At 37.5% G+C, this 57,671-nt stretch carries 56 protein-coding genes (1 of these 56 running past the window's edge); 55 read left to right on the top strand and 1 reads right to left on the bottom strand.

Translation table 11 applies throughout. From position 1 onward, the window contains the following. The 35 genes from pseC to Q0M21_RS00600 form a co-directional block, all read left to right on the top strand. Positions 1 to 1,038 carry the 3' portion of a UDP-4-amino-4,6-dideoxy-N-acetyl-beta-L-altrosamine transaminase gene (pseC, locus tag Q0M21_RS00770; RefSeq protein WP_295333309.1) on the top strand. 147 nt of this gene lie to the left of the window's left edge, so the window shows 1,038 of its 1,185 coding nt (coding positions 148-1,185); its start codon lies beyond the left edge, outside the window; it ends in the stop codon at positions 1,036 to 1,038. Then, positions 1,038 to 1,841: a hypothetical protein gene (locus tag Q0M21_RS00765; RefSeq protein WP_295333307.1), complete on the top strand. Its 804-nt coding sequence runs from the start codon at positions 1,038 to 1,040 to the stop codon at positions 1,839 to 1,841. Before pseC ends, Q0M21_RS00765 begins: the two co-directional genes overlap by 1 nt. Positions 1,842 to 1,849: 8 nt before the next feature. Continuing rightward, entirely contained in the window at positions 1,850 to 2,713 is an 864-nt protein-coding gene (locus Q0M21_RS00760; protein ID WP_295333305.1) for an aldo/keto reductase, read from the top strand. Beyond that, positions 2,707 to 3,477, top strand: a complete 771-nt coding sequence (locus Q0M21_RS00755) for a glycosyltransferase family protein (protein ID WP_295333303.1) — start codon at positions 2,707 to 2,709, stop codon at positions 3,475 to 3,477. The genes Q0M21_RS00760 and Q0M21_RS00755 overlap by 7 nt, the downstream gene beginning before the upstream one ends. Further along, the gene (locus tag Q0M21_RS00750; RefSeq protein ID WP_295333301.1) at positions 3,470 to 4,783 is read left to right on the top strand and encodes an aminotransferase class III-fold pyridoxal phosphate-dependent enzyme; all 1,314 of its coding nucleotides are present in this window, start codon (positions 3,470 to 3,472) and stop codon (positions 4,781 to 4,783) included. Before Q0M21_RS00755 ends, Q0M21_RS00750 begins: the two co-directional genes overlap by 8 nt. Before the next feature lie 4 nt (positions 4,784 to 4,787). After that, positions 4,788 to 5,780 carry a GNAT family N-acetyltransferase gene (locus Q0M21_RS00745; protein WP_295333299.1) on the top strand — a complete coding sequence of 331 codons (993 nt, stop codon included), beginning with the start codon at positions 4,788 to 4,790 and terminating at the stop codon, positions 5,778 to 5,780. Continuing rightward, positions 5,777 to 6,835, top strand: coding sequence for a pseudaminic acid synthase (pseI, locus tag Q0M21_RS00740; RefSeq protein ID WP_295333297.1), 1,059 nt, complete (start codon positions 5,777 to 5,779; stop codon positions 6,833 to 6,835). Before Q0M21_RS00745 ends, pseI begins: the two co-directional genes overlap by 4 nt. Next, positions 6,822 to 7,850: a polysialyltransferase family glycosyltransferase gene (locus tag Q0M21_RS00735; RefSeq protein WP_295333295.1), complete on the top strand. Its 1,029-nt coding sequence runs from the start codon at positions 6,822 to 6,824 to the stop codon at positions 7,848 to 7,850. The genes pseI and Q0M21_RS00735 overlap by 14 nt, the downstream gene beginning before the upstream one ends. 1 nt (position 7,851) lies before the next feature. Continuing rightward, entirely contained in the window at positions 7,852 to 9,144 is a 1,293-nt protein-coding gene (locus Q0M21_RS00730; RefSeq protein WP_295333293.1) for a hypothetical protein, read from the top strand. 13 nt (positions 9,145 to 9,157) lie between these two features. Further along, entirely contained in the window at positions 9,158 to 10,393 is a 1,236-nt protein-coding gene (locus Q0M21_RS00725; RefSeq protein WP_295333291.1) for an EpsG family protein, read from the top strand. Between the two features lie 18 nt (positions 10,394 to 10,411). Beyond that, entirely contained in the window at positions 10,412 to 11,530 is a 1,119-nt protein-coding gene (locus Q0M21_RS00720) for a hypothetical protein (RefSeq protein ID WP_295333289.1), read from the top strand. After that, positions 11,527 to 12,681 (top strand): CapA family protein, encoded by a 1,155-nt coding sequence (locus Q0M21_RS00715; RefSeq protein WP_295333288.1) that lies wholly within the window; start codon positions 11,527 to 11,529, stop codon positions 12,679 to 12,681. The genes Q0M21_RS00720 and Q0M21_RS00715 overlap by 4 nt, the downstream gene beginning before the upstream one ends. 3 nt (positions 12,682 to 12,684) lie before the next feature. Beyond that, positions 12,685 to 13,716 carry a hypothetical protein gene (locus Q0M21_RS00710; RefSeq protein WP_295333286.1) on the top strand — a complete coding sequence of 344 codons (1,032 nt, stop codon included), beginning with the start codon at positions 12,685 to 12,687 and terminating at the stop codon, positions 13,714 to 13,716. Then, on the top strand, positions 13,713 to 14,780 hold the full coding sequence (locus Q0M21_RS00705; RefSeq protein ID WP_295333284.1) for a glycosyltransferase: 1,068 nt from the start codon (positions 13,713 to 13,715) through the stop codon (positions 14,778 to 14,780). The genes Q0M21_RS00710 and Q0M21_RS00705 overlap by 4 nt, the downstream gene beginning before the upstream one ends. A 121-nt stretch (positions 14,781 to 14,901) precedes the next feature. After that, on the top strand, positions 14,902 to 15,747 hold the full coding sequence (locus Q0M21_RS00700; protein WP_295333282.1) for a glycosyltransferase family A protein: 846 nt from the start codon (positions 14,902 to 14,904) through the stop codon (positions 15,745 to 15,747). Between the two features lie 6 nt (positions 15,748 to 15,753). Continuing rightward, on the top strand, positions 15,754 to 17,061 hold the full coding sequence (locus tag Q0M21_RS00695) for a nucleotide sugar dehydrogenase (protein ID WP_295333280.1): 1,308 nt from the start codon (positions 15,754 to 15,756) through the stop codon (positions 17,059 to 17,061). A 33-nt stretch (positions 17,062 to 17,094) separates the two neighbouring features. Next, entirely contained in the window at positions 17,095 to 18,213 is a 1,119-nt protein-coding gene (locus tag Q0M21_RS00690; RefSeq protein WP_295333278.1) for a polysaccharide (de)acetylase, read from the top strand. Next, a complete protein-coding gene (locus tag Q0M21_RS00685) occupies positions 18,210 to 19,349 on the top strand; it encodes a glycosyltransferase family 4 protein (RefSeq protein ID WP_295333276.1) in 1,140 nt (379 codons plus the stop codon). The genes Q0M21_RS00690 and Q0M21_RS00685 overlap by 4 nt, the downstream gene beginning before the upstream one ends. Positions 19,350 to 19,355: 6 nt before the next feature. After that, positions 19,356 to 19,661, top strand: a complete 306-nt coding sequence (locus tag Q0M21_RS00680) for a hypothetical protein (protein ID WP_295333273.1) — start codon at positions 19,356 to 19,358, stop codon at positions 19,659 to 19,661. Positions 19,662 to 19,737: 76 nt separating this feature from the next. After that, positions 19,738 to 21,075: an MBOAT family protein gene (locus tag Q0M21_RS00675; RefSeq protein ID WP_295333271.1), complete on the top strand. Its 1,338-nt coding sequence runs from the start codon at positions 19,738 to 19,740 to the stop codon at positions 21,073 to 21,075. Between the two features lie 5 nt (positions 21,076 to 21,080). Next, a complete protein-coding gene (locus tag Q0M21_RS00670) occupies positions 21,081 to 21,998 on the top strand; it encodes a hypothetical protein (RefSeq protein WP_295333269.1) in 918 nt (305 codons plus the stop codon). Between the two features lie 109 nt (positions 21,999 to 22,107). Next, entirely contained in the window at positions 22,108 to 22,335 is a 228-nt protein-coding gene (locus Q0M21_RS00665; RefSeq protein WP_295333267.1) for an acyl carrier protein, read from the top strand. 30 nt (positions 22,336 to 22,365) lie between these two features. Beyond that, positions 22,366 to 23,109: an SDR family NAD(P)-dependent oxidoreductase gene (locus tag Q0M21_RS00660; protein ID WP_295333265.1), complete on the top strand. Its 744-nt coding sequence runs from the start codon at positions 22,366 to 22,368 to the stop codon at positions 23,107 to 23,109. Positions 23,110 to 23,112: 3 nt separating this feature from the next. Beyond that, a complete protein-coding gene (locus tag Q0M21_RS00655) occupies positions 23,113 to 23,745 on the top strand; it encodes a NeuD/PglB/VioB family sugar acetyltransferase (RefSeq protein WP_295333263.1) in 633 nt (210 codons plus the stop codon). Positions 23,746 to 23,747: 2 nt separating this feature from the next. Continuing rightward, positions 23,748 to 24,731: a 3-oxoacyl-[acyl-carrier-protein] synthase III C-terminal domain-containing protein gene (locus Q0M21_RS00650; protein WP_295333253.1), complete on the top strand. Its 984-nt coding sequence runs from the start codon at positions 23,748 to 23,750 to the stop codon at positions 24,729 to 24,731. A 1-nt stretch (position 24,732) separates the two neighbouring features. Then, positions 24,733 to 25,806: a 3-oxoacyl-ACP synthase III family protein gene (locus Q0M21_RS00645; protein WP_295333247.1), complete on the top strand. Its 1,074-nt coding sequence runs from the start codon at positions 24,733 to 24,735 to the stop codon at positions 25,804 to 25,806. A gap of 91 nt (positions 25,807 to 25,897) precedes the next feature. Then, positions 25,898 to 26,137: an acyl carrier protein gene (locus tag Q0M21_RS00640; protein WP_295333244.1), complete on the top strand. Its 240-nt coding sequence runs from the start codon at positions 25,898 to 25,900 to the stop codon at positions 26,135 to 26,137. Positions 26,138 to 26,147: 10 nt separating this feature from the next. Then, positions 26,148 to 26,900 carry an SDR family NAD(P)-dependent oxidoreductase gene (locus Q0M21_RS00635; RefSeq protein ID WP_295333242.1) on the top strand — a complete coding sequence of 251 codons (753 nt, stop codon included), beginning with the start codon at positions 26,148 to 26,150 and terminating at the stop codon, positions 26,898 to 26,900. An 11-nt stretch (positions 26,901 to 26,911) separates the two neighbouring features. After that, complete coding sequence (locus tag Q0M21_RS00630) at positions 26,912 to 28,303, top strand: AMP-binding protein (protein ID WP_295333240.1); 1,392 nt, start codon at positions 26,912 to 26,914, stop codon at positions 28,301 to 28,303. A gap of 29 nt (positions 28,304 to 28,332) precedes the next feature. After that, on the top strand, positions 28,333 to 28,953 hold the full coding sequence (locus Q0M21_RS00625) for an MBL fold metallo-hydrolase (protein WP_295333238.1): 621 nt from the start codon (positions 28,333 to 28,335) through the stop codon (positions 28,951 to 28,953). A 36-nt stretch (positions 28,954 to 28,989) separates the two neighbouring features. After that, entirely contained in the window at positions 28,990 to 29,598 is a 609-nt protein-coding gene (locus Q0M21_RS00620; RefSeq protein ID WP_295333236.1) for a sugar transferase, read from the top strand. A gap of 13 nt (positions 29,599 to 29,611) precedes the next feature. Further along, complete coding sequence (locus tag Q0M21_RS00615) at positions 29,612 to 30,748, top strand: aminotransferase class I/II-fold pyridoxal phosphate-dependent enzyme (RefSeq protein WP_295333232.1); 1,137 nt, start codon at positions 29,612 to 29,614, stop codon at positions 30,746 to 30,748. Positions 30,749 to 30,803: 55 nt separating this feature from the next. Then, positions 30,804 to 32,750 (top strand): nucleoside-diphosphate sugar epimerase/dehydratase, encoded by a 1,947-nt coding sequence (locus tag Q0M21_RS00610; RefSeq protein WP_295333227.1) that lies wholly within the window; start codon positions 30,804 to 30,806, stop codon positions 32,748 to 32,750. A 53-nt stretch (positions 32,751 to 32,803) separates the two neighbouring features. Continuing rightward, a complete protein-coding gene (locus Q0M21_RS00605; RefSeq protein WP_295333224.1) occupies positions 32,804 to 33,574 on the top strand; it encodes a polysaccharide biosynthesis/export family protein in 771 nt (256 codons plus the stop codon). Between the two features lie 5 nt (positions 33,575 to 33,579). Then, a complete protein-coding gene (locus Q0M21_RS00600; RefSeq protein WP_295333220.1) occupies positions 33,580 to 35,997 on the top strand; it encodes a polysaccharide biosynthesis tyrosine autokinase in 2,418 nt (805 codons plus the stop codon). On the opposite strand, the gene Q0M21_RS00595 is transcribed toward Q0M21_RS00600, so the two are convergent. Continuing rightward, positions 35,983 to 36,660 carry a tyrosine-protein phosphatase gene (locus tag Q0M21_RS00595; protein ID WP_367273701.1) on the bottom strand — a complete coding sequence of 226 codons (678 nt, stop codon included), beginning with the start codon at positions 36,658 to 36,660 and terminating at the stop codon, positions 35,983 to 35,985. The genes Q0M21_RS00600 and Q0M21_RS00595 overlap by 15 nt on opposite strands. Before the next feature lie 212 nt (positions 36,661 to 36,872). Between Q0M21_RS00595 and Q0M21_RS00590 the strand changes: the two genes are divergently transcribed. From Q0M21_RS00590 to Q0M21_RS00495, 20 genes are all read left to right on the top strand, one after another. Then, positions 36,873 to 37,730: an ABC transporter permease gene (locus Q0M21_RS00590; RefSeq protein ID WP_295333214.1), complete on the top strand. Its 858-nt coding sequence runs from the start codon at positions 36,873 to 36,875 to the stop codon at positions 37,728 to 37,730. Further along, the gene (locus Q0M21_RS00585; protein WP_295333212.1) at positions 37,730 to 38,989 is read left to right on the top strand and encodes a polysaccharide ABC transporter ATP-binding protein; all 1,260 of its coding nucleotides are present in this window, start codon (positions 37,730 to 37,732) and stop codon (positions 38,987 to 38,989) included. Before Q0M21_RS00590 ends, Q0M21_RS00585 begins: the two co-directional genes overlap by 1 nt. Positions 38,990 to 38,991: 2 nt before the next feature. Next, on the top strand, positions 38,992 to 39,714 hold the full coding sequence (locus Q0M21_RS00580; protein WP_295333210.1) for a hypothetical protein: 723 nt from the start codon (positions 38,992 to 38,994) through the stop codon (positions 39,712 to 39,714). 1 nt (position 39,715) lies between these two features. Beyond that, complete coding sequence (locus Q0M21_RS00575) at positions 39,716 to 40,669, top strand: glycosyltransferase family 2 protein (protein ID WP_295333208.1); 954 nt, start codon at positions 39,716 to 39,718, stop codon at positions 40,667 to 40,669. A 3-nt stretch (positions 40,670 to 40,672) separates the two neighbouring features. Further along, positions 40,673 to 41,611, top strand: coding sequence for a glycosyltransferase family 2 protein (locus Q0M21_RS00570; RefSeq protein WP_295333206.1), 939 nt, complete (start codon positions 40,673 to 40,675; stop codon positions 41,609 to 41,611). Beyond that, positions 41,608 to 42,843 (top strand): UDP-glycosyltransferase, encoded by a 1,236-nt coding sequence (locus Q0M21_RS00565; RefSeq protein ID WP_295333202.1) that lies wholly within the window; start codon positions 41,608 to 41,610, stop codon positions 42,841 to 42,843. Before Q0M21_RS00570 ends, Q0M21_RS00565 begins: the two co-directional genes overlap by 4 nt. Next, on the top strand, positions 42,843 to 43,745 hold the full coding sequence (locus tag Q0M21_RS00560; protein WP_295333197.1) for a glycosyltransferase: 903 nt from the start codon (positions 42,843 to 42,845) through the stop codon (positions 43,743 to 43,745). Before Q0M21_RS00565 ends, Q0M21_RS00560 begins: the two co-directional genes overlap by 1 nt. A gap of 31 nt (positions 43,746 to 43,776) precedes the next feature. After that, positions 43,777 to 44,784: an N-acetylneuraminate synthase family protein gene (locus tag Q0M21_RS00555; protein WP_295333194.1), complete on the top strand. Its 1,008-nt coding sequence runs from the start codon at positions 43,777 to 43,779 to the stop codon at positions 44,782 to 44,784. Beyond that, on the top strand, positions 44,781 to 45,941 hold the full coding sequence (gene neuC, locus Q0M21_RS00550) for a UDP-N-acetylglucosamine 2-epimerase (protein ID WP_295333191.1): 1,161 nt from the start codon (positions 44,781 to 44,783) through the stop codon (positions 45,939 to 45,941). Before Q0M21_RS00555 ends, neuC begins: the two co-directional genes overlap by 4 nt. A gap of 2 nt (positions 45,942 to 45,943) precedes the next feature. After that, positions 45,944 to 46,573 (top strand): methyltransferase, encoded by a 630-nt coding sequence (locus Q0M21_RS00545; protein WP_295333188.1) that lies wholly within the window; start codon positions 45,944 to 45,946, stop codon positions 46,571 to 46,573. 1 nt (position 46,574) lies between these two features. After that, the gene (locus Q0M21_RS00540) at positions 46,575 to 47,270 is read left to right on the top strand and encodes an acylneuraminate cytidylyltransferase family protein (protein WP_295333185.1); all 696 of its coding nucleotides are present in this window, start codon (positions 46,575 to 46,577) and stop codon (positions 47,268 to 47,270) included. Between the two features lie 4 nt (positions 47,271 to 47,274). Continuing rightward, entirely contained in the window at positions 47,275 to 48,135 is an 861-nt protein-coding gene (locus Q0M21_RS00535) for an FkbM family methyltransferase (RefSeq protein ID WP_295333183.1), read from the top strand. Between the two features lie 60 nt (positions 48,136 to 48,195). Further along, complete coding sequence (locus Q0M21_RS00530; RefSeq protein ID WP_295333181.1) at positions 48,196 to 49,599, top strand: UDP-glycosyltransferase; 1,404 nt, start codon at positions 48,196 to 48,198, stop codon at positions 49,597 to 49,599. Continuing rightward, on the top strand, positions 49,596 to 50,744 hold the full coding sequence (locus Q0M21_RS00525; RefSeq protein WP_295333179.1) for a glycosyltransferase family 4 protein: 1,149 nt from the start codon (positions 49,596 to 49,598) through the stop codon (positions 50,742 to 50,744). Before Q0M21_RS00530 ends, Q0M21_RS00525 begins: the two co-directional genes overlap by 4 nt. Before the next feature lie 85 nt (positions 50,745 to 50,829). After that, positions 50,830 to 52,374 carry a glycosyltransferase family 2 protein gene (locus Q0M21_RS00520; protein WP_295333176.1) on the top strand — a complete coding sequence of 515 codons (1,545 nt, stop codon included), beginning with the start codon at positions 50,830 to 50,832 and terminating at the stop codon, positions 52,372 to 52,374. A gap of 1 nt (position 52,375) precedes the next feature. Beyond that, complete coding sequence (locus tag Q0M21_RS00515) at positions 52,376 to 53,380, top strand: glycosyltransferase family 2 protein (RefSeq protein ID WP_295333174.1); 1,005 nt, start codon at positions 52,376 to 52,378, stop codon at positions 53,378 to 53,380. 4 nt (positions 53,381 to 53,384) lie between these two features. Continuing rightward, positions 53,385 to 54,503, top strand: coding sequence for a glycosyltransferase (locus tag Q0M21_RS00510; protein ID WP_295333172.1), 1,119 nt, complete (start codon positions 53,385 to 53,387; stop codon positions 54,501 to 54,503). Next, on the top strand, positions 54,500 to 55,573 hold the full coding sequence (locus Q0M21_RS00505) for a glycosyltransferase (protein WP_295333170.1): 1,074 nt from the start codon (positions 54,500 to 54,502) through the stop codon (positions 55,571 to 55,573). The genes Q0M21_RS00510 and Q0M21_RS00505 overlap by 4 nt, the downstream gene beginning before the upstream one ends. 1 nt (position 55,574) lies before the next feature. After that, on the top strand, positions 55,575 to 56,921 hold the full coding sequence (locus Q0M21_RS00500; protein ID WP_295333168.1) for an O-antigen ligase: 1,347 nt from the start codon (positions 55,575 to 55,577) through the stop codon (positions 56,919 to 56,921). Further along, on the top strand, positions 56,893 to 57,671 hold a 779-nt coding region (locus Q0M21_RS00495; RefSeq protein ID WP_295333163.1), incomplete at its 3' end, for a glycosyltransferase. The genes Q0M21_RS00500 and Q0M21_RS00495, both read left to right, overlap by 29 nt.

Genomic DNA, 57,671 nt, shown 5'->3' with positions numbered 1-57,671 from the left:
TATGCGGTGGCCGTAGCTAATGGTACTGCAGCTTTGCATTTGTGTACTTTGGCTCTAGAGGTTAAACCCGGGCAAAAAGTTATTACAACGCCCATTACCTTTGCTGCTTCAGCCAATTGTGTTCGCTATTGTGGTGGAGAAGTTGTTTTTGCTGATATTGATCCGGAGACCTATCTTTTAGATTACAATGCTGTGGCGGCCTTACTAGAGGCTGCTCCCATGGGAACCTATCAAGGGATTATACCGGTAGATTTTGCAGGAAGAGCAGTTGATCTTGAGAAATTCAAGGCTTTGGCCCAACAATATAACCTTTGGATTATTGAGGACTCATGTCATTCACCCGGAGGCTATTTTACGGATTCAACCGGAACGGTACAAAATTGCGGTAACGGAAATTTTGCGGATTTAGCCATTTTTTCTTTTCATCCTGTTAAGCACATAGCTTCGGGTGAGGGAGGGATGGTTACTACCAACGATGAAAAGTTGTACCAAAAACTGTTACAATTAAGAACTCACGGTATCGTTAAATCGGAAGATTTATATACCAATACTATTGCATTTGCCGGAGGCGAAAACAATTATCCTGCGTGGTATATGGAAATGCAGGATTTAGGCTTTAACTACAGATTAACCGATTTTCAAGCTGCACTTGGTTTAAGCCAGTTGAAAAGAGCGGATGAGGGTATAGTCAGACGTCGGGCAATAGCCCAGCGATATGCTGATGCTTTTAAGGGGAAATCTTTCTTGAAAGGACAGTCGGGTGTAGTTGAAGGCCATGCTTATCATTTGTATGTATTGGAAACAGACGATCGATTGGGCTTGTATAATTACTTGAGAACACAAAATATTTTTGCTCAAATTCACTATATTCCTTGTCATTTAATGCCTTATTACAGGCAATTTGGTTGGAAAGAAGGCGATATGCCTAATGCGGAACGCTATTATAAGCATTGTATCAGTTTGCCTATGTATCCAACACTGACTGATGAAGAACAGCAGTTTGTAATTGATGAGGTTGTAAATTATTTTAACTCATAATGAAAAGGATAGCTGTTTTCGGTGCGTGCAGGGAAGGACTGGAGGTTTACAGAAGTCTATATGCTTCTTCGATTATCAGTCATGAAGCCGTTGTGTTTGACTTTCTCGACAATGATAGTCGATTGCGTGGAACCACCTATGAAGGTATTCCTGTTTACAGTCCGTATGATGCGGATTTATTTGTTTATGACACAATAGTGATAGGAATTATAGCTTTTGAACGTGTACAAGAGCAGTTGGTTTCTTTAGGCGTTTCGACAGGAAAAATTAAACGATATTACTCAGAGGCCTATTTTAGTGACAAAGCTCGCAGTGTAGGGATGGCTAAGATTGGAAAATATTCCTATTTTAAACCCAGCACTATTTTATACAATGTAGAGATTGGCAATTATTGTCATATTGGAGCTGATTGCAGGTTGGGTTTGATAGGACACGATGTTAGCCAGTTGACCACTTATCCTTTTGGTTACCAGTTTGGTAAAAATAAAGAAGATTACGATTGCTCTAAAGACAGTACTTCCGACACTAAGAAAATGAATGTACTTACGATAGGTCATGATGTTTATATAGGTGAAGGCGTAACTATTATGTCGGGAATCGAAATTGGTATAGGTGCTGTTATCGGTAGTAAATCGGTGGTGACCAAAGATGTTCCTCCTTTTACCGTATTTGCAGGAACTCCTGCCAAAATGATAGCTGAAAGGCTCACACTAGCACAGCGCAATGCTTTGTTGGACAGTCAATGGTGGGAGCATGATAAAGAGGCTGCGGCCTCTATTTTAGAAGCTATTGCCCATTCTTAGTTTGCCTAATGAAAGAGAAGTTAATTTTAGGAACAGTACAGTTTGGTCTTGATTATGGGATCAACAATACTCAAGGTTTGCCCAACGAGTCTTCTGTAATTGCCCTATTAAAAGAAGCCTACGGTTATGGTATCACTGAGCTCGATACAGCAGCTGCTTATGGCGTTGCGGAACATAGAATAGGGCTTTATCATGAAGCCAATCCGGAGGATGCGTTTTTAGTTAATACAAAGTTCAGTAAGGATGTTGCGGTAGATTGGTTTGCTTCTTTGAAGGCCAGTATACAAGCCATGAAGGTTGAGGCTGTGCATACTGTAATGTTTCATTCTTTCGAAGCTTACCAACAAAATAAAGCCATTTTATCTGAAATTTATGCACAGGGTTATCCCCGATATTTTAAAAAAATAGGAGTGTCGGTTTATACCAACGAAGAATTAGAAGCATTGCTTTCTGATGATTTGATATCGGTTGTACAATTGCCTTTTAATATGTTGGATAATGCCAACCTGAGAGCCACCATGCTGATGGCCTTAAAGGATTCCGGAAAGGAAATTCACACCCGTTCTTGCTTTTTACAAGGATTGTTTTTTAAAGACAGTAATGCTTTACCGGAAAAGCTTGAGCCTTTGCGTTTTTATTTGGATGAAATCAAAAGCATTGCCAATGATAACAAACTTGACATCGGCCATTTGGCCTTGCAATATTGTTTGACCAAACCCTATATAGATAAAGTTTTAATAGGTGTTGAAAGTATGGAGCAGTTGAACTTAAATTTACAGTGGAGCAGTGTTGTCATAAAAGCTGAAGCTTTATTGGCCATTGACCAAATTAATGTAGCAACTATAGAATTATTAAACCCTTCAAAATGGTAGCACCCAAAGTAATATTGGTTACCCAAGCCAGAATAGGAAGCAGCAGGTTTCCGGAAAAGGTATTGCAAAAATTAGGCGATGACACTTTGCTTGGGGTTCATTTGAAAAGATTAAAAAAATCGGTCTTGGCCCAAAAAATTATGGTGGCCACGACTCTAGAGCCCAAATCGGAACAAATAGCTGCTATAGCTAACCAAGCCGGAGTCTCTTTTTACCATGGTTCTACGGAAGATGTTTTAGACAGGTTTTATAAAGCTGTAGTTGACTATCAACCTGATTATGTAGTAAGGGTTACTTCGGATTGTCCGCTAATTGATGCTAGTTTGATCGATACAGTAATTGAAATGACTATAACGAACCAACTCGATTATGGAGCTAATGTTTTAGTTGAGCATTTTCCTGACGGTCAAGATGTAGAGGTTTTTACTTTTGCCGCTTTGGAGCAGGCTTGGCGTGATGCTACATTATTGTCAGACAGGGAACATGTGACGCCATACCTCAGAAAAAATGCGGATGTTAATGGCGGAACCCTATTCAAGGCTATGAATTTTGCGGCTCCTGATAATTATAATAAAGTTAGAATGACAGTAGACGAACCTTCCGATTTGGCCACCGTTGCGCTTTTGATAGCGCAGTTGGGAACAGACAAGGATTGGAAAACGTATACCGACTATATTTTAGCACACCAAGATGCTTTAAGCAACCAAAGCATCATCAGAAATGAAGGTTATTTAAAATCATTAAATCAAGATACCCATGAATAACAGAACCGGACAAAAATTGTATGAGAAGGCAAAATCACTCATTCCCGGCGGTACCATGCTTTTATCCAAAAGACCGGAAATGTTTTTACCGGATCATTGGCCCAGTTATTTTTCAAAGTCGAAAGGCAATAAAGTTTGGGACTTAGACGGTAATCAGTTTACCGATATGTCTATTATGGGCATAGGTACGAATACCCTAGGTTACGGTCATGACGAAGTTGACGCAGCAGTAATGCAAACGATAAAGAACGGCAATATGAGTACTTTGAACTGCCCAGAGGAAGTCTATTTGGCTGAAAAGCTAGTGGCTATGAATCCTTGGGCTGATATGGTACGTTTTGCCAGAAGCGGCGGTGAGGCTAACGCTATTGCCATTAGAATTGCGCGTGCGGCATCCGGCAAAGACAATGTAGCCATTTGTGGTTATCACGGTTGGCACGATTGGTATTTGTCTACCAATCACAACAGTGGTGATGGTCTTTCGGGACATTTATTGCCGGGTTTAGAACCGGCCGGTGTGCCTAAAAATTTGAAAAATTCGGTTTTCCCTTTTCACTATAACAATATTGAGGAATTAGAGCAAATTGTAGCCACTCAAGATATTGGGGTCATCAAGATGGAAGTGGTGCGAAATTTTGGTCCGGAAGATAACTTTTTACAAAAAGTTCGCGATTTGGCAACTCAAAAAAATATAGTGTTGATTTTTGATGAATGTACTTCCGGTTTCCGAGAAACATTTGGCGGGATTTATAAAAAATATGGCGTTGAGCCGGATATGGCTATGTATGGTAAAACTATCGGTAACGGTTATGCTTTAACCGCAGTAGTGGGTAAGCGTTCGGTGATGGAAGCGGCACAAAAAACCTTTATCAGCAGTACTTTTTGGACAGAGCGCATAGGGCCAACTGCCGCCTTGAAAACACTAGAGGTGATGGAACGCATCCAATCATGGGACATTATTACTGAAAAAGGGAAACAAATGCAGCAAGGTTGGCAAAAGTTGGCCGACGCTCATCAGTTGTCTATTACCATTTCAGGGATACCATCTTTAACGACTTATGCCTTTAACAGCGATGATGCTTTGCTGTTCAAAACTTTTATCACGCAGGAAATGCTGAAAAAAGGATTTTTGGCCAGTACTAATTTTTATGCTTCCATTGCGCATGAAGATGTAGATTTCGTACAGTATTTTGAAGCTTTGGATTCGGTTTACCATCAAATCAAAGCGCATCAGAACGGCGATGTTGACCTTCATACACTTTTAGAAGGGCCCATTTGTCATTCCGGATTTAAGCGATTAAATTAAACACATGCAATATAAAGTTTTAGCGCAACAAGAGTTTGCTCATGCCCACTACAAAATTGTCCCCATTCGCTATGAGGACAGGATTGCTATTATGCAATGGCGCAATGAACAAATTTACCATTTGCGACAACAAAAACCATTAACCCTTGCAGATCAGGAGAATTATTTTACAAATGTCGTTTCGGGTTTGTTTGAACAGGAACAACCGAATCAAATTTTATTTTCTTATCTCGAGAATGATCAATGTATAGGGTATGGCGGTTTGGTGCATATTAACTGGAATGATCAGCATGCTGAAATTTCATTTATTATGGATACAGTCCTTGAGCAGGAAGCTTTTAGTGAGCATTGGACTATTTACCTCTCTCTCATTGAAAAAGTGGCTTTTGGAGCACTAAAACTGCACAAGATTTTTACTTATGCCTTTGATGTGAGACCTCATTTATATCCCGTGCTTGAGGCCGCGGGGTTTAAAAAGGAAGCGGTTTTAAAAGACCATTGCTTTTTTAACAATCAATTTAAAAACGTTATTATTCATGCTAAGTATCAAACTGCGTTTGAGCTCAGGAGGGCAGTTCCTGCTGATGTAGATGTAACTTTTAATTGGGCTACTGATGCCGTAGTGCGGAGGTATGCTTTGTCTCAAAATGCCATAGCATTTGATGATCATAAGGCATGGTTTGCTTCAAAAATTTCAAACGAGCAGGTTTTTTATTACTTGGCGTTTGTTGATCATGAACCCATAGGATCTATCCGATTTGATGTATTTTCGGACGAGGTTGTTATTAGTTATTTAATCGACCCTAAGCATCATGGAAAAGGATGGGGAAAGAAAATTTTAGAAGAAGGTATGATTCAGTTTGATAGCGATGCCCACACCGCTCCCGTGGTAGGGATTGTAAAAACAGACAATGTAGCCTCGCTTAAAATTTTCAGGGATTTGCATTTCAGAGAAGAAAGAATTGACGATAATACCGTAAAATTTACACGTAGATGAAAATAAAACATTTTGATATCCATAAGCATTCTAACGTTTTTATTATAGCCGAACTTTCCGCCAACCACAATGGAAGTTTAGCGGTTGCTTTGGAAACGGTTAGAGCCGCTAAAAGAGCCGGTGCCGATTGTATCAAACTGCAAACGTATACCGCTGATACCATAACTATAGATTCTAAAAAGGAAGATTTTTTGATTAAAGGTACTCTGTGGGAAGGAAGAAATTTATATGATCTTTACCAAGAAGCGTTTACGCCTTGGGAATGGCATCAGGCCATTTTTGAGGAAGCCGAAAGGAATGGATTGGTTTGTTTTTCTTCCCCTTTTGACAAAACTGCGGTAGATTTTTTAGAATCGTTACAGGCTCCGGCCTACAAAATTGCTTCCTTTGAAATTACGGATATTCCTTTGATAGAGTACACGGCTTCTAAAGGGAAACCAATTATTATTTCCACAGGTATCGCTACTATGGAGGATATTGAAATGGCCTTAGCCGCTTGCCGAAGAGTGGGGAATAATGACATTGCTTTATTGAAATGTACGTCAAGTTATCCGGCCCCAATAGATGAAGCTAATATGGTGATGGTAAAGGATTTTGAGGAGCGATTTGGTGTTATAGCCGGTTTGTCTGATCATACTATGGGCGCCACCGTTCCGGTAGTAGCCACCTGTTTCGGGGCTAAAATTATTGAAAAGCATTTTATTTTAGACCGAACTATCGGAGGACCAGATGCTTCTTTTTCGATGAATGAACAAGAGTTTACCGATATGGTAAAATCGGTAAGAGAGGCCGAGAAAGCTATGGGTGTAGTTGATTATGAATTGACCGAAAAGCAAGCCAAAGGGAAGGACTTCTCCCGATCGTTATATGTGGTTAAGGACATAAAAAAGGGTGAGGTAATTACCGAGGATCATGTTAAGAGTATCAGACCCGGTTTCGGATTGCATCCTAAATACTACCACACTATACTGGGGCAAAAGGTTGATTGCGATTTAGAGAAGGGAACCAGAATGCAATTGGACTTTATAACCAATTTTACCAATGACGAAAAGTAACAAACATATGGAAACCCAAAAGACCAATGTTTTTTTAGTAAGAACGCAGTACCATGTGTTGATGGCTGTGAATACTATTTTTAGCCAATACCGCGATTACCACAATATCATTTACTACTTAAAGGGTCGAATCAGTAACGATTTTAAAAGTAATGAGCCGTTTATTGAATTCCGTGAATTGGAACGAAATAAATTTGGGAATACTGATTTTGTTGATGTTATCAAGGCTTTTAAGCCCGAGCGTTTTTTCTTTTTCCAAGAAAACTGTTCCGAAACTTTGTTTTTACTGACCAAGCTCTCCAAAGCAGGGATTACAATTTCATTGTTGCAAGACGGTACTAAACCTTACCACCATTACAAAAAGAAACGCCTTTTGTATTGTATCCTAAGAGATACGCTTAACGATTACAAAGAAATGTTTCAGCGAAAACAAGTGGCTTGGATTGGTTTTCACAACAATTACAAATATGCTTTCTCTAAAGAAGTTGATGAAGTTTGGTTAACTTATCCCGAAAAATACAACAACCGAACCCAAAAGAAATTGGTGCAACTGCCTTACTATAGTGAGGAATCTATTGCCTTCTCCAATCAATTATTTCATTTTAAAATTGATTTTGATGTTGATTCCATCCTTTATTTGGGACAAGCTTGGAAACGGATTTATTGGGAAAGAGAAAAAGAAATTTTTGACTATTTATTAGCCAAATTTCCTGATAAAAAAATCATCTACAAAGCCCATCCCAATTCGGAACCCGGGCAGTTGGATTTGTACAACAGTTATCCGAATATTAGGGTGATTAAAGATAAAATACCGGCAGAATTGTATGTGTTGATCATGAAAAACACCATCATTTTGAGTGCGGCGTCTACTTCAATGTTTGCCTACAATGATAGCTGTAAGTATTATTACACCTATAAACTTTATAATTTCGGTAATATTTTTACACAAATAGATATTGGAAATCCTACCTCACACATAGTGAATATTGATCATTTGGACGAAATTGAATTTTAAAATGTTAAAAAGAATATACCATAAATTCCAATCTAACGATTTGCTGAAGACCGGGTCGTATTACAGCTTGTCGAGCACCGTTAATAGTTTTGCCAAAATGTTTGTAGGCATCGTAATTATGAGGTGGTTGAATCCTTATGAGTTGGGGTTGTGGAATGCTGTATCTATTTTTTTAGCTTATATTCCTTTTTTTCAATTGGGTATACAGAATGGTTTATCTATTGAGTTGCCTATTTTAATGGGAAACAATGATGCCGACTACAAAAAGTATATAGCATCGGCCCGATGGTACTCGTATTTTATTTCCATTTTATTTATGGTTGGCGGGTTGATGGCAACGCTAGCTTCGCTTTTTTTTGCGGATAGTTTTGAACTTACGCTGGGTATAGGCACCATTTGCATTATTGCGGCGAGTACTTCGCTAACCTTACATTTGATATCCACTTTTCGGACCTCTAAATCTTTTGATAAGTTAACCAAAATATACATTATTGAAAGTATTACCACTTTATTGGCTACTTATTTGGTATATCAATATCACTATTATGGTATTTTGCTGTTTAATATTTTGATAGTGGTACAACACACTGTACTCTTATATATTTATTCTCCTTACAAAGACATTAAACCGGAATATTCTAAAACCTTTTTACAAAAGCTCCTAAAAAGAGGGATGGTTATTATGTTGTTTTATCAGTTAAGGGTCTTGGCTCAAAGTTTTCCCAGATGGATTATATTGGCTTTGGGAGGCGTATTGCAGTTGGGGTTGTTTTCTCCGGCGATGGCTTTGAAAACAATGATGAATTTATTGCCCAGTCAAATCAACCAATTTTTGCAACCCCAGATGGGATTTAAATACGGTAAGGATGGAAAAGCCTCATTGCTTTGGCCGCATATCAACAAAATGATTTGGATTTATCCTTTGATATGTTTGCCTGTTACCATAGGGGTAATATTGTTTATGCCCTATGTAGTGACTACTTTTTTTCCGAAGTATACGGCCTCAATACTTTCCATCCAAATCATGTCGGTAGCCTTTATTTTTTCCAGTTATGCTACCACTCATAATATTTTATACACGCTCAAGGCCTATAAGGAAGCTTATGTTTTTTTATTTTTTGAATTGATAGGTTATGCTGCTTTTCCTTTTTTATGCTACTTTACTTTTGAAACCGATGTTTTAAGTAGTATTTCAATAGGAATTCTTATCAATTACATCTTTTTATATTTGTTTAATTATTTTTTGTTGAAGCAGGTACTTTTTGCTGATAAATACAACACTAAAATCACTTAATGATAAGAAAATCATGAATCGCAGCATTATTCCTAAATTACTTTTTGTTTTTATATGGCCATTTCCCGCTATGGTGAGTGTGTTTAAAGACTTGAAGTCGAAATATTTGTTGCTTTTTTTCATGCTGTTTGCAGTATTTGTTGGGATTAACTTTTTAGAGGGGCCCAATTCTGATATGTACCGGTATGTTACTTCCGCTGTTTATTACAGAGATAATTCGTTTGTAGAAATTTTTTTAGAAAAGGACTTTTTTTATCCTTTGGTTTCAAAGTTGATAACCCTTATTTCTACTAATTTTTACTTTATAACGATTTGTTTTACCACTATTTACTATTTTATATTTTACAAGTGCATCAAAGTAATAGCTGACAATGCTGATCCGGCTTACCAGACTTATTTGCCTTGGTTTTATGTTTTGGCTTTGTACACCGTTTTACCGTTTACTGTAGTTACTGCTTTCCGTTTCAACTCGGCGGTGTTGTTCTTTTGTTGGTGTTTGCTCGAGTATACGTTGAATAAAAAACGAAATTTTCTTTACCTTATTTTGTTAACCCCCTTTATTCACTTTTCGTTTTTGTTTTATACCGTTTTGCCCTTTGTTTTTTTATTGATCAAAAACTTAAGAAAGCGCGTGAATTTGACCCTATTGATATTTGGACTATCGGTAGTGTATTCTAATACCAATTTATCAGGTTTTGTAGATACCTTTTCCAAACAGTATTTAACGGATAGTATCTCTACCCAAGTTGACGCTTACACCTCTGAAGAAGGTCAGGAAAACAATAGTAAAAGATATGCAAAAGCAGAAAAAGAAGGCTCTGCCAAGAGGGCAATCAATAGGGGAATCATCACTTATTCTCGCCAGATTTTAATGTTTAGTTTGTTGTTTTTTATCCTTAAAAGGAGAAGATTTCTGATGCAGCATAAGTTTTATGAAGACCTTATGATTATGGCATTGCTTTCCTATTCCTTAACTAATTTTGCATCGTCAGTGCTTCATGGTAATCGCTTTTTTTCGGTCAGTAACTTCTATTTTTACTTTGTATTGTTTTATCTTTTGACAACGGTTAAATTTTCATATGCCCAAAACAAAAAATTTTATTACGAGAACAAAAGACTTTTTCATTTTATAAGTCTTTTGATAGTGTTGAATTTCTTCAATTTTACTTATATGGCTAAAATTGTTTTTAATTTACCCAATCTGTTTTTTGGTAATTGGCTCACGTCTTATTTTATTATAAACGGTTAATCTTAACAAAGTACAACCATGGTTGAAAACATTAAAAACATACTACTCAATGCAAAGGGATTTCGTTCGAAGCGAAAGATATTGGTTATTGAGTCGGACGATTGGGGTTCTGTAAGGATGCCTTCCGTTCAGGCATACAATGCTCTTTTAGCAGCCGGGATAAGGGTAGATCAATGTGGTTATAATCGGTTTGACAGTTTGGAAAATACCAATGATTTGACTGCGCTTTATGACTGTTTGTCGGCAGTAAAAGACCAAAACGGCAACTCGCCCGTAATTACCGCCAACACCATAGTAGCCAACCCGGATTATGAGATTATTAGGGCCTCTAAATTTGAACGTTATGCCTATGAAACAGTTACGGAAACGTATCAAAAATACCAAGGTTCCACACAAACCCTAGACATTATTAAGCAGGGAATGGCCGCGAAAATGTATTTTCCGCAATTGCACGGTAGAGAACATGTTTTTATTAAAAATTGGATGCGCGCTCTTGAAAGCGGTGATGAAGTGACCCGATTGGCCTTTGATAATCAGGTTTATGGGTTGAGTACCACTATAGTCAACGCTAAAAGGAAAAGTTTTTTAACTGCACTTGACCTCGATAATTTTGCTGATATTAAAACGCATGAAGTTATACTAAAGGAAGCCCAAGAGCTCTTTCAGGGTGCTTTCGGATTTAAGTCTACTTCATTTATAGCTGCTAATTATACTTGGCATCCGTTGCATGAAGCCTTATTGCATAAAATAGGTGTTGATACCCTACAGGGCAGTAGGGCTCAAAAAGTGCCCGGTGATTATGAGGGGTATAAAACCATTAAACACTATATGGGAGATTCTAATAGCCTTGGTCAAGTTTATCTGATAAGAAATGCCGGTTTTGAGCCTTCAACCAGACCGAATGTAGATTGGCAAGCTAAGATTACCAAAGAAGTACAAGCCGCTTTTTTAGTGGGGGCTCCAGTAGTTTTATCCACACATCGAGTAAATTTCATGGGCGGTTTAGAGGAGCAAAACAGGACTCAGAATTTGCAATTATTCGGTCGCATCCTCACCGATTTGGTAAAGCGCTATCCGGATATAGAATTTATGAATACAGTACAATTGGCTAACCACATAAGAGCATCAAAGAAATGAGTTATGATATTTTAGTTTGCGGCGATTTTTATGTTGGCCCCCACGCCGGCGGAAGGCTTGAGCCTTTGGTTGAGCGCAGAGAGTATGCTACCTTATTTGGGGAACTTTACCCGGATTTGCAGCAGTCGGCATTAACCATAGTTAATTTAGAGGCACCTGTAATTACTTCCGGTCAACCAACGTCTAAGACGGGTCCGGTTATTTCAATGAAGCCCATTGTTTTAGGAGCTTTGCAAAATGCAGGGGTGAATTTGGTAACCTTAGCCAATAACCACATTATGGACTATGGCGTTGCGGGATTTGAGGAAACTTTGACACGATTAGAGCAGTCTGATATAGCTTTTGTGGGTGCCGGAAAAACCAAGGCTGTCCGAAAGCAACCTTATATAAAAGAAATTAAGTCTAAAAAAATAGCCATCCTTAATGTTTGTGAGCATGAATGGATTACGGATGCCAAAAGTGAGGCTGGTGCTAATGGGGTTGATGTTATTGACCACTTTACTCAAATTCAAGAGTTGCGGGATTCGGTCGATTTTATTTTGGTGATCTATCACGGCGGAAACGAATACCATCCGTTGCCTACGCCGGAAATGAAAAAGATTTTCAGGTTTTTTATCGATGCCGGTGCATCTGCTGTAGTTGGTCACCATACCCACACTTTCAGTGGGTATGAGTTGTACAAGGACCGCCCTATTTTTTACAGTTTAGGTAACTTTATTTTTGATAGTAACAAGAAGGCCAAGGGCGAAAATTGGCATACCGGTATGGCTGTTGGATTTACCATAGCAGAAGCGGCAATGCGTTTTGAGGTGATTCCTTTTTCCCAACACGAAGCCACCTTAGGTTTGACTAAATTAGAATCGAACCGACTTAAAAAATTTGAAAACACTATACAACATTATAATGCCATTATTGCTAATGATGAGCGCTTACAAGAGGAATATGTTGGGTTTGCCCAAAAAATGGGATTACAGTATTTGTCCTTTATAAATCCCTATGAAGGCAAGTTGAGTTCACTTTATAAAAAAGGTTTGTTGCCCTCTGTTTTTAGTAAAAATAAATTGTTGTTGTTGTTGAATTTGGTTCGTTGTGAATCCCACAAACAGTTGTTAACAATAGTGTTACAAGACGCAATTAAAAATAAAAGATAGCCCATGAGAATAGCTATACACGATACACCCGGCTCATTTTCCTCAAAATGGATTGCATATTGTCAGGAAAAAAATATCGACTACGGCCTTGTAAATTGCTATGATTCTGATATAATGGAACAGATGAAATCGTTTGATGTACTGTTATGGCATCACCAGCAGTCGCATCCTACCGATTATTTTATGGCTAAAAAATTGCTGGAAGCTTTGGAGTTTTGCGGTAAACTTGTGTTTCCAAACCACAACACCGGCTGGCACTTTGACGATAAAGTAGCGCAAAAATACCTTTTCGAAGGCTTGGATATTGCTACGCCACAAAATCATGTTTTTTACGATTTGAAAACACTTAGAAAGTTTGCCAAAACATGTTCTTATCCTATAGTATGGAAGCTAAAAGGCGGATCCGGGAGTAGGAATGTGAAATTGGTTAGGAGCGAATCCGAATTGATTAGTATTGGTAAACGCATGTTTGGCTCAGGGATAAGAGAATATGATGCCATAGATGGCATAAAAGAAGCCGTAAGGAGATACAAACTAGGGAAAAAGAAGCCTATTGATATCCTTAAAGCTATCGTCCATTTGGTTTACCCTGTGAAATATGAGCGTATGAGCGGTAAGGCTTGGGGTTATGTGTATTTGCAAGAGTTTATTCCCAATAACGATTCAGATTATCGCGTTATTGTAATCAAAGATAAAGCCTTTGCTATTAAACGGTATACCAGACCTAATGATTTTAGGGCCAGTGGTAGTGGTTATATAGAATACCAAAAAGAAAACTTCGATGACGAATTGCTGAGGACTTCTTTTGCGATAGCCGATAAAGTTAAAACACAATGTGTGGCTTTTGATTTTGTATATAAAAATGAAAAGCCCTTATTGGTTGAAATGAGCTATGGTTACCGAAAAGAAGGGTACTACGATTGTGAAGGCTATTGGGACAGTAACCTAAATTGGTATCCCGGAACTTTTAATCCTTATGAATGGATTATTGAAGATTTGAAGGTTGCGTTTTTAAACCAAAATAAAAACACTTGAAAGCAGTAATTTTAGTTTCTCCCAAATTAGGAATAGGAGGTATACAGCGTGCCATGACGAACTTAGCCAATTGGTTGTCCAATAATGGCTATCAGGTGACTTTTATTTCGTGTAAAAAAGAGGCCTTGTTTTATGATTTGGATCCTAAAGTAACCCTTATAGTTCCGCCCAAAGCCCATCCCGGCAAAGGAAGGAATTTGGTTTTTCATTATTGGTTTATCATTCGGTTTTTAAGACAGCAATTTAAAACAATACCGGCTCAAAACGTTATTTCCTTTGGGGACAGTTTTAATCCTCTTGTGTTGATTGCAGCTGTGGGTTTGGGTAAGAAAGTGCATGTTTCAGACAGGACAAGTCCGGATTACAAGTTTAAATGGCACGTGAAATGGCTGAAGTTGCTTACCTACCGATGGTCGCATACGTTTATTGCGCAAACTTCGCGGGCAGCCTTATGGAATGAGAAAAAGTTTAACAATAAACTTAAAATAGTTGTTATTCCCAATCAGGTTCGTGAGGTTGTTTTGGATGCGGCAGCTCCAAAAGATAAGGTTGTTTTGTATGTAGGTCGGTTTGCCTGGGAGAAAAATCCTGCTGCATTGATTAAAGCTTTTGCTAAGCTTCAGCAAAGAAAAGATTGGAAATTGGTTATGTTAGGCGATGGACCACAGTTGGATGATATGAAACAATTAAGCCAAACACTAGGTGTGGCAACGCAAGTTGAGTTTAAGGGTCAAGTGAAGGAAGTTGACTACTATTTTTCAAGGGCTTCCGTTTATGTGTTGCCTTCTGTTTTAGAGGGTTTTCCCAATGCATTGTGTGAAGCAATGGCTTTTGGTTTGGCATGTCTGACATCTTCAAAGATTCCTTATGCCGATTTAGGACAGCATGAGGAAGATTTTTTAATAGCTGACCCTGATGATATTGATTATTTTAGCCAAATGCTTCAACGATTGTTAAATGATGAAGCTTTGCGGTTTTTTTTGGGGAACAACGCCAAAAAGATTAACGAACGCTTATCTTTGGAAAAAATTGGACAACTTTTCGAATCCATTATGCAACACTAAAAATAACTAACCACAAATGAATTTTTTATATAAAGTATTTTTTTTCATACCCAACTTTAAAAGTTTGGGATTTTTAGGAAAGGTTATCAATAAAGCGGTTTCCAAGGGGTTTTATTTTATAATGAATAAAACCGTTCCTAAATATTACGCTGACACCCAATCAGACAGTAAGTATGCTTTAAACAACGACAAAAGAGATTTTGAACTCATAGTAACCCTAACTACAATTCCTTCAAGGTTAGACAATATTTGGATAACCTTGGAAAGTATTTTTCGTCAGTCTTACAAACCTGATAGAATTATGCTTTGGTTGTCTGATGAAGAATTTAACGATATTGTTTTGCCTAATAGTTTATTACAACTCAAAGCCAGAGGTTTGGAAATTAATTATTGCGAAAATTTACGTTCTCACAATAAATACTATCACACTGTTGTTAATAACCCGAATGCCACTATTATAACCGTTGACGACGATATTATTTACACTGAGAATATGATTGCCAATTTGATGCAAATGCATGCTGAGTTTCCGGGTGCTGTGTGTTCGAATATGTCCCATTTGGTGACCTATCAAAACGGTAAATTGGTGCCTTATGTAAAGTGGAAGCCCACTTACAAGAAGATACTTAAACCCACTCATCGATTAATTCAGTTAGGGGTGTGCGGTGTACTTTACCCGCCTAAGGTTTTGCCTGAAGTTTGTTTTGACAAGGCACTCATTAGGGAGTTGAGTTATGGTTCGGACGATGTATGGCTCAATACCATGTGTTTGATTAATAACACTCCGATTGTTACCAACAAAACATTCAACAAGTACTTCTTAACCATTAGCGGATCCCAAAAAGTATCGTTGTTAGCTATTAATTCTTTTCAAGGCAGAAAAGACAAGATATTGGAGGCGGTTCACCGGTATTTCAAAATTACAGAACAAGATTTTAATAAAGAAGTAAAAATAAATACAAAATAGTAAGTTATGAAGATTGCAATCTTTGGTTTAGGTTATGTTGGCTGTGTTTCTGCAGGCTGTTTGTCTCAAAAAGGAAACACCATCTATGGCGTTGATGTAGATACCAATAAAGTAAATTTAGTGAATTCCGGTAAGGCTACCATTATTGAAGACGGATTAGACGATTTGATAGCTGAAGGCGTAAAAATTGGCAATATTACGGCTACAACTGATGCCGAATGGGCTGTTTTAAATTCGGATGTTGGGATTATTTGTGTTGGAACTCCTAACACTGCCAACGGTCATTTGAATATGGAATACATCACTAAAATTTCTGAACAAATTGCCTTTGCTCTAAAAAAGAAAGAGGATTTCTACACCATTACCATTCGCAGTACAGTAATGCCCGGTACTAACTTGGAAATTTGTAACTTAATATCTTCGATTTCAAATAAAGAGAATGATAAAGGGTTTGCAGTAGTATCAAATCCCGAATTCCTAAGAGAAGGTAATGCCATAGTGGACTTTTTTAATCCTCCTTACACCGTAGTGGGATCAACCTCTCCAAAAGGAATTGAAAAAACGAAAGAGATGTTTTCTTTCCTTGACGCTCCTGTAAAAGTAGTTGGTGTTGAGGTTGCGGAAATGATTAAATTTTTAAACAACTCTTTCCATGCTTTAAAAGTAGCTTTTGCCAATGAAATAGGGAGGCTTTGTAAATCCCTTACTGTAGACAGTCACGAGTTAATGGATCTTTTTATCGGCGATACGCAGCTCAATATTTCACATCGCTACTTAAAACCCGGACTTTCCTATGGTGGTTCTTGTTTGCCAAAAGATTTGAGAGCGCTTAACATCTTAGCGCACGATAAATATGTGTCCATTCCTGTTTTGAAATCTGTAGCAGAGAGTAATATTACCCATAACAATTATATTTTCGACTTGATTAGTGCCAAAAAAGTACACAAAATTGGTATAGTTGGACTATCATTTAAAGAAAACACCGATGATTTGAGATTCAGTCCGAGTTTAGAATTGTGCGAAAATTTAGTTGGTAAAGGTTATGCTATTAAGATATACGATCAAAATATAAATCTTTCCAGATTAGTGGGTAAGAATAAAGATTTTCTCTTCAGTCATTTGCCTCATATTAATGTATTGTTAATTAATGAAGTCGACGACTTTTTACAAGACTGTGATTTGATTGTTTTTGCCCAAAGAAGCAATCATGTATTGGAACAGTTGGATCGCATTAAAAAGGATACCATAATATTAGATCTTGTTAATATCGATAAGCTTAAGGCATTCGAGAATTATGAAGGTTTGTGTTGGTAATTAATCCGGTTTTATAATCAGAATTACTTCGATATGATAAATGTACTAAGAAAATCTTATGTGAATTTCAGGGGTTGGAGTACCAATCGTAAATTGTTACTCATAGAGTCTGATGATTGGGGTAGTATACGAATGCCTAACCGAGAAGTTTACAACCTTTTATTGTCGAAAGGGTTACCGGTAGACCGTTCAAGATATTCCAAGTTTGATACTTTGGAATCGACAACAGATTTGGAACGATTGTTTGAAACGCTTACCAAGGTTAAAGATAAAAACGGTAATGCCGCTTGCCTTACTGCCAACTATTTGGTAGCTAATCCTGATTTTGAGAAAATCAAACAAGATGGTTTTGAAAGTTACCATTATGAAGATGTTATTCAAACGTACCATCGCTATGGTAATGTTGCATCTATCAAACAGCTCATAGACACTGGTACGAAAGAGAATATTTTTTATCCTCAATTTCACGGTAGAGAACACATTCATCCGCTAAGATGGCTTTTTTCGGTTAATCATTGCCCAAATGAGCGTTTGTGTTTTGATCATTTTGCCATTCCCGGAGTTCCTTTGCATTGTGCTCCCGAGACCACCAAAAAGTTTTTGGCATCATATGATTACTACAATCTTGAAGAAAAACAATACAACGAAGAAGCCTTAGTGGACGGATTGAAAATGTTTGAACAAATTTTCGGTTATCCGTCAAAAACGTTTATTGCGCCTCAATCTGTCAGAGGAGAACATTTAGATGGGATTTTATATAAACACGGGGTTTTATACCATCAAAACGGGCAGCAGTTATTGCCTTCATTGGAAGACAAAAACAATTCCGTGGTTAATAAATATTGGGGTTATAAAAATGATTTCGGGATGTTGTACTGGAGGCGAAATGTGACTTTTGAACCCAGCAAAAACCCTAATTTTGATAGTGTGTCATCGGCTTTGAGCGAAATAAAAAATGCTTTTTTATTTGGTAAACCAGCGGTGATTAACAGTCATAGGGTCAATTTTATAGGATCGATTTCAGAAGCCAATCAAATGGATTCCCTTGTTAAGTTGGAGCAGTTGTTGACTAAAGTGGTTCAAATTTGGCCTGATGTAGAGTTTGTAAACAGTCAACAACTAGGTGAATATATAACAAATACCCGAAAATGAATAAAAAACTAATAGTTGGCATAACAGCACCGGGGAGCGTGATTCTAATTGCAGGTCAATTGCGTTACTTTAAAGATTTGGGCTACCAAACCTATTTGATGGCACCCAATCATGAACGCGTAATTGAATATTGTAGGAACGAAGGTTGTATTCATTTGCCGGTAGATTTAGAACGTGAAATTTCACTGCTAAAAGACCTAAAGGCATTGTATCAGGTTATTAGACATTTGCGAAAAGTGAAACCCGATGTGGTGAATTTCGGCACGCCTAAAGTGAGTCTTTTGGGAATGATAGCGGCTAAGTTGCTTGGCGTAAAAAACAGGATTTACACCTGTAGGGGTTTCCGATTTGAACATGAAACCGGGATGAAGAAAACCATTTTAGTGGGTATGGAAAAAATCACTGCCCGTTTTGCCCACAAAATCATTTGTATCAGTAATTCGGTCAGAGATTTGGGACTGGAAAACGGTATTTTTTCGGCGTCACAATCTTTGGTGATTCACAAAGGCAGCAGTAACGGAATAGATCTTAAGCGATTTAATCCTAATCAAATAAATGCGGCCGATAGTGCCGATTTGAAAAAGCAACTCGGCTATACTGAGACCCATTTTGTTTTTGGTTTTGTTGGGAGGTTAATCGATCGAAAAGGCATTAAGGAACTTTATGAGGCCTTTGCCAATTTATATCGGGAGAATGACAAGCTCAAATTATTGATTGTTGGCCCTATAGAGGAAAGTCAGATCAGCGATTTAAGCTTGATTAGCAACATGCAAAAACACCCCGGAATTTTGTTGGTTGGCACTCAAAGTAATGTGCCTTTGTATCTTTCGGTTATGGATGTGTTTTGTTTACCCGCTTGGTGGGAAGGTTTCGGAAATGTTTCTGTTCAAGCCGCTGCGATGGGGCTACCGGTGATTGCAACCGATGTTACCGGTAGTAAAGATGCTGTTTCAAAAGACTTTAACGGTTTGTTGATTTCCCCTAAATCGGTTTCAGCACTTCAACACGCTATGCAATTACTCTATGAGAATGAACAAAAGCGACAGGAGTTAGGACGGAATGGTTTAGTTTGGGCCGCCAATTTCGACAGTAAAATGATTTGGAACGAAATGGATGCGTTGTATAAATTAAAATAATGGCCAATGTTTAAATTAGTTAAAAGATTGTTTGATATCCTTTTCAACACCTTTGTTTTAGGAATGGTCATAATTGTTTTATTGCCGGTTGTTGTGTTGGTTTATATCCAAACCTTTTTTTTGGAATTGCTTACCCCAAGCCTTAACACTTATTCTATTTATAAAACAGCTACCCAAATAGGACAGTTTGTTAAAGAAATTAAGCTTACTGTTTTATACCACGCCGGAGAAGCTTTGATGTTAATTAAAGATAGATTAGAATTAGAAATTAAAAATGTGTTGTACCTAAATAAAGCTCAAAATGCTCTTTAATTCACTTGATTTTTTACTTTTTTTTCCAATAGTTTGTCTACTATTTTTCGGATTGCCGCAAAAATTCAGATGGTTAATGCTTTTAGTTGCCAGTTGCTATTTTTATATGTATTTTATTCCAATATACATTTTAATTCTAGCGGTGACTATCGTAATAGATTATTTTGCGGGTATACTTATTGAGCAAAATCATGGGAAAAGGCGGCGTTTTTATCTTATTGTGAGTTTGTTTGCCAACATCATGGTTTTGGCAGTTTTTAAATATTACAATTTCTTTATTGAAAATATAGAGACCTTGTTAACCGCCATGGGCAGTACAACACGACTTCCTTATCTTTCCATACTATTGCCTGTTGGTTTGTCTTTCCATACTTTCCAAGCCATGAGTTACACTATTGAAGTTTACAGGGGCAATCAGAAAGCAGAAAAGCATTTTGGAATTTATGCTTTGTATGTGATGTTTTTTCCTCAACTTGTTGCCGGACCCATAGAAAGACCACAAAATGTTCTTCACCAATTTCACGAACATAAAGTCTTTACCTATCCTAATTTTATTAAAGGTTTGAAGTTAGTAATATGGGGTTTCTTTATGAAAGTTGTTGTGGCAGATCGATTGGCAATGTATGTAAATGCGGCCTACAATAACGCAGACAATCATAATGGAACCACACTTTTATTAGCTACAACATTTTTTTCTTTTCAGATATACTGCGACTTTGCCGGTTATTCTTCCATTGCTATTGGTACAGCAAGAATCATGGGGTTTGATTTGATGACTAATTTTAACAGACCTTACTTTGCCAAAACTATTTCAGAGTTTTGGAAAAGATGGCATATTTCGCTCAGTACTTGGTTTAGAGATTATCTCTATTTGCCTTTGGGCGGGAACAAAGTATCCAAATACCGTTGGTATTTTAATTTGTTTGTTGTTTTTTTGATTAGCGGGATATGGCATGGAGCCAATTGGACTTTTGTGATTTGGGGAGCCTTGAATGGCTTGTACTTAGTAACGGCAATAATAAGCCAAACTTATAGGGATAGAATTAATAGTGCGTTGGGTCTAACGAGGAATAAAACTTTTTTTACAGCCTTGCAAATCCTAACTACATTCATTTTAAGTTCATTCGCATGGATATTCTTCAGAGCCAATACGGTTGATGATGCCTTTTTGATAGTTCAAAAAATAACCACATCCTTGTCCGGTGATTTGTTTGTAAAATGGGATGTGTTCTTCGCGGTCTTTATAGGACTGACTGTTTTACTATTGAAAGAGTTTAGAGATGAGTTTTTATCCCATAAGCTGTCATTTATGAAAAAATACAATTTAAGTTTAGTATTTTATGCGGTAATCGTTTCGCTTATTCTTTTGATGGGCGTTTTTGATGAGGGACAATTTATTTATTTCCAATTTTAATCAGTATGAATAAGCAAAAGCATATAACTATAGTGAAAAAAGGGCTACTGTTCTTATTATTGATTGTTCTGATAGATTTGATCTCGGGTTTTGTTTTTGATGCTATGTATACCAATTCAAAATCAGGGGTAGCTTATCAAGAAAATCAGGTTTTTAACAAAACTCAAGACAGCATTCTTATTTTTGGTTCTTCCAGAGCGGCTTTTCATTATCGCCCTGATTTGATATCCGAGCAAACCGGCTTGAGCTGTTATAATGCCGGTAGAGAAGGGATGGGGATTTATTTTCATTATGCAGCGCTCTTAGCTACCCTCGAAAGATACCAGCCTAAAATAATAGTTCTAGATTTAGACTTTAGAGATGTGTACAATAGAGGCGGAAGTTTTGGGGAAGATGTGTTTAGTGATTTAGCACCTTTCTACGGTAAAATCAACGCTGAGTTCGATTCTTACATTTGCAGGCATTGGTATGATCCAATACTATATCAGTCTAATTTGATTAAGTACAATAAAAAGTTTTTTAATATACTGACGGCTAATGTTGTTAAAAATAAAGACAATTTTAAGGGTTATATTCCTTTAAAAGGGACTTGGGATGGTAAAGATAAAGTACTCAAAGGCGATACATTTACACTTAGCACGGAGTTGATTAATACAGTTCATCGTTTTATAGCCAAGGCACAATCTCACAATATTAAGGTGATATTGGTTGTTTCGCCTACCTTTAAAAAAATCAAACCGGAATTTTTTAAAATCGCCCAACAAATTGCCGATAAGCACAATGTTAGGTTGATTAATTATTTTGATAACAAAGATTTTAGAGCCAATAAACCTCTTTTCCACGATTCTGAGCATCTCAATGAGGAGGGTGCGGTTTTATTTTCCCGTCAAGTTGCCTCACAAATTATTCCTGAAAAGAGGTAATATGACGACGTTTGGTATTATTTTAAGAATATTGAGCTAATTTTTATTTTCGTTTTTTACCTTTGACTATCACATACTGTTAATAAGCCTTAACTAAATAAATTTAACCATGGAAAAAGAACTTTTTGAACAACTTGAAGATATTTTAGAATTGGCCCCGGGAACGGTGACGCTTACAGCTGTGTTCCGAGATTATGAAAACTGGGATTCAATGGCGAATCTCTCGGTAATAGCCATGTTAGATGATTCTTTTGGGGTTCACATAGCCTCTCAAGATTTTAAAAACCTAATAACAGTGGGTGATTTGGTGGCAGAGATTGCTAAAAGAACTGCCTAAACACTCTCGTAATTTAACCAACCTACTACCATGAATCCGCTATTTGGACTGGAACACAAAAACATATTAGTTACCGGTGCTTCCTCCGGTATTGGTCGTGCTGTGGCGGAAATGCTGGCCAATCAGGGCGCCACTGTAATGATTACCGCCAGAAATGAAGAGCGATTGGAAGCGTTGCTGCAATCATTGCCAAATAGTGGGCATCACTATTTTTGCGCCGATTTAACTGTTGATGAGGAGGTTAAGAAATTGGCCGCAGCCATGCCGCTTCTTGATGGAATTATTCTCAATGCCGGTATGGTTAAAACGGTTCCGGTGCAGTTTGTTAAAAGGGAGGATTTAGATTATATGTTCAATTTGATGTTGCACAGCTCCATCTTATTGGTTCAACAGTTGTTGAAAAATAAAAAGCTAAATCCCGGTGCTTCCGTTTGTTTTATTTCCTCAGTAGCTTCTCAAAAAATTACCATAGGAAATGCCATTTACAGTGCCGCAAAAGGCGCATTGAATTCTTTTACCAAGTCTTTGGCGTTAGAATTGGCCCCGAAACAAATCAGGGTCAATGCCATTTTACCCGGTATGGTGCAAACTGCAATTTTAGATTCCGGCGCAGTGTCGGATGAGCAATTGCAAATTCATTTAAAAAATTATCCTTTAGGCCGATTTGGTCAACCGCAAGATATAGCCGGTTTAACCGTTTATTTAATGGCCGATGTTTCACAATGGATGACCGGAAGTCTGATTGTTTTGGACGGCGGTTATACACTAAAGTAATGTATGAAAAATTTAGTAATTATCGGAGCAAGTGGTTTTGCCAGAGAAATGTATGATTTGGCCATGACTTGCTATGGTTCGGAACCTGATTTCAAGGTAAAAGGTTTTTTGAGTGATAATCCTTCTACGATTGAGTCTATGGGTTATCCTCCGGTATTGAATACAGTAACCGACTATGAGCCTGAAGCCAATGATGTTTTCTTTTGTGCTATCGGCAATGTGTACCATCGCAGAAAAACGGTGGAGCTTATTTTGTCTAAAGGAGGACAGTTTATTAATTTAATCCATCCAACTGCTATTATTTCACCCAGTGTAAAATTAGGGATTGGTGTAGGCATAAAAGCTTACTGTGTACTAGCCAGTGATGTAACCGTTGAAGATTTTACCTTTTTACAAAGCTCCGTTATCATGGGGCATGATGTGCATGTTGGGCGGTTTTGCCAAGTAAATTCCTTTGCTTTTTTTGCGGGTTATGTTCGTGTGAACGATATGGTTTCGGTTAACGCAGGTGTCCGAATCATACAAAATGTGGTGGTGGAAGAAGAGTCTGTTGTGGGTATCGGCAGCGTTGTTTTAAATCGCGTTAAAAAAAATACCACAGTCTTTGGAAATCCTGCTAAACGAATAATATTATAACGATGTCTTTTGCTTCCTTTCACAATATCAGAATCTCCGGAATAGCCACTGCAGTTCCTACCCAAAAGCATGCAGTTGAGGGGCAAACAGCTTCCGATTTGGGTTTTGCTGCTGCCGAAAAACTTTTGGAAGAAAAAATAACCGACAGAACAGAGTTGGGATTTATAGTGTTTTTAACCAAAACCCCTGATTATCGCAGTACTGCATCACCTATTGTTTTGCAACATCGTTTGCAATTGCCAATTGATTGTTTGGCCTATGACGTGAATTTAGGCGCTTTGGGCTTTTTAGCCGGAATACAATTGGGTTGTTCTTTGATCAACGGGTTGAATACCCGTAAAGGATTGATCGTGATAGGGGACACCAATAGTAAGCAACTGGAAGACCAACATCCTTTGTTGGCCCATTTTGGTGATGGCGCAACCGCAATACTGTTGGAGCAGGCAGCTTCATCATCCATTAATTTGGCAACGTTTTCGCAAGGAGAAGGTTATCAGTCCTATCTGTTACCCGGAGGCGGATTCAGAACCAATGAAAGACGCAAAGCTTATAATTTATCCGGATTGCCAACCGCAACTGAAGACCATAGATTGCGTTATGATCAGGAACAGTTGTTTCGTTTTTTTTCCACTACAATACCCGCCGACTTAAAAGCATTCCTTGCTAAAATTAAAGGTTCAACCACTTCTTTTGATAAGGTAGCGCTTCATTATGCTCCCGAGGATTTTATTTCCGCTATTGTTAGCGAAACTGGTTTTGATGAAGCTGCTATTTGCGTTGGTTCCGATGCCTACACCGAGGTTTCAGGTGCTACAATTCCTTTACTCTTAACTGCTGCAGATGAAGGGAAAAGAGTTTTGGGCATTGCTTACGGCGAGGGTTTTTCATGGGGATTCATCGATTTTTGCTTGCATGAAAATACTGTTTTACCATTAATTAAAACCGATGTGTATTTCACTGAAGGTTTTGTAACTCACGAAATTTAGTATGCTAACCGGATCATTTCAACATATTAAAATAGCCGGATTGTCGGTGGCCGTGCCTAAAGATAAAGTGGCCGTTGATACTTTTTCCGATATATTCGGTGCCGAGAACATTGAAAAGTTCAAAGAGATGACAGGCGTTCAATCGGTATCGAGAGCTAAGCCCAATCAAACAGCCTCCGATTTAGGGTATGAAGCTGCTGTTGATGTTTTTGAAAAATCCAAAGTATCCAAAATCGATATCGGTTTTTTAATTTTTGTTACTCAAAAACCCGATTACAGAGTGCCTTCAACGGCATTTGTATTGCATAAACGTCTTGAATTACCTGAAAATTGTTTGTGTTTTGATTTAAATTTAGCTTGTTCGGGTTTTATTTTCGGTTTGCAAACTATATTGTCTTTATTGGACAATTCCGAGTCCAAGGCGGCGTTGCTCATCACCGGAGACACTTCGGTTAAAACTTTATCACCACACGACAGAACTATGGTGATGCTTTTTGGTGATAGCGGGTCGGCTACTTTATTGGAAAAGACTAAAGATACGGCTCCCGTTCATTTGGGTTTCAGAACCGACGGGCATCGATTTAAAAGTATCATTACTCCGGCCGGAGCTTACCGCAATCGCCATTTGCCTCATGACAGAGTAGCTTGGAGCGATGGTATTTTGCGTTCCGATTATGATACCCACATGAAAGGTATGGATGTTTTTGGATTTTCCATTACAGATGTGCCCCAATTGATGAAAGATTTTATGACCTTTAGGGAGACTACAACAGAAGACTATGATTTCTTTATATTGCATCAGGCCAATAATTACATTTTAAAACAGCTTTCCAGAAAGTTGAAAATACCTACCGAGAAGATACCGGTTTCTTTAGACCGATTTGGTAACAACAGCAGTAATTCCATTCCATTGGTTTTGGCGGATCATTTTGGTGGAAAACATCTCGGTAATCTCCACATTTTTATATGTGGTTTCGGAGCAGGTTTGTCGTTGGCTTGTGGTGATTTGGTTATTGACACTGCTGTGATTAATCCACTGCTGGAAACCGATTCCTGTTATTTGGATTCTTATTGAATTTTGAAAAAAAGAGGTTTGTTTTATAGGCCAAAACGGCTTACTTTTACTCCATAAAAAAATATTATTTAGCATAATACCCTAGAAAAAAATGAGTGTTTTAGAAAAATACAATTCCGTTTTTATATCCGTTTTTAATGTTGAAGCGTCCGTTTTGGGACATGATTTTACTTCTGATACTGTAGATAATTGGGATTCTATTACCCAATTGAGTTTGGTTACTGCGATGGAAGATACCTTTGATATTATGCTGGATCCGGAAGATATCTTGAATTTTAAATCCTATTTAGCAGGTAAAGATATAGTAGCCAAGTATGGCGTAACCTTTTAATGATTATTTCATGAGTACCCGATTGCTTGAAGGAAAGATATGTTTAGTTACCGGTACCAACAGAGGTATTGGTATGGCAATAGCGGAACGATATGCCGAGGAAGGCGCTGTTGTTTTTGCCAATGCCAGAAAAGAAGATTCTTTAGAGACATGGGCAAAACAATGTTCTGAAAAATACCATACCTCGGTTATTCCCCTTTATTTTGATATTACTGATGCTGCGGCATCTAAAGCGGCACTTCTTAAAATAAAATCTGATTTCGGCAGGATTGACGTATTGGTAAACAATGCCGGCATGGTGACCTATGAGTTGTTGCCTATGATTGATTTTGAAAAACTCAGAGCCATGTTTGAGGTTAACGTAATTGCGATGATTCAATTGGTACAATTGGCTTCCAGAATCATGACACGTCAAAAAAGCGGTTCCATTATAAACATGTCAAGTGTGGTAGGTGTTCAGGGGGTGAAAGGACAATTAGGCTATTCCGCTACAAAAGGTGCTGTAATTTCAATTACAAAATCGGCCGCTAAAGAATTGATTGAACACAACATTCGAGTTAATGCCATTGCACCCGGTATGGTTGGTACGGAACGCTTTACCGCAGTATTTGAAGAGAAATTTAAAGATAAAATCGCCAATATTGGAATAGGAAGATTAGCCGAACCCAATGAGATTGCCAATGTATGTGTTTTTTTAGCTTCCGATTTATCGACCTATGTAACCGGTCAGGTTATTGGCGTTGATGGCTCTGCTTCATTTTAATACCTATCACTATGCTTCTTCAAGCAGCATTTATCAAAGACAATAGCACTGCATTAATTGATGTTGAAGGCAATGATTTGTCTTACAAAGATTTATTTGATTTTTCGAAACTGTTCTACAGTCAAATCAACAAACGTACGTTGATTTTTATTTTCTCCGAAAATACTTTGGGTTCCGTTGCCGGTTATGTAGCGGCTTTGGAAACCAGGATAGTTCCCTTGTTGCTAAATACAGGAACCGATAAAGCACTCAGAGGAACGCTCATTTCAAAGTACCAGCCCGAGTATTTTTGGCTGCCTGAGGGTATGATTTCTGAATTTGATGGTGAAGTCATCTTCAAAGCCTATGGTTATGTTTTGTTGAAAACAGGATTGAATGCGCCTTTACTTTATGAGGATTTGTCCCTTTTGTTGCCTACTTCAGGCTCTACCGGTAGCCCAAAATTGGTTAGACACAGTTATAACAACATACTTGCCAATGCACGAAATGTGGGTAAAGTGTTCGAAATTACTTCGAGCGACAGAGCCTTGGCCATGTTGCCGATGTACTACACCATGGGATTGTCTGTAATTACAAGCTATTTGTATGGAGGTGCTACCGTATTGTTATTTAACGGTAGCTTGACTGATGCCGTTTTTTGGAAGTTCCTTAAAACACAACAAGCCACTATTTTAACAGGCGTTCCGTATAGTTTTGAAATATTGTATAAGCTGCGGTTTACCAGAATGGATTTGCCCGATTTGAAAATAATAACACAAGGAGGCGGGAAATTGAATTCAACGTTGTTTAACGAGTTTGCCGATTATGCAGTACGCACCGGGAAAAAATTTATAGCTACTTACGGACAAACTGAAGGCACTGCAAGAATGGCTTATTTACCTGCGGAGTTTGCTCAGACTAAAATTGGGAGTATCGGAAAAGCCATTCCTGAGGGAAGACTTTACTTGATAGATGAAAACGGTCATGAAATTATGCAAGCTAATACTCCGGGTGAAATGGTTTACAGCGGTCCCAATGTGACTTTAGGTTATGCTTTTTCCGGAGATGATTTGTGTAAAACGGATGAAAGAGCGGGTGTTTTGCCCACCGGCGACATTGCTATAACAGATGCAGATGGTTTTTTTTATATAGTAGGCAGAATAAGCAGGTTTCTAAAGTTGTATGGACTTAGAATTGGTTTGGATGATATAGAGCAATTGATTTTTCAGACTTTTGGTGTTGAAACGGTTTGTACCGGCACCGATGAAAAAATGAAGATTTATATAACGAATCAAGAGATGATTACGGTTATTACTGATTTTGTAATTCAGAAAACAGGGTTGTATCATCAGGCTTTTGAAGTGCTTTTCATTCCGCAAATCCCTAGAAATGAGGTTGGCAAAGTAATTTATAATTTTGAATAGTTAATCGTCAGAATATAAATTAATTTATTATGAAAGTACATCACTATGTAAACCCACACCGGCACTCTAATTCGTATGTTTTGGAATTAGCAGAGGGTATAGTGGTTTTAGTTGATCTTGGTGATTTTAATACAAAGCCTTTTTTGGATTGGATGCAAGAGAATGGCAAACGGTTAAGTCATGTTATTTTGACCCACGAGCATGCAGATCATTGTTGCGGTGTTGATGCTTTAGGGGCTCAAGTTTCGTTTCAATTGATTTGTTCTGCTAAGTGTGAAGTTAATATACGCAATAGTCGTCAAAACTTTTCCTTTTATTTGGAAGAAATTCCCACATTTGAGGTAGACTATCAAGATGTTTTGATTGTGCGGGATGGGGAAACCTTGGTTATTGGCGGTTATGAATTTTATTTCACAGAGACACCCGGTCACAGTCCGGGAAGTATTTGCATAAAGGTTGAAGATTTTGTATTCACCGGTGATACTGTTTTGAATGGCGTCAAATCACCTTTAAGTTTTCCCCATAGTAACCGAGAGGCTTACCAACTTTCTGTTCAAAAAATACAGGGGATTTTGACTGATGGGATGACTATATTTCCGGGACATGACAGTTCGTTTGAGTTTAAAGGTTTTGAAGAGCTCGCGGTTTAATTTTTTTAAATAATAATAATAAACTTTCAGCAAAATATGTATAGGAATCTAATAAAGCCTTTTTTTGATTTTGTATGCTCATTAATTGCATTGGTTTTGCTTTGTCCTATTCTTATTTTTTTTACAATATTGCTCTTTTGGGCTAATGGAGGGAAACCCTTTTTCTTTCAATCTCGTCCCGGTAAAAATGGTAAAATATTTAATATTGTAAAGTTCAAAACCATGAGCGATAAGAAGGATAATGATGGTAAATTATTACCGGATGCACAAAGATTAACAGCTATTGGAAGTTTTGTTAGAAAGACCTCAATAGATGAATTACCGCAATTGGTTAATGTTTTGAAAGGCGACATGAGTTTGGTAGGACCCAGACCCTTGCTTTCCAGTTATCTACACTTGTATGACGATTTTCAAAACCGCAGGCATGAAATTAAGCCCGGCATTACGGGTTGGGCACAAGTTAACGGCAGAAATGCCATTTCTTGGGATAAAAAATTTGAATATGATGTTTGGTACGTAGATCATGTTTCATTCTTGTTAGACTGTAAGATTTTAATAAAGACCGTTCTTAAGGTATTTAAACGAGACGGTATTAATGCTGCAAATTCAGCTACAACAGAGCCTTTTCAGGGCCAGAACTATTAATAATTTGATGATTATGACACCAACTAAAATTTGGCTTTCTTCTCCGCATATGGGCGGAAACGAACAACAGTATGTGAAAGAAGCTTTTGATACCAATTGGGTTGCTCCTTTGGGACCTAATGTTAATGGCTTTGAAACCGATTTAGAACAGTTTTTGAATGATAATGTTCAAGTAGCCGCCTTAAGTTCCGGTACTGCTGCCATACATTTAGGATTAATTTTGCTGGGTGTCGGGCCAGGTGATGAGGTTATTTGTCAGAGCTTTACCTTTTCCGCATCTGCCAATCCTATCTGCTATTTGGGTGCTACTCCTGTTTTTGTTGATAGCGAGCCGGATACGTGGAATATTTGTCCGATTGCTTTGGAAGAAGCTATAAAGGATCGAATCGCAAAAGGTAAAAAACCTAAAGCCATTATTGGTGTTCATCTTTACGGCATGCCTTTTAAAGTGGATGACATTAAAGCACTTGCGGCGCGGTACGAAATTCCTTTACTTGAAGATAGTGCAGAAGCCTTGGGAAGTCATTATAAAGGAAAAAAATGTGGTACTTTCGGAGACCTTTCTGTATTGTCTTTTAATGGTAACAAAATTATCACGACCTCCGGCGGCGGCGCTTTGGTAACGCATTCTAAAGCTATGAAAGACAAGGCTGTTTTTCTTTCCACACAAGCCCGAGACCATGCAGCACATTACCAACATAGTGAGATTGGCTACAATTACCGCATGAGTAATATATGTGCCGGTATTGGAAGGGGGCAGATGGAGGTTTTAGAAGCTCATGTTAATTTGAGACGGGCTATGCACGATTTTTATACTCACTATTTTGCAGATAAAACCGGCGTAACCGTTTTTAAAGAGCCTGAAGCCATTTTCTATTCCAACCATTGGTTGACCAGTATTGTTATTGATCCGGTTTTGGTAGGAAAAACAAGAGAAGATTTAAGATTGTTTTTAGAACAACACCATATTGAAACCAGACCGCTATGGAAACCAATGCACCTACAACCGGTTTTTGCCGAATGTCCTTATTACGGGACTGATGTGGCTGAGCGCTTGTTTGAGAATGGGCTTTGTTTGCCTTCGGGTTCAAACTTAACGACTATTGACTGCGATAGGTTAACCCGCGCTTTGGATGAATTTTTTTTGTAAAATCTCTAATAAAATGTTAAAATTAGTTTAAATTTGGACCAATGACCCATGATATATGAGCAAAAAAATTTTTAGAGAATTAGAAATGAGCATACTTAACAAAAAGTTTCAAAATATAGGCTATTTGCCTCGTTGGATCATTTTTGCTATAGATGTATTTATAGTCAGTGTTGCTTGTGTAATTACAACCTATATAATTCATAGCCTTTCGGTTATTTTTCCGACTTCATTGGATGTCATTTCTTTTAACCTTATCATTGTATTGGTGAATGCTATTTGCTTTATGGTTTACAGAACGTATTCCGGAATCATAAGGCATTCCACTTTTATTGATGGTGTTAAACTCTTGGTTTCTGCGGCTTCATCCTACTTTATTTTATTGGGAATTAACATCGGCTATTATGTATTGACCGGTAAAAAACTTTTTTTGTCAACCGGTTTGTTTATCACTTTTGTTATATCGTTTTTGCTTTTATTCTTGTTTAGGATATTGGTTAAAAACATATTCGAAAAATACCTGCTGAGTGATAACAATAAAAAATTAGTCAAAGCTGTGATTTACGGGGCTGATGCCAACGCTATTTCTGTTGCTAATGCCCTAAAAACAGAGAAACCCTCACGTTTTAATTTGGTTGCCTTTATAGACAAGTACAAACACACTAAAACTTCTAAAAGTATATTGGATTTACCCATAGTGAATCAGTCAAAAAACATTCATGTTATTTTGAGAAGTTTGGGAGCGGAAGCCTTAATTATTGCGGAAAAAAGTCTTACAAAAGAGGAAACTGTTGCCATAGTAGAAGAGTGTTTGGAGTACAATTTCAAAGTGTTTACGGTGCCCTTGATTACCGATTGGGAAGATCAAAAGCAAATTTCCAATCAACTTAAGAATTTTGATATTGAAGATTTGTTACATCGCAAACCGATAGTTTTAGATAATCAATCCATTTCGGCTCAAATTGATGGTAAAACGGTATTGATTACCGGTGGAGCTGGGTCTATTGGTAGTGAGATTGTTCGACAAGTAATCCTTTTTTCGCCCTTCAAGATTATTATACTGGACCAAGCGGAATCACCATTACATAATTTGAGATTGGAAATCGGAGCCATTGCAGGTAAAGTCAAAATCAGAACCGTTCTTGCAGATGTTAAAGATTTTGAAGCCATGGAATACGTTTTTCAAACCTACAAACCCGACTATGTTTACCATGCTGCTGCCTACAAGCATGTGCCTTTAATGGAGGAAAATCCGGCACAAGCTATTTTAACCAATGTAGTAGGGACTAAAAACTTGGCCGATTTGTCTTGTCGTTATCCAGTGGAGAAGTTTGTGTTGATTTCAACAGATAAAGCTGTTAATCCAAGTAGTGTAATGGGTGCCAGTAAAAGGATAGCTGAAAAGTATGTACAGTCTCTTAACTTTTATAGAGCAGAAAACGGGACGCAAAAAGCTACTAAATTTATCACCACTAGGTTTGGTAATGTTTTGGGTTCTAATGGTTCCATAGTTCCATTGTTTACTAAACAAATTCAGGAAGGCGGTCCGTTAACCATTACACATCCCGAGATTATTCGTTACTTTATGACCATACCGGAGGCTTGTCAGTTGGTTTTAGAGGCAGGAGCCATGGGGAAAGGAGGCGAGATTTACATTTTTGATATGGGTGAACCGGTAAAAATTATTGATTTGGCCAAAAAAATGATTCGATTGGCCGGTTTTGTTCCGGATAAGGAAATCAAAATCAAAATTATCGGACTAAGACCCGGTGAAAAATTGTACGAAGAATTGTTGAATGATACTTCGAAGACGTTGCCTACACACAATGAAAAGATAATGATAGGTCAAGATAAATGCGATGATTTTGAGATGATTAATCGTCTTGTTTGTGATTTGATTCAAACAGCTAAAAAGTCGAGTAATGAAGAAATTGTCGGGATGATGAAAAAAATAGTGCCTGAATTTAAAAGTATGAATTCGGTCTTTGAAACACTTGACCACTAGTTTTACCAGTTATCAATAACAAATATGTTATATTTACAACCAAATATTATACTATGAGTTTTAAGTTTTGCATCAAGTTTTTTTTAGTAATGGTCTTATTGACTATGGTTTCTTGTGCTTCAAGGAAAGATATCGTTTATCTTCAAAATGTTGAAACTGTTGGAAATCAAAGTGACGCGCTGAACTACGAACCCAAATTGCAGAATGACGATTTATTAAGTATTATTGTGTCCGCTGATCAACCGGAACTTACAATACCTTTTAATATGCCTCAAATTCAAGGAAATTATCAAATTAATGAAAATCAAGACGGTATAAAAACGTATCTAATTGATGCTTATGGCTTTATAGAGTTTCCTGTTGTGGGCAAGATTAAACTAGCCGGTTTGAGTCGTTCTGAGGCTGTAACAAAGCTACAAACTGCTATCAAAGAATACATTACAAATCCAACCATTAATCTCAGAATTTTGAATTATAAAGTTTCGGTTTTGGGAGAGGTGCTAAAGCCAGGTACCATTAAGATTAACAGTGAGCGAATTACACTTTTAGAAGCCATTAGTCAAGCCGGGGATTTAACCATTTACGGCAAAAGAGACAATATATTAGTGGTGCGAGAATCAAATGGTAAAATGACCTACAACAGGGTTGATATAACCAAAGCAGATTTTATCAATTCGCCGTTTTATTACCTTTCCCAAAACGATGTGGTAATGGTTGAGCCTAACAAAACAAGGGTAAATTCTTCGGCTGTCGGGCCTAATGTAACCACTGTAATTTCTGCCTTGTCATTATTAGGAACCATTTTAATTATTCTTACCCGATAAACTCTATGCAAGAACAATCTCCTTTACAGTATAATCACAACGACGAAAGTCTGGACATAAGAGAACAATTTGATAAGTATTTTAAATATTGGCCTTGGTTCATAGTTTCCATTATATTTTGTACGGCATTTAGTTTGTTGTACTTACGCTATACTGTTCCTCAGTATCAAGCCAGTGCTACTATTTTGGTAAAAGATGAAAAAAAGGGAGGTTTAGAATCGGAACTGTCTGCCTTTGCTGATTTAGGAATGATGAAAGGAATGAAAAGTAATGTTGATAATGAAATTGAAATCATCAAGTCGCGATCAATAATAAAATCAGCAGTAAAGAAGCTTAATTACAATGTAACCTACCATGCTGAAGGGACTGTAAAGCGAATTGAACTTTATGGTGATCGATTACCGATAGATGTTTCTTTTTTTGAATCGAATGATACTTTTTTTACAAAACCTCAGTCCTATAAGGTGAATTCTAAAACCGAGAACACCTTCGAATTAACCACTTCAGATGGTAAGCTGATTAATACTTTTCGATACGGTTCCACCATCAGATTAAAAAATTGTAAGATGGTTGTGCTTAAACGCATGTTGGACAATAATAAGGATCAGGAAGATTTTTCTATCACTGTTACTGTAAACAATCTGGACAATGTGGTTCAGAGTTATAAAAGTCGCCTTACCATTGCTTCATTGAATGAAAAATCAAGTGTGGTTGAGCTAACTTTAAATGACCCGGTTGCCAAGAAAGCTGAAGATTTGTTGAATACTATTATTGCTATTTACAACCAAGACGCTATTGATGATAAAAATTTTGTTTCAAAAAGTACCCAAAAATTCATCGACGATCGTTTAGTATACATAACCAATGAGTTGGGCGATGTTGAAAAAGAAGGTGAGCGTTATATGACCTCAAACAGATTGACCAATATTGCTTCTGATGCGGATTTGTTTATCCAAAATTCTGTAGAGTTCGAAAAAGCATTGATTGAAACGGAAACTCAAATCAAAGTAGTCAATTCCATGTTGGATTATTTAAATAATTCCTCTAAAGAAGATATCATTCCCAGTAATTTAATTCCGGCACCTAACAGCAATGTCACCAATAATAATGCTGCCGATTTGATCAATCAATACAATGGTTACATTATTGAACGTAATAGAATTGTTAACGGAGGCGGTACAGCTAAAAACAGTGTGGTTATCAATTTGAATAACAGAATTGATGAAATGCGTAAAAGTGTCAAAGAGAGCCTCAATCGTTTAATTGCTTCTCTAAAGATTAAGCGTTCCGATTTACAAGCCCAAGACAATTTATTAAACGGTAAGATTTCTGAAATTCCTAAACAAACTCGAGAGCTCAACGTAATTGGAAGGCAGCAAAAAATTAAAGAATCGTTGTATTTATACTTACTCCAAAAAAGAGAAGAGGTTGGGATTTCATTAGCGGTAACGGCACCTAAAGCTAAAATGATTGATGAAGCCAAGTCTAAAAATTCCCCTATTTTTCCCAATTCCAGTTTGGTATTGTTGATTGGGCTAATGTCGGGCTTACTGATTCCTTTTCTCATCATTTATCTTGTAGATTTATTGGATACCAAAATAAAAACCAGACAAGACGTTGAGAGTTATACCAATATTCCGTTTTTGGGGGATATTCCTAAATCGGAGAGCGAAGGAGAGATTGTCAATGCCAGCAGTCGTTCCAGTTCGGCCGAAGCTATCAGGATAGTGAGAACTAATTTAGAGTTTATGCTCAATTCGGTTCCGGAGGACAAAGCTAAAACTATTTTTGTCACTTCAACCATGCCAAAAGAAGGTAAGACCTTTGTGGCAATTAACTTGGCGAGTACTATCGCTTTAACCGGCAGAAAGGTTTTATTAATTGGTTTGGATATTAGAAATCCTAAAATTGATAAATATTTAGATATCCCTGCAATGGGATTAACCAATTATATTGTCAAATCAGGTCAAAAAATCGAGGATTTCATTGTGAAATTAGAAGGTTTTGAAAGTTTGTATGTCTTGCCATCCGGGGTTATACCACCTAATCCGGCCGATTTATTATTGAGCCCAAAAGTTGATGAAATGTTCGCCACTTTAAAGCAACAGTTCGATTATATAGTGGTAGATACTGCTCCTGTCAGTTTGGTTACCGATACTTTGTTGGTGGCAAAACATGCCGATGCTTTTGTATACATTGTAAGAGCCAATTATTTAGACAAGCGATTGTTAAAAATAGCCGATAGTTTTTACCAAGAGAAAAAGTTACCTAACATGTCTATTCTTCTCAATGATACGGTTTGGAGAAAAACTTATGGTTACGGCTACGGCTATGGCTACGGCTACGGCTACGGCTATGGCTACGGTTATGGTGCCGACCTTGAGAAAAAATCTTGGAAAGACAGATTTTTAAAGAAAAAATAAATTGTTGTTAAAAGCCTTCTCTAACTCAGGAAGGCTTTTTATTTTAACCATGTTATTCAATGCATCGAGGTGTTTTTGGTGGTGAATGTCGCTTCCAACAAAATCGTAAAAATTATCATGTAATAATTTTTCCGCCACCGTTTCAATATTTTTTCCGTAGTAGCCTACAGTAGCAAGAAGATTCAGTTGAAAAAAACAACCAGAATTTTTGAGTTTGTGAAATTCCTTGTGATTTTTGTGGTAAAATAAATAGCGTTCAGGATGCGCCAAAATCGGTTTATAACCTGCCAATTGGATTTCAAATAAAATTTCAAACAGCTGGATTGGTGGGTTTAGATAAGACATTTCAACCAAAAGATAGTTGTTTTTTAAAGTCAGTAACTTTTCGGATTCCAATCGTTTCAAAAAAAAAGAGTCTAACATGTATTCCGCACCTGCCTCAAAAGTATCGTAACAGTTTTTATGTTCTAGCTCTAATTTGGTCTCGTTTAATTTTTTGGTGATAACGGCTTCAGTATTGTCCCAAACATTGGTAAAAATATGAGGTGTGGTGATAAAATGATTTATCCCTAAACCATTCATTTGCGTCATTAAGATTGCCGTTTCCTCCACTGATTTAGAACCGTCATCAATCCCCGGTAATAAATGGGAATGAATATCCACAAAATTCTTTGGAATTAAGTCTTTTAGTAATGGTTTTGTTTTGAAAATGGACAGCAAAGTGTGTTAATTAATTTTACAAATTTAGGCATTATTTCATTTTTTCAATCATTAAAGCAGAATAATCAAATTAATCATTTCATTACTTTAAAACGACTTTCGTAATTTATATATTTGCAACAACAGCTTTATTAGTTTAAACCAAAAAGGTATTCATGAAAAATGACAACCCGTCTCAAGATTGGGATTTAGTAATCAAAGGACATACATCGCTTTTTGATGTTAAGTTCAGAGATTTATGGCACTACAGAGACTTGTTGGTCATGTTTGTAAAAAGAGACTTTGTGAGTTTCTATAAACAAACTGTCTTAGGACCGCTTTGGTTTTTTATCCAACCTATTTTTACCACCATAGTTTTTTCTTTGGTTTTTGGTAAATTAGCAGGAATCAGTACTGATGGTTTACCTCAATTCTTATTCTACTTATCGGGAATCACAGCTTGGAATTATTTTGCCGATTGCCTAACTAAAACCAGTACGGTTTTTCGTGACAATGCCAATATCTTCGGTAAGGTATATTTCCCCCGATTGATTATGCCGTTGAGTATTGTAGTCAGTAACTTGGTACGCTTTGGTGTTCAGTTACTTTTGTTTGTGGGAGTAATGATTTATTTTGCCCTTAATGGCGCTGATTTTGCTCCAACATATGCTATTTTCTTTTTTCCTTTGTTAATTGTATTAATGGCATTTTTAGGATTAGGTATTGGTTTAATCATTACCGCAATTACTACAAAATATAAGGATTTATCGTTTTTGGTCACGTTTGGAGTCCAATTGCTAATGTACGCAACAACCGTTATTTATCCGCTGAGTGCCGCGCCAGAAGCCTATAAAAAATACATCCAACTCAATCCCATGACCGGTATCATTGAAGCCTTTCGCTTTGCATTTTTAGGGAAAGGAGAATTCACGGCATGGAGTATCGGATATTCAGTGGTCTTTACTTTAATCATGTTGTTTATTGGGATTCTTATCTTTAATAAAACAGAAAAAAACTTTGTCGATACAGTCTAATGAGCAACCCGGTAATTAAAGTCGAAAATCTTTCCAAGGCCTATCAATTGGGTAAAATCGGAACAGGAACCATATCACGCGATATAGAGCGTTTTTGGATTACTAAAGTAATGGGGAAAGAAGATCCGTTTCTTAAAATCGGTGAATCCAATGATCGTAGTGTGAAAGGGCAAAGCGATATTGTTTGGTCGTTAAAAGATATCAACTTTGAAATCAATCAAGGAGAAGCTGTTGGTATTATTGGCAGAAACGGTGCCGGAAAGAGTACATTGTTAAAACTCCTGTCTAGAGTAACCGGACCAACCACGGGAGAAATCAAAGTCAAAGGTCGTATTGCCAGTTTGTTGGAAGTAGGCACCGGTTTCCATCCTGAATTAACCGGAAAGGAGAATATCTATCTTAACGGTGCCATCTTGGGGATGCGCAAAAAGGAAATCACGCGTAAACTGGATGAGATTATCGATTTTTCCGGAGTAGAGCGCTATATTGATACACCGGTTAAACGCTATTCTTCCGGGATGTATGTACGCTTGGCATTCGCTGTAGCCGCTCATTTGGAAAGTGAAATTCTGATTGTAGATGAAGTATTAGCCGTTGGTGATGCTGAATTTCAGAAAAAGTGTTTGGGGAAAATGGGCGACATCAGTAAAGGACAAGGAAGAACAGTTCTTTTTGTGTCGCACAATATGGCAAGTGTCCAAAATTTGTGTTCCAAAGGCATCATGCTAGAACACGGTATGATTAAAGCTGTAGGAAATATCGAAGATGTTGTTCGCGAGTACCTATCAAAGTCCAGAGCAGAAGATGTGATGTTGGCCGAAGTTCAAAAGCGAAAAGGCAACGGTAAATTGCGATTTGTTCACGGATATGTAGGTTGTACCGATAACGAAACCATAGAGACATTTAAAAATCTGACGATTAAACTCGATTTTGAACTTGATCCTACAGTTGTTGTAGCGCAAAAACGAATCGATATCGGCATCAATAATTTTATGGGCGACAGGGTTGCTTGGTTGTCCACAAGCAATATTAATGACGAATTCAATATTCATAATAACAGCATAGAATTTACCATTAAAAATTTACCTTTGGCTCCCGGCGATTATAGTTGTAACATTTACAGCGAAATCAATAATGAGGTGGCAGATTGGTTGACAGAAGTAATGGATTTCTCGATAGCTGAAAAAGATTATTACCATTCGGGTAAATTGGTTCCTAAAAATCAGGGATCAATATTGTTGAATTACAACATCAAATAGGTATGCTGAAAAAAATTAAGAACCTGATACAGGAAAACATCAAGTTTCACAAAGCCCATCAAGATACGTTAAGTGAATTGTATTGGGCGAATGTATACCATGATAGTATTCGAGGCAAATCAGCATTGGAAAATCTCGGGCTTAACATCGGAAGATGGGCCGGAAATTACACTTTCTTTTATATTTTAAATCGAATATTGAACGATTATCAACCCAAAAAAATCATCGAGTTTGGTTTGGGTGAATCCACAAAATTTATATCAACTTACATTGAAAATTACGCTCCCGATTCGGTTCACACGGTAATCGAGCAGGATGAAAATTGGAGGACAGCTTTTCTCAATCGATTCCGAGTTTCCAATAAAACCACGATTAAAGTTCTGCCTTTAACAACACAAAAAGTGCACGGATTCGACACCAACTCTTATGCTGAAATAGGAGAGAGCGTCAATGAGAAGTTTGATTTGTATGTTGTTGACGGACCTTTTGGCAGTGACCACTATTCGAGATACGATATTGTTACCTTGGCCGAAAAGTTGGATGCGAATGATGAGTTCATTATCATCATAGACGATTATAACAGAAAAGGAGAGCAGCAAACCGTACAAGTTTTGATTAAAATGTTGGAACAAAAAGGGATTGCCATACACAAAGGCCAGTACAAAGGTTTGAAAACCGTCTTGATTTTAGCAACCGAGCAATACAAATACATTAAGACACTGTAAGATGTCTCAACCCTTAGTTTCCATAATCATCCCAACATACAACCGAGCCAACTTAATATCAGAAACGCTCAACAGTATAGTATTGCAAACCTACACCAATTGGGAATGTATTATTGTAGATGATGGTTCAACCGATCACTCAGAGGAACTGATAGCCGAGTATTGTTCCAGAGACAATCGTTTTCAGTTTTTTAAAAGACCGTCAAACCAACCTAAAGGAGCTAACACCTGCCGAAACTTAGGTTTTGTTTACAGCAAAGGTGATTATATCAACTGGTTTGATAGCGATGATGTGATGTTTAAAGGTTTTCTAGAACAAAAAATGAACGCCTTTTTGCAACATCCCGAAGCTGATGTAGTGTCTTCAGGATTTGTAAAATACAATCCTTTGACCAATGTTACTTCAAAGGAATACAATACCTGTTTGGCAGCCAGTCCGCTTAAAGAATATGCTCATGACCGATTAGCGCTAAATACGCCAACATTTTTATACAAACGAGCCTTGCTTAATCAAGTTTCTTTTGATGAAAAACTAACCAGAGCTCAAGACTTAGATTTTACATTTCGAATCATATCAAAGCCGAATTTGAATATGATTTATGTTAATGAAGTTTTGTTTAAAGTTTTAATCCATAACGATTCAATAACCGGAAAATTCACCGCTAAAATATCCTTAGAGCATTTAAAGTCCGAGCTGCAAGTTAGAAAGCACATTGCTTTTTTTTATTTAAACAGTGAACAAAAACTTTCAAAATATATTTTTGATAACTATGTAAAAACCATCAAAAAAATTTTCGAAAATCGCCAGTTTTTGTTTGGTTTACAAGAATTATGGCTGGTGCCTAAAATTAATTTTTTTACCAAACTAAAGCTGTCTCTTATTGTGGCTGTTTATGGATTAACCGGTAAAGGAATAGTCGCTTTCACCAGAGAAGTAAAGAAGATAAAAGTATAAAGTATGCACACGATGAACATTCAGGTTTCGATTATCATGGCCACCTACAATAGAGCTCATTTTATTGTGGAAACACTTTTATCTATTCAAAAACAAACCTTTACAGCGTGGGAATGTATCATTATAGACGATGGCGGAACTGATAATACTACCGATGTTATTCAACCCATTTTGGAGAAAGACGCTCGTTTTAGTTATCACAAACGTACAGCACTATACCAAAAAGGATTGCCGGGTTGCCGTAACTACGGATTGGATTTGGCGCAAGGACAATATATCATCTTTTTTGACGATGACGATATCGTACATCCCCAAAACTTGGAATGTTGTGTGGCTGAATTGGCCAATCCGGAAGTGGCTTTTTGTCGCTATCAAAGAACAGTTTTTACCGGCGATTTCAACTATGAGTTTGATTACTCAATGCACTATACCAAATTTGAAATAAGTAGTAAGGATGTCGAAAAATTACTAACGTTTAAATTACCTTTCAATTCCTGCGCTGTAATGTGGCGTAAAACCTGTTTTGATGAAAACCGTTTTGTAGAAAGTTTGATGTTTGCCGAAGAATGGGAGTTGTATCCCCGAATTCTGTCCACAGGTATCAAAGGAGTTTCTATTGATAAAACTTTGTTCTTCGGAAGAAAGCACCCTAATTCCAATACAGGTGAATTTTCACGTCGTGATGTGGTGCGCAGGGCTTCTAAAAAAGAGGCTATTTTATTAGTTATTATCAATTTAAAGCGCAAAGGGCTTTTGTCAAAATCAATAGTAAGGTATTTTTTAGGCGATGCCGTACATTACAAAGAATTTAATTTGTTCGATGAAATTTTGAAGGAATTAGATTTGCCATGGAACCAAAAACTTTATTGGAAAATATTTTATACCTTTCTCCCTTTGCGATTAGCCGTGCTCAAAGCATTCAAAAAACTATTCAGTAAATGAAAATATTGGTAATTTCCGAATCAATTAATGTAGACGACAGTAGTGCTTCAAAAGTAAATGTAGCACTGATTGACAATCTTAAAAAAGCCGGATATACCCTAAAAGTGTTGCATTATTCGCACCAAGAAATACAATTGCCTGGTGTTGCGTGTAGTTTGATTAAGGAAGACAAAAGATCCCTACTTTATTTTTTGTCGCGCATTATTCGGGTCTTTCAGCGGCATACCAAAAGCTATATTAATCACACACTCGAACGCTGGTTCGGATTTTCATTTACTCATACCAATGACACGCATTCTATTGCCAAAGCCATAAGTAAAGCACAAAATTTTGCTCCTGATTTGATTCTTACGTTAAGTAAAGGCGGAAGTTTCAGGCCACACCGGGCTATGCTCAATTTACCTCAACTACATTCCAAATGGATGGCTTACATACACGATCCTTATCCGTTTCATATTTACCCCAGACCATTTAATTACGTTGAACAAAGTTATAAGCATAAGGAAAAATTTATGCAACAAATTACAGAAAAGGCTAAGTATTTGTCCTTCCCGAGTGTGTTGCTTAAAGAATGGATGCAAAGTTATTTTCCGGCTGTTGCCGATAAAAGTTGCGTGATTCCGCACCAAATTAAAGTCGATAACGAGTCGCAGGTTACACCCGAATTTTTTACCGAAAATCAGTTTTCGCTGCTGCATGCCGGAAATTTACTCCAACAGCGTAACCCCGATTTTTTAATCAAAGCTTTTTTGCAGTTTCTAGCTCATAATCCCGAAGCAGAAAAGGATGCCAAGTTATATTTTGTCGGGAATTACCAAAAACAAGAGCACATCCTCAATCAATACCAAAACCATCCTAACATTGTGGTTAGTGGTTATATTCCTTACACTATAGTTCAATCCTTAGAAAAGAAAGCTACTGTTAATATTATCCTTGAAGCTATTTCTGAAATCAGTCCGTTTTTACCCGGTAAATTTCCTAATTGTATTGTTGCAGATAAACCTCTTTTGGTCCTCGGACCTTATTACAGTGAAGTACGAAGGTTGCTCGGAAAGGAATATCCGTATTGGTCGGAAGCCAATGATGTCGCCGGAATTGAAGCCAATATCACTCGACTTTACCAACTTTGGAAGCAAAATCCGCACGATTTGAAACTCAACCGTCCCGATTTGGCCGATTACTGCAATGAAACATTTCTAAAAAAAGTCATAGACGACTTGTTCGCTGTCTAATGAAATTTGCCATTCACATAACAACTAAAAACAGAAGAGCGGATTTGCTGTTTACATTAGCGCAACTAAAACCACTCTTGGAAAACCCTAATGTGGAATGCGTAGTGTTTGATGATGGTTCTAACGATGGCACCGGTGAGGCTGTTCAATCCGGTTTTCCTAAGATTAAACTTCTTCGAAATAAAGTCTCCCGAGGCTATATTTATTGTCGCAACCTCATGCTTAATGAAACTTCGGCAGACGTAGCCATTTCACTCGATGATGATGCTCATTTTCTTTCCGAAAATCCTTTGGAAGTGATTGAAAATCATTTCGAAGAAAATCCAAAATGCGGTTTGATGGCCTTTCGGATATATTGGCATAAAACGGCTCCTGAAAACGCTATTTCTGCCGAACTTTCACAAGTTGTAAAAGGGTATGTCGGTTGTGGTCATGCGTGGCGAATGGAGGCTTGGCGAAGTATTCCGCCTTATCCGGAGTGGTTCGAATTTTACGGAGAAGAAAGTTTCGCCTCTTTACAGTTGTTTAAAAAGGGTTGGGAAATACACTATGTACCGCAAATCTTAGTCTTGCATCGCGTTGATTTAAAAGAGCGCAAAGCCTCAACTACCGATTTTGCTCTTCGTTACCGCAGAGGACTACGAGCCGGCTGGTTTAATCTTTTTCTTTTTTATCCTATCGGAAGAGCTATGCAATTGTTTTTCTATTCCCTCGGAATGCAGTTGAAAACTAAAATTTTTAAAGGACAGTTCCATGTGATACTGCCGGTTTTCAGAGCGCTGTGGGATTTACTGTTCCACAGTCCGAAAATTATAAAATACCGAACGGCTTTTACGGCCAACGAGTTTACTGCTTATGCCAAATTAAAAGAACCTAAAATTTATTGGAAACCGGAAAAATAGTTACTTTTACTACCGTTTCAATTTTCTTTTAATGAAAAACAAACCCTATTTAATTGCCGAAATAGCACAAGCTCACGATGGGAGTTTGGGTATTTTACATTCCTATATTGATGCGGTAGCCCAAACCGGAGTGCAAGCCATTAAATTCCAAATGCACATAGCCGAAGCGGAAAGCAGTATACACGAACCTTTCAGAGTGCTCTTTTCCAAAGAAGACGCTACTCGTTTCGACTATTGGAAACGCATGGAATTCACTTTAGAGCAATGGAAAGCCATTAAGCAACATTGTGATGCAGTTGGGTTGGATTTTATTTGCTCACCGTTCAGTAATTTAGCGGTAGATTGGTTGGAAACCATAGGCGTAAAGGCTTACAAAGTCGGCTCCGGAGAAGTCAATAACTTTTTGTTGCTGGAAAGAATTACCCAAACCGGTAAGCCAATCATTATTTCTTCCGGAATGAGTAGTTTTGAGGAACTAGATCAAACCGTTGATTTTCTGAAAAGCAAGAAAGTTGATTTTTCCATTTTGCAATGCACCACAGCTTATCCCACCCAACCGGAGCAATACGGGTTTGGAGTGATGCAAGAACTTAAAGAGCGATACCAAGTGCCAGTTGGCTTTTCAGACCATTCGGCTAAAATCAGTACCGGAATTGCTGCGGTGGCATTAGGTGCTGAAATCCTCGAATTTCATGTGGTGTTCCACCGGAGTATGTTTGGTCCCGATGCCTTAGCATCTTTAACCATCGAGGAAACCAAGCAGCTGGTTGCGGCGGTAAACGATATCCATTTGGCTCAAAATAGTCCCATCAACAAAAATGACAATGACGCTTTCAAATCGTTAAAAAGCATCTTTGAAAAATCATTGGCGATTAATAAAGATTTACCGGCCGGTCACATACTGACTTTTGCCGATTTAGAGAGTAAAAAGCCCAAAGGTTTCGGAATATCAGCTACCGATTTTCAAAAGGTAATCGGGAGAATACTTAAGACTGATAAGAAACAATGGGACTTTTTGAATGAAGAAGATTTAGCATGAGTACTAAAAGAAAAATAGCTGTAGTCATTACAGCACGACCTTCCTACAGCCGTGTAAAAACGGTATTGACTGCTTTACAAAAGCATCCCGAATTGGAATTGCAATTAATTGTAGCTGCTTCGGCATTGCTCGATCGTTACGGAAGTGCGGTGAATTATATAGAAAAGGACGGATTTGAAATCGCGGCCAAAGTCTTTAATGTTTTGGAAGGAGAGAACCTAACTGCAGCGGCAAAAACTACCGGTATCGGAATCTTGGAGTTGTCGACGGTATTCGATAATCTTCGCCCGGACATAGTGGTTACAGTAGCTGACCGTTTTGAAACTATGGCAACGGCAATCTCTGCTTCTTATATGAATATTCCTCTGGCGCACATACAAGGCGGCGAAGTGACAGGGAATATTGATGAAAAAGTCCGTCATGCCATTACTAAATTAGCCGACTATCATTTTGTGGCTTCCGAAAGTGCCAAACAACGCGTAATTCAGTTAGGTGAAAATCCTGCTATGGTATTCAACACCGGCTGTCCATCGATAGACATTGCCCAAGTGGTAGCACAAAAAACAGCACTCGATTTTAATCCATACGAGAAATACGGAGGTGTCGGTTCCCAACCTGATTTGTCCAACGGCTATCTCGTAGTGATGCAACATCCGGTAACCAATGAGTATCAGGATTCTCGTCGTCATATAGAAGCAACTTTGAGAGCCATGATGCAAATCAACCAACCTACTTTATGGTTTTGGCCAAATGTGGACGCCGGAGCTGACGGCACTTCAACCGGAATTCGTTCGTTTCGGGAAAAGTACAAAATGGAAAATGTGCATTTCTTTAAAAATATGGAAGGCGATGACTTTTTAAACTTATTGCATCATTCTAAAGGATTGATTGGAAATTCTAGCGTGGGTATCAGAGAATGTGCTTATTTAGGAGTGCCGGTTGTCAATATCGGTTCGCGTCAAAACCGTCGTGACCGTGGTGATAATGTGATTGATGTAACTTACGATGAGCAGGAAATTATAGTTGCAGTTTCGACTATTCTACAAAATCCTAAAAGAAACATCTCTCAAGTTTATGGTGGAGGAAATGCAGGAGAGAAAATAGCTGAATTATTAAAGGACTTGCCGTTACAATTTCATAAAACCATAATGTACTAAAAATGAGTGAGCTGCATTTAGCCGAGAAAACCTATTTGAAGTTTTCAAAAATTGAAGGTAATCAACACATTGCCAGTGAGTATGCTTTAAAATGTGCCTTGCGATTGATACAAGATTTTCAGTTAAAAAATATACTGGAAGTAGGCATTGGTATTGGTTGTATCGCTGATACCATTTTAGAATCGTCTCCAAACCTGCATTATACAGCCACTGAAGCCAATGTATTTTGCTTAAACGCTATCAAAAATAACGTAGGGCAAATAGACAGAGTGACGTTGTACAATAACCTGAATCAAATACCGGAAAATACCTTTTTTGATTTTATCATTATTGACGGTTCTGATGATTCGTTGGCTCAAGTACAAAGAATGTGTACCCCTAAAACGGTTATTTTTATTGAAGGCGGCAGGGCTTTGCAAGTCGCTTCGTTGAAAAAAATATTTCCAAAGGTGTTGCACGCCGAAATGTTAAGCGACTACAAAAATCCGGTTTGCGGACCATTTTCCAGTCAGTTTTGGTGTGGTGGCGGACAGTTGATTTTCCCTTATCCGAATTTCAAAATGCGATGGTATTATTGGAAAGAAAAATGGGCGACTTACCAAAAGAGAAAAAAAAGAAAAGCCAGCAAGTAATATGAAAATCTTAGCCATCATTCCGGCCAGAGGTGGTTCTAAAGGTGTTCCGCGAAAGAACATCAAACTACTAGGTAAAATACCTTTAATAGAATACACCATCAATGCGGCTAAAGCAGCTACCGGACTTACCGAGATAGTGGTTTCTACTGAAGATGCGGAAATCGCTATAGCCGCGGAAGTTTGTGGTTGTAAGCCACCATTTATTCGTCCTGTTGAACTGTCTCAGGACGATTCCGCTTCCATTGCAGTAGTACAACATGCCATTGGGTATTATGAAAGTCAAGCTATTTTTTTTGATGCGGTTTGTTTGCTACAACCTACAACACCATTCAGAACCGAAGGTTTTATTGATCAAGCCATACAAAAATTTATCACTTCAGGGGCAGAGAGTTTAGTTAGTGTCTTGCCTATTCCTCATCAGTATAACCCGCATTGGGCATTTGAAGAACACGAAAACGGCTTACTCAAAATTGCTACCGGAGAGTCAACGATTATTTCAAGACGTCAGGAATTGCCCAAGGCATTTCATCGCGATGGCTCTATTTATCTTACCAAAACTTCGGTGGCCAAAGCCGGAAGTTTTTTCGGGAAATCGATTGCTTATATTGAGAGCAATTCGGAACTGTATGTCAATATCGATACCATGAAAGATTGGGAAAAAGCAGAAGGGTTGGTTTCTCTATTTAATGAATAAAATGATGCAGAAATTATTTCAATTACACCGTTTAGATGCTGCCAACAAAAAAAGAGTGCTGCAATATTTGTGGAAGAGAATCATTCAAGTAAAACCTACTATTGAAGAGCGAATTGCAAACGAGTATTATGCCCATTTGATTCGTTATCAAGGGATTTTACAGTCGGAATCTGAGACCTTTTTTGTGTCTCATTATCCTAAATTAGGGGTAACTTTAAAAACCCGAAAGCGACCGTCAAGTGATTTGGATGTCTTCAGTCAAATTTATAAGTATTCGGAATACGAGCCATTGGTGACCCTATTCAAGAAAAATTTCCCCAATACCCAGGCGCCCAACATCATCGATGCGGGCAGTAATATCGGACTTACGACCGTTTATTTATCAAAGTATTTTTCCGATGCTCAATTTTTAGCGATAGAACCCGACAGCAGCAATTTCGAGGTGATGTTGTCTAACTTCGATTTGAATCAAGTTAGTGTTAAAACAATCAAAGGCGGCATTTGGAGTCAGAATACTTTTTTAAAAATCATTAGCGATTTCCGCGATAAAAACCATTGGTCTATTCGGGTGGAAGAAACCAATGACGCTTCAGAATTACCGGCTTTTTCACTGCATTATTTAGTTGATACTTATCAATTAAATCAGATTGACATTCTCAAAATCGACATTGAAGGTTCCGAAAAGGAGGTGTTTACCGGTATTGCGGCGGATGTTTCTTATTTGGCTAAAACCAAATGCATCGCAATAGAAATACACGATGAATTTGATTGCAGACAAGCCATTTATTCGATACTGGATCACTACAATTTCCGGTATATAGAATCAGGAGAATTGACTATAGGTATCAATCAAAGTCTACTGTAACGCTTTTTTTCTTTTATTTTCCTTATAAAATAAGGATATTTGAACCTTAAAAAGGTAAAAATGCAAAACAACAAAATCTTTATTCTACTTCCGGATGGAATTGGTCTTAGAAACTTTGCTTTCACTGATTTCTACAAAACCGGAGCAACTGCTGGATATGAGATTGTTTTTTGGAATAATACGCCTTTTGAATTGTCTGACTTGGGATTAGCCGAAATCAAAATTGAAAAGGCAAAGGCGCATCCCTTAACCGATTTATATAAGAATGCGCTCAAAATAGTGGAACTCCGACTGAGTAGCAAGAAGTCGAAAGATTCCATTTATCAATCGTATTATTTTTCCCCTAAAATCAATAGTGTTAAGTCGTTTTTAAAAACTGTATTTACCCAAAGTATTACTTTTTTTAATACTTCCGACCGAGGCTCACAACGCATTCGTGCTAAAATTGCTCAGTTGGAACGCAAAACCAAATTGTATCACGATAGTTTGGAAACGCTTCAGAGAGAAAAACCGGCTTTCGTTTTTTGTACAAACCAACGCGTAATGTTGGGAGTAGCGCCGCTTTTGGCTGCACAAGACCTAGGAATCCCAACGGCTAGTTTTATTTTTTCATGGGATAATTTACCCAAAGGCACCAAAATTATCGAAACCGATTTTTATTTTGTTTGGAGCCAACACATGAAGGAGGAATTGATGTACTATTATCCGCATGTTCAGGAAAATCAAATCATCATTACAGGGACACCACAATTTGAACCTCATTTCGATTCGGATAGACTTCAAACCAAAACCGAGTTTTGTAAGAACCATCATCTAGAGCAAGACAAAACCTATTTTTGTTTTTCCGGTGACGATGTGACTACTTCACCCAACGATCCAACTTATTTGGAGGATGCGGCCAAAGCGGTGAGGAACTTGAATCAAAAGGGGTATAATTTGGGTATTATTTTCAGAAGATGCCCGGTTGACTTTTCGAAGCGTTACGATTCGGTTTTAACTCAATATGCCGATTGTATAACTGCAATTGCCCCTAAATGGATCAAAAAAGCGGAGAGTTGGAATACTATTTTACCCTCGAAAGCCGATTTAGAGCTACAAGTTAATACTATCAATGCGACGGATTTTGTAATTAATTTGGGTTCATCAATGGTGTTTGATTATGTGATTTTTAAAAAACCTTGCGCCTTTATCAATTACGATGTGCCTAATGGGTTACCCGCTCGGTTAGTTAAAGATACCTATAATTTAATTCATTTTCGTTCCATGACGTCCCGAGATTGTGTTGCTTGGATTAACAGTCCTGAAGAAATGGAAACAATAATTATTTCATTACTTACCCAAAACAATGATACATTAGTTTCAAATGCTTCATTGTGGTTCGAAAAAATCAATCAACATCCGCCGCAAAATGCTTCAGTACGAATTTGGGAAGCCATTACCAATCTAATTAGGCCAATATCATGAAGATAGGTTTTTTAACGCCCGAGTTTCCCTATCCCGAAATGGGTGTTTCCGGTGGTATCGGTACCAGTATTTATAATTTAGCTCAAGGTTTACTTTGTCTTGGGCATCAAGTTTCTGTGATAGTTTATGGGCAAAAGACTGATGAGGTTGTAGTCAAAGAAGGCATCACTTTTTATAAGGTAAAAAACATAAAATTCAAGGGTTTTTCGAGATTTTTGACGCAAAAAAAAATCCAAAGATTGATTAATTCTTTAGTAAAGGAGGGTGAAATTGATCTTATTGAAGCGCCTGATTGGACCGGGATTACCGCCAATATCAAGCCGAATTGTCCTGTGGTCATTCGTTTAAACGGTTCAGATACTTATTTTTGTCATTTAGACCAACGACCGGTAAAATTCAGCAACCGAATTCAGGAGCAAAAAGCATTGAGAATGGCAGATGGCCTAGTATCTGTTAGTCGATACACTGCTGAAGTCACCAAAGAGTTATTTCGCTTAAACTGCTCTTTTGAAATTATTCCCAATAGCATTGATGTTGCTAAATTTGTCAAAAATCCAAACATACCGGTCCAAGAGAATACCATACTTTATTTCGGTACTTTAATTCGTAAAAAAGGTTTGCTGGAATTGCCTCATATTTTTAACGAAGTAATTCAGAAAAGGCCAGAAGCGCGATTGATTTTAATTGGAAGAGACGCTGCCGATGTGGTGAGCGGAAATCATTCCACTTGGAACATGATGCTACCCATGTTTGAGCCTGAAGCACTAAAACAGGTGAGTTATTTGGGCAGCGTTTCTTACACCGACATTGCGAGACACATTAATGAAGCTGCTGTTTGTGTTTTTCCCACTTTTGCCGAAGCTTTACCAGTTTCTTGGATTGAAGCGATGGCAATGGAAAAAGCCATAGTAGCCTCAGCTATCGGATGGGCTGAAGAAGTGATCGATAATACTAAAAATGGGTTTTTGGTGTCGCCTACCGAACACGAACAATATGCCGACTGCATTATTCAACTGTTGCAAGATGTCGCTCTTCGGGAGACCTTTGGGACAAACGCCCGAAATAAAGTGATACAAAAATTTAGTATAGAAGTAGTGGCTCAACAGAGTGTTGATTTTTATCAAAGATTACTTTTAAAACGATAAACCTTCTTAAGGTACATTTTAGCGATTATTGGTGTTAAATCGCCGATCGAAATGATTACTTTTGCTTCACTAATTGAAAAACCTAATGGGAATAAAGTTAAACGAATACGTCACTAAATCCGGAGAAGTAATCCTTTACAATGGCAGGCCTGATTTTTCCCGTTTGGAAGAATTGTCAGAAGGTTTTGGCGATGTTTGGCACAGTTCATTAGACCAAGGCTTTAAAAATATATTCCCTGAGATAGTATACCAAACTGCTACTTTCTTTTGGTACGTAAAAGATTTGGAAAATCTAGATTTGTGTATCAATTGGCGAATCAATCCTTATCAATTTGCTGTTCGCAAATCAGTTTGGGAAACCTTAGGTGGTTTTGATGAGGATTTGAAAAATCCAATCATGCAAGGCTTAGATTTCGGATACAATACTGTAAGAGGTAATGGCGGAATTGTCCTTTATGTAAAAGGTCTTTTTGAGGCCGGAAATGAAGAAAATCTAACTATCACTACTAAAGACCGCTACGTTTTTTTTATAAAAAATTTCAAAATTGATCACGCCATTTTTATGGTTTATCGAAAAGGACTTTGGAATCTGAAAGAATGGGCAGCCTTGTTTTATGCCAAAAGAAATTTTAAAAAGAAACATCATAAAGCCATCGTTCAAGCCAGAGTATTGGAACCACTGCAAGGGAATCCGACCGTAAGTTACATTATTCCGACTATGATGCGTCAGGATTTTACCTTACAGCTGCTTTCCGATTTACAAAATCAAACTTATAAACCTACTCAAGTTGTAGTGGTTGATGCTACTCCTGAAAACCAAAGAGATGAAAGTTTATATAAACCGGAGCAGTACGATTTTGAGTTAATTTTACAATGGCAAACCACCAAAGGAAGTTGTCGGGCTCGAAACGAAGCCATTGAATATTGCACGGGTGATTTTATCGTTTTTGGAGACGATGATATTCGCATCCCGCCTAATTATATTGAAAACCATCTACGGTACTTACAAACCTATAAAGCAGATGCTTGCAATGGACTGGACATTAGAGCAGACCACCAAAAGCAAACCCTTGAGGACTTGTATCAAAAATTAGAAAATTACGGACCCAACCGCTACCGTTGTGGTGCTGCTCCCCATTTGAACAATGCCAACAATTGTGTCAAAAGAAAATTTGTCAACCAACTTGTAGGTAACGACATCAATTTTGATGGCGGATACGGTGAGGATAATGATTTTGGATTCTCTTTAACCGAAATAGGAGTGGTAGTATTGCAAAATCCTTTTTCAACTAATTTACATTTGAAACCACCACAAGGCGGTTATCGTTTTTGGGGAAGCCAAGCCAAAGTTTTAGGGAAGAAAAGAAAAACCCAGCCATGGGAATTAGATACTCCGGTAAAGCGAATTCGTCCGGTTCCCAGTCCAACCGTAATGTATTATTTTTACAAGCATTATGGTGAAAAACTGGTGAATGAATACCGTCATAAGTATTTCTTTCGATACTTATTCAAAGGTCCGAAATGGCGCATTCCTTTTAAAATTTTAAATTTGCCTTACCGCCATTTGCAGTTTAACAAATCGGTATTTTATGCAAAAAAATTAATGGCTTTAGGAAAACGAACAAAGTAATATGAATTTCACCCTTATTATTTGTACCTATATGCGGCCAAAACCGTTACTCGAGCTGTTACAATCAGTGAAGAGGCAAACGGTTTATCCTAATGCCATTCTTATAGTTGACGGTTCAAAAAATGAGGAAACCAAGCTAATGCTGGAGCAAAATAGTTTCGAAAATCTGAATTATTTTAAAGTTACCGATTCGGATAGAGGACTGACCAGACAAAGAAATTTCGGGATTGAAAGAGTGGACGAAGCCAGTGAAATAGTTTGTTTTTTAGATGATGATACCGTGCTGGAAGAAAACTATTTCGAAGAAATCATCAAAACCTATCAACAGTATCCGGAAGCCTTAGGCGTGGGCGGATACATCAATAATGAAACCCACTGGACTGCTGTCGGAGAGGATTATCAGCCCAAATTAAACGAGTTTTATTATGACGGTTGGAAGCGAAAAGACGGAAGTCGTTTTGTGTTGCGAAAAAGAGTAGGATTAGATGCTGACAAATTGCCCGGTTTTTTACCAGAGTTTTCTAATGGTCGCAGTATAGGATTTTTACCGCCATCGGGTAAGATTTACGAAGTAGAACAATTAATGGGAGGCGTTTCTTCCTTTAGAAAATCGGTTTTTACTGCTTTTCAGTTTTCTACTTACTTTGAAGGTTACGGTTTGTATGAAGATGCCGATTTTACTTTAAGAGTATCCAAGACCGGAAAATTGTATGTCAACACTAAAGCCCAATTGGGTCATTTTCATCATCATTCCGGTCGACCGAATCAGTATCAGTACGGGAAAATGGTGGTTAGAAACGGTTGGTATGTTTGGCGTGTGAAATATCCAAATCCTTCATTCACTTCGAGGTTAAAATGGAATGCTATAGTAGTATTGTTGACATTCGTTCGTTTTAGCAATATCTTTACTTCCCATAAACGAAAAGAAGCGGCGACTGAATTTTTGGGACGCCTTTCAGGTTGGTTGAGCTTGATTTTTAATAAACCCGTAATTCAACACCGATAGTAAGATGACTTTCTGTATCATTACACATGTGCTTCACGGTTGTGAAAACGACAAATATTTTGCCTATTCACCGTATGTGAAAGAGATGAATGTATGGTTAAAACAAGTCGATAAGGTTATTATTGTGGCGCCACTTAAACTGACCGAAAGAAATAAAATACATCTTGCTTATCAGCATGCCAATATTGAGTTTAGAGTTATCCCTGATTTTAATTTCACAAGTCTCAAATCCATCTTTAGGAGTTTGTTTTTGCTGCCGATGTTATTGTGGGCGATTTACAAAGCCATGCGCGATTCCGATCACATTCATTTGCGTTGTCCCGGCAATATGGGTTTGTTGGGTTGTCTTGTACAGATGGTTTTTCCAAGAAAAGCTAAAACGGCCAAATACGCCGGAAATTGGGATCCTAAATCCAATCAACCACTGAGTTACAGATGGCAACGTTCCATTTTAAGTCATCCTTTTTTTACGCGCAATATGAAAGTATTGGTTTATGGAGAATGGACTGACAGTACACAAAACGTGAAGCCTTTTTTTACGGCTACCTATTTTGAACGTGACAAAACTCCCGTAAACCTTAGAACATTTGAAACGCTTATTTCATTTCTTTTTGTCGGAACATTGTCTGTAGGAAAGCAACCTTTATATGCTGTGCAACTCGTACAGTCACTTAAAGCGTTGGGGCATAAGGTTCAGCTTACCCTATACGGAGAAGGTTCGGAACGCAATCAACTGGAACAATATATTTCGAAGCACCAACTCAATGATATCGTTTTCTTAGTTGGAAATCAAGAGCAAGAGACAATCAAACAAGCTTTTCAACAAAGTCATTTTGTGGTGCTGCCTTCTAAAAGTGAAGGTTGGCCTAAAGTAATAGCCGAAGGCATGTTTTGGGGTTGTTTGCCTGTAGCTTCGGCAGTTTCTTGCGTGCCTTCGATGTTAGACGAAGGCAAACGAGGCGTTTTATTGACCCTGAACCTGACCAAAGATGTGAAAAATATCAGCGACTTATTAAATCATAGCGAAGAATATCAGGATAAAGTTTCAAAAGCTGTAAATTGGTCGCGACAATATACCTTAGATTTTTTTGAGGCTGAAATACAAAAGTTATTGATTCCATGAGAATACTTCAAATTATAGATTCTTTAGATGTTGGCGGCGCAGAGAAAATGGCCGTTAACTATGCCAATTCATTATCCGAACGGGTTGCTTTTTCCGGATTGGTTACCACTCGAAAAGAAGGCTATTTAAAAGTACAGTTGCATCAGGATGTCCCGTATTTATTTTTAAATCGGAAGCGACGTGTTGATGTTTCAGCCATTATTCGATTAAGAAAATTTTGCATAGAAAATAAGGTGGAATATCTCCAACCTCACAGTTTTTCCTACTTTACAGCTTTGTTGGTCAAACTTACTTATCCTAAACTTAAAATTGTTTGGCACGATCATTATGGTTTAAGCGAATTTTTAAGCAAAAGAAAATTATTGTTTTTAAAAATGGCTTCTTTCTTTTTTGAAGGCATTATTGCTGTAAATTTTAATTTGAAAAATTGGGCCATCAGAAGACTGAATTGTAGCAATGTAATTTATTTGCCCAACTACACTAAAATCAATCAAAGTATTAAAAACGAAACTATTTTGCATGGTGTTGATGGCAAGCGTATACTTTGTTTGGCTAATTTAAGACATCAAAAAAATCATTTTCTTCTTTTAGAGGTAGCCGAAAAATTGAAAGTTTCTCATCCGGATTGGACTTTTCATTTGGTGGGGAATGATGCCGATGATGATTATTCTAGAAGAGTCAAGCAACAAATTCAGGAGAAAGGATTGTCGCAAAATGTTTTTATTTACGGAACGAGAAATGATACAGTTAACATTATCCAACAAGCTGATATTACTATTTTGACCTCAAATTCAGAAGGATTACCGGTGGCTTTAATTGAATACGGCTTGTTGAGTAAACCCACGGTAACAACCTGTGTTGGTGAAATTCCTTTGATAATTACTAACGGAGAGAATGGGTTTGTTGTAGCGATTAAAGATGCCGTCGATTTTTACAAAAAGATTCTAAAATTGGTAGAAGATGAAGATTTGCGAGTGACATTAGGAAAGAATTTAAACAAAACTATTGTGGCTCAAAATTCTGAAGAAGCTGTTTTACAACAATACCTTGACTGGTTAAAAACGTTATAAAGTGAGCAGTAAAGAAAAGAAATACATCCTTTTAATCCTTTTGCATGTCGTAATTGGGTTAATTGTGTTTTTTTTTCCGCCGATATCCAAACCTTTGGCGGCTTTAGTTTTTTTAGTCGGACTTTTTTTGATTGTTAAAAATCAGAACAAGAATCATGAAGTTTTACTGGTTTCAGGCTACATAGTAGGTAGTGAAATCTTTTTTAGAATGACAGGAGGAATCATTATCTATGAGTTTGCTAAATACAGTATTACTATTTTTATGTTGTTGGGAATGTATTACAGCGGGTTCTCTAAAAATGCAATTCCGTATTGGATTTTCCTGGTTTTATTGATTCCGGGTATTTTAGTCGCTACCGAAACACTCAATTTGACTACAGATTTGAGAAAGACCATTTCATTTAACATTTCCGGCCCTATATGTTTGGGTATATCATCAATTTACACCTACAATAAAAGAATCAGTTTGGATAAACTCAATCAAGTTTTGCTGTCAATCGGATTGCCAATTATTTCAACGTCGGTTTATGTGATTCTTTATACACCTGATTTGAAAGAAGCTTTAGTTTTGGGAACCGGTTCTAACTACAATACTTCAGGAGGATTTGGTCCTAATCAGGTGGCAACTATTTTCGGATTGGGTATGTTTATCTTTTTTTCCCGACTCATGTTGGAATCCAAAACCAAATTATTACTCATTGTAAATTTGATTATTGCGTTTATAGTTACTTATAGAGGGTTGATTACCTTTTCTCGTGGCGGAATGATAACAGGCTTCATGATGATTGTCATATTGTTGTTTTATTTGTACATCTCCACTAAAGGCAGAGGGAAGATTAAACTGAATTATATTTTTGGATTTATGATTCTGATGTTTTTTGCAACTTGGAGTTATACTTCAAGTAAAACGGATGGATTAATCGAGAAACGGTATGCCAATCAAGATGCTATGGGAAGAGTCAAAGAGAGCCAGTTTACCGGTAGAGAAGAAATTTTTAATAATGAAATCAATTCCTTTATTGATAATCCTATTTTTGGAGTAGGCGTTGCTAAGGGAGCTGAAATCAGGTTGGATATGACCAACGAAGTTTCTTTGTCTCACAACGAAATATCCAGAATGATTGCTGAACACGGGCTTTTTGGGATTACTGCCTTGTTGATTTTACTATTCACTCCAATCATTTTATTCTTAGACAACAAGCAACATATTTTCTTAATGTGTTTTATAGTGTTTTGGTTATTAACCATCAATCATGCTGCTATGAGACTTTCAGCAGCCGCTTTTGTCTATTCATTATCGTTACTCAAAGTCCATCTCCATGAAGAAACTCCTTTGCATAGGAAATAATTTAGTGAAGCACGGTAACACGGCCACTTCTATAGTGGTTTTGGGAGAATTGTTTCAAAAAGAAGGGTTTAAGGTTTATTATGCCTCGTCTAAAAAAAATAAATTCCTCCGTATTTTTGACATGATGATTCAAACGGTTCGCTATGGCAGAAAAGTCGATTATGTATTGATCGACACATACAGCACAACGAACTTTTGGTACGCTTTACTAGTCTCACAGTTGTGTAGAGCGCTTGGCGTTAAATATATTCCCAAGTTGTTGGGTGGAGATTTACCAAACCGTCTTAAAAAAAGCCCTTTTTTATGTGATTTGATTTTTAAAAATGCCTATCGAAATGTAGCACCATCGCCTTATTTATATGAAGCTTTTAAGAAAAAAGGATATGGTAATTTAATTCATATTGCTAATTCAATAGAGTTAGATAAATATAACTTTCAAACGAAGCAATACGATTATCCAAAAATACTTTGGGTGCGCTCTTTTTCCCAAATATACAACCCTATTCTGGCGGTTAAAGTATTGATTGAACTCCGAAAAAAGTATCCTGAAGCTCAACTTTGTATGGTAGGGCCCAAAAAAGATAACAGTTTTGATGCTACTGTAGCTTTTGCCAAAGAAAATGACATGCCGGTTGTTTTTACAGGCAAATTATCCAAAGCCGAGTGGGCCGATTTGTCTAAAAATTATAATTTGTTCCTCAATACAACTCATTTCGACAATACACCGGTTAGTGTCATTGAAGCTATGGC

Origin of the sequence: Flavobacterium sp., from assembly GCF_024710485.1 — a bacterium.
GTDB lineage: Bacteria > Bacteroidota > Bacteroidia > Flavobacteriales > Flavobacteriaceae > Flavobacterium.
The sequence above is the reverse complement of the archived record's forward strand: the minus strand, read 5'-3'. Positions and strand labels throughout refer to the sequence as shown.

Excerpts from the sequence above, each read along its gene's own strand:
- Q0M21_RS00710 (WP_295333286.1), top strand. The coding sequence starts at position 12,685 with ATGAGAATAGCTATACACGATACACCCGGCTCATTTTCCTCAAAATGG.
- Q0M21_RS00760 (WP_295333305.1), top strand. The coding sequence starts at position 1,850 with ATGAAAGAGAAGTTAATTTTAGGAACAGTACAGTTTGGTCTTGATTAT.
- Q0M21_RS00690 (WP_295333278.1), top strand. The coding sequence starts at position 17,095 with ATGATAAATGTACTAAGAAAATCTTATGTGAATTTCAGGGGTTGGAGT.
- Q0M21_RS00505 (WP_295333170.1), top strand. The coding sequence starts at position 54,500 with ATGAGAATACTTCAAATTATAGATTCTTTAGATGTTGGCGGCGCAGAG.
- Q0M21_RS00630 (WP_295333240.1), top strand. The coding sequence starts at position 26,912 with ATGCTTCTTCAAGCAGCATTTATCAAAGACAATAGCACTGCATTAATT.
- Q0M21_RS00720 (WP_295333289.1), top strand. The coding sequence starts at position 10,412 with ATGGTTGAAAACATTAAAAACATACTACTCAATGCAAAGGGATTTCGT.
- Q0M21_RS00560 (WP_295333197.1), top strand. The coding sequence starts at position 42,843 with ATGAAATTTGCCATTCACATAACAACTAAAAACAGAAGAGCGGATTTG.
- Q0M21_RS00660 (WP_295333265.1), top strand. The coding sequence starts at position 22,366 with ATGAATCCGCTATTTGGACTGGAACACAAAAACATATTAGTTACCGGT.
- Q0M21_RS00635 (WP_295333242.1), top strand. The coding sequence starts at position 26,148 with ATGAGTACCCGATTGCTTGAAGGAAAGATATGTTTAGTTACCGGTACC.
- Q0M21_RS00600 (WP_295333220.1), top strand. The coding sequence starts at position 33,580 with ATGCAAGAACAATCTCCTTTACAGTATAATCACAACGACGAAAGTCTG.
- Q0M21_RS00730 (WP_295333293.1), top strand. The coding sequence starts at position 7,852 with ATGTTAAAAAGAATATACCATAAATTCCAATCTAACGATTTGCTGAAG.
- Q0M21_RS00610 (WP_295333227.1), top strand. The coding sequence starts at position 30,804 with ATGAGCAAAAAAATTTTTAGAGAATTAGAAATGAGCATACTTAACAAA.
- Q0M21_RS00665 (WP_295333267.1), top strand. The coding sequence starts at position 22,108 with ATGGAAAAAGAACTTTTTGAACAACTTGAAGATATTTTAGAATTGGCC.
- Q0M21_RS00520 (WP_295333176.1), top strand. The coding sequence starts at position 50,830 with ATGGGAATAAAGTTAAACGAATACGTCACTAAATCCGGAGAAGTAATC.
- Q0M21_RS00585 (WP_295333212.1), top strand. The coding sequence starts at position 37,730 with ATGAGCAACCCGGTAATTAAAGTCGAAAATCTTTCCAAGGCCTATCAA.
- Q0M21_RS00655 (WP_295333263.1), top strand. The coding sequence starts at position 23,113 with ATGAAAAATTTAGTAATTATCGGAGCAAGTGGTTTTGCCAGAGAAATG.
- Q0M21_RS00615 (WP_295333232.1), top strand. The coding sequence starts at position 29,612 with ATGACACCAACTAAAATTTGGCTTTCTTCTCCGCATATGGGCGGAAAC.
- Q0M21_RS00540 (WP_295333185.1), top strand. The coding sequence starts at position 46,575 with ATGAAAATCTTAGCCATCATTCCGGCCAGAGGTGGTTCTAAAGGTGTT.
- Q0M21_RS00590 (WP_295333214.1), top strand. The coding sequence starts at position 36,873 with ATGAAAAATGACAACCCGTCTCAAGATTGGGATTTAGTAATCAAAGGA.
- Q0M21_RS00575 (WP_295333208.1), top strand. The coding sequence starts at position 39,716 with ATGTCTCAACCCTTAGTTTCCATAATCATCCCAACATACAACCGAGCC.
- Q0M21_RS00670 (WP_295333269.1), top strand. The coding sequence starts at position 21,081 with ATGAATAAGCAAAAGCATATAACTATAGTGAAAAAAGGGCTACTGTTC.
- Q0M21_RS00750 (WP_295333301.1), top strand. The coding sequence starts at position 3,470 with ATGAATAACAGAACCGGACAAAAATTGTATGAGAAGGCAAAATCACTC.
- Q0M21_RS00685 (WP_295333276.1), top strand. The coding sequence starts at position 18,210 with ATGAATAAAAAACTAATAGTTGGCATAACAGCACCGGGGAGCGTGATT.
- Q0M21_RS00555 (WP_295333194.1), top strand. The coding sequence starts at position 43,777 with ATGAAAAACAAACCCTATTTAATTGCCGAAATAGCACAAGCTCACGAT.
- Q0M21_RS00570 (WP_295333206.1), top strand. The coding sequence starts at position 40,673 with ATGCACACGATGAACATTCAGGTTTCGATTATCATGGCCACCTACAAT.
- Q0M21_RS00700 (WP_295333282.1), top strand. The coding sequence starts at position 14,902 with ATGAATAAAACCGTTCCTAAATATTACGCTGACACCCAATCAGACAGT.
- neuC (WP_295333191.1), top strand. The coding sequence starts at position 44,781 with ATGAGTACTAAAAGAAAAATAGCTGTAGTCATTACAGCACGACCTTCC.
- Q0M21_RS00565 (WP_295333202.1), top strand. The coding sequence starts at position 41,608 with ATGAAAATATTGGTAATTTCCGAATCAATTAATGTAGACGACAGTAGT.
- Q0M21_RS00745 (WP_295333299.1), top strand. The coding sequence starts at position 4,788 with ATGCAATATAAAGTTTTAGCGCAACAAGAGTTTGCTCATGCCCACTAC.
- Q0M21_RS00765 (WP_295333307.1), top strand. The coding sequence starts at position 1,038 with ATGAAAAGGATAGCTGTTTTCGGTGCGTGCAGGGAAGGACTGGAGGTT.
- Q0M21_RS00640 (WP_295333244.1), top strand. The coding sequence starts at position 25,898 with ATGAGTGTTTTAGAAAAATACAATTCCGTTTTTATATCCGTTTTTAAT.
- Q0M21_RS00650 (WP_295333253.1), top strand. The coding sequence starts at position 23,748 with ATGTCTTTTGCTTCCTTTCACAATATCAGAATCTCCGGAATAGCCACT.
- Q0M21_RS00535 (WP_295333183.1), top strand. The coding sequence starts at position 47,275 with ATGCAGAAATTATTTCAATTACACCGTTTAGATGCTGCCAACAAAAAA.
- Q0M21_RS00735 (WP_295333295.1), top strand. The coding sequence starts at position 6,822 with ATGACGAAAAGTAACAAACATATGGAAACCCAAAAGACCAATGTTTTT.
- Q0M21_RS00510 (WP_295333172.1), top strand. The coding sequence starts at position 53,385 with ATGACTTTCTGTATCATTACACATGTGCTTCACGGTTGTGAAAACGAC.
- Q0M21_RS00680 (WP_295333273.1), top strand. The coding sequence starts at position 19,356 with ATGTTTAAATTAGTTAAAAGATTGTTTGATATCCTTTTCAACACCTTT.
- Q0M21_RS00715 (WP_295333288.1), top strand. The coding sequence starts at position 11,527 with ATGAGTTATGATATTTTAGTTTGCGGCGATTTTTATGTTGGCCCCCAC.
- Q0M21_RS00525 (WP_295333179.1), top strand. The coding sequence starts at position 49,596 with ATGAAGATAGGTTTTTTAACGCCCGAGTTTCCCTATCCCGAAATGGGT.
- Q0M21_RS00515 (WP_295333174.1), top strand. The coding sequence starts at position 52,376 with ATGAATTTCACCCTTATTATTTGTACCTATATGCGGCCAAAACCGTTA.
- Q0M21_RS00675 (WP_295333271.1), top strand. The coding sequence starts at position 19,738 with ATGCTTTTAGTTGCCAGTTGCTATTTTTATATGTATTTTATTCCAATA.
- Q0M21_RS00625 (WP_295333238.1), top strand. The coding sequence starts at position 28,333 with ATGAAAGTACATCACTATGTAAACCCACACCGGCACTCTAATTCGTAT.
- Q0M21_RS00725 (WP_295333291.1), top strand. The coding sequence starts at position 9,158 with ATGAATCGCAGCATTATTCCTAAATTACTTTTTGTTTTTATATGGCCA.
- Q0M21_RS00580 (WP_295333210.1), top strand. The coding sequence starts at position 38,992 with ATGCTGAAAAAAATTAAGAACCTGATACAGGAAAACATCAAGTTTCAC.
- Q0M21_RS00755 (WP_295333303.1), top strand. The coding sequence starts at position 2,707 with ATGGTAGCACCCAAAGTAATATTGGTTACCCAAGCCAGAATAGGAAGC.
- Q0M21_RS00695 (WP_295333280.1), top strand. The coding sequence starts at position 15,754 with ATGAAGATTGCAATCTTTGGTTTAGGTTATGTTGGCTGTGTTTCTGCA.
- Q0M21_RS00530 (WP_295333181.1), top strand. The coding sequence starts at position 48,196 with ATGCAAAACAACAAAATCTTTATTCTACTTCCGGATGGAATTGGTCTT.
- Q0M21_RS00645 (WP_295333247.1), top strand. The coding sequence starts at position 24,733 with ATGCTAACCGGATCATTTCAACATATTAAAATAGCCGGATTGTCGGTG.
- pseI (WP_295333297.1), top strand. The coding sequence starts at position 5,777 with ATGAAAATAAAACATTTTGATATCCATAAGCATTCTAACGTTTTTATT.
- Q0M21_RS00545 (WP_295333188.1), top strand. The coding sequence starts at position 45,944 with ATGAGTGAGCTGCATTTAGCCGAGAAAACCTATTTGAAGTTTTCAAAA.
- Q0M21_RS00605 (WP_295333224.1), top strand. The coding sequence starts at position 32,804 with ATGAGTTTTAAGTTTTGCATCAAGTTTTTTTTAGTAATGGTCTTATTG.
- Q0M21_RS00620 (WP_295333236.1), top strand. The coding sequence starts at position 28,990 with ATGTATAGGAATCTAATAAAGCCTTTTTTTGATTTTGTATGCTCATTA.